Source organism: Pseudomonas sp. AL03 (assembly GCF_029960815.1).
Taxonomy (GTDB): domain Bacteria; phylum Pseudomonadota; class Gammaproteobacteria; order Pseudomonadales; family Pseudomonadaceae; genus Aquipseudomonas.
The window spans coordinates 1-53385 of the sequence record NZ_JASBRE010000025.1; the positions used below are offsets into that span (position 1 = coordinate 1).

General features: G+C 59.6%; 47 protein-coding genes and 1 pseudogene. 24 read left to right on the forward strand and 24 right to left on the reverse strand.

Annotated features, from left to right (window positions below):
• Positions 1-198 precede the first annotated feature (198 nt).
• The 9 genes from QK293_RS21210 to QK293_RS21250 form a co-directional block, all read right to left on the reverse strand.
• A complete protein-coding gene (locus QK293_RS21210) occupies positions 199-3777 on the reverse strand; it encodes a glycosyltransferase (RefSeq protein ID WP_282380662.1) in 3579 nt (1192 codons plus the stop codon).
• A gap of 126 nt (positions 3778-3903) precedes the next feature.
• Positions 3904-5493 carry a flagellar hook-associated protein 3 gene (locus QK293_RS21215; protein ID WP_282380664.1) on the reverse strand — a complete coding sequence of 530 codons (1590 nt, stop codon included), beginning with the start codon at positions 5491-5493 and terminating at the stop codon, positions 3904-3906.
• A 13-nt stretch (positions 5494-5506) separates the two neighbouring features.
• Positions 5507-7573, reverse strand: a complete 2067-nt coding sequence (flgK, locus tag QK293_RS21220; protein WP_282380666.1) for a flagellar hook-associated protein FlgK — start codon at positions 7571-7573, stop codon at positions 5507-5509.
• Positions 7574-7596: 23 nt separating this feature from the next.
• Positions 7597-8898 (reverse strand): flagellar assembly peptidoglycan hydrolase FlgJ, encoded by a 1302-nt coding sequence (flgJ, locus tag QK293_RS21225; RefSeq protein ID WP_282380668.1) that lies wholly within the window; start codon positions 8896-8898, stop codon positions 7597-7599.
• An 11-nt stretch (positions 8899-8909) separates the two neighbouring features.
• Positions 8910-9998 (reverse strand): flagellar basal body P-ring protein FlgI, encoded by a 1089-nt coding sequence (locus QK293_RS21230; RefSeq protein ID WP_282380812.1) that lies wholly within the window; start codon positions 9996-9998, stop codon positions 8910-8912.
• 27 nt (positions 9999-10025) lie between these two features.
• Entirely contained in the window at positions 10026-10721 is a 696-nt protein-coding gene (gene flgH, locus QK293_RS21235) for a flagellar basal body L-ring protein FlgH (RefSeq protein WP_149418667.1), read from the reverse strand.
• 52 nt (positions 10722-10773) lie between these two features.
• A complete protein-coding gene (gene flgG, locus QK293_RS21240; RefSeq protein ID WP_282380678.1) occupies positions 10774-11559 on the reverse strand; it encodes a flagellar basal-body rod protein FlgG in 786 nt (261 codons plus the stop codon).
• Between the two features lie 45 nt (positions 11560-11604).
• A complete protein-coding gene (locus QK293_RS21245; protein ID WP_282380680.1) occupies positions 11605-12345 on the reverse strand; it encodes a flagellar basal body rod protein FlgF in 741 nt (246 codons plus the stop codon).
• 359 nt (positions 12346-12704) lie between these two features.
• Positions 12705-14270, reverse strand: a complete 1566-nt coding sequence (locus tag QK293_RS21250) for a sigma-54-dependent transcriptional regulator (RefSeq protein ID WP_282380682.1) — start codon at positions 14268-14270, stop codon at positions 12705-12707.
• Between the two features lie 280 nt (positions 14271-14550).
• On the opposite strand from QK293_RS21250, the gene phhA reads away from it, so the two are divergent.
• From phhA to QK293_RS21280, 6 genes are all read left to right on the forward strand, one after another.
• On the forward strand, positions 14551-15342 hold the full coding sequence (gene phhA, locus QK293_RS21255; RefSeq protein ID WP_282380684.1) for a phenylalanine 4-monooxygenase: 792 nt from the start codon (positions 14551-14553) through the stop codon (positions 15340-15342).
• 117 nt (positions 15343-15459) lie between these two features.
• Positions 15460-15816, forward strand: a complete 357-nt coding sequence (locus QK293_RS21260; RefSeq protein WP_129442142.1) for a 4a-hydroxytetrahydrobiopterin dehydratase — start codon at positions 15460-15462, stop codon at positions 15814-15816.
• Positions 15813-17009, forward strand: a complete 1197-nt coding sequence (locus tag QK293_RS21265; protein ID WP_282380814.1) for an amino acid aminotransferase — start codon at positions 15813-15815, stop codon at positions 17007-17009. Before QK293_RS21260 ends, QK293_RS21265 begins: the two co-directional genes overlap by 4 nt.
• 211 nt (positions 17010-17220) lie before the next feature.
• Positions 17221-17352 carry a hypothetical protein gene (locus QK293_RS21270; RefSeq protein WP_008156098.1) on the forward strand — a complete coding sequence of 44 codons (132 nt, stop codon included), beginning with the start codon at positions 17221-17223 and terminating at the stop codon, positions 17350-17352.
• Between the two features lie 75 nt (positions 17353-17427).
• Positions 17428-17622 (forward strand): hypothetical protein, encoded by a 195-nt coding sequence (locus QK293_RS21275; protein ID WP_282380689.1) that lies wholly within the window; start codon positions 17428-17430, stop codon positions 17620-17622.
• A gap of 103 nt (positions 17623-17725) precedes the next feature.
• Entirely contained in the window at positions 17726-18925 is a 1200-nt protein-coding gene (locus QK293_RS21280) for an MFS transporter (protein WP_282380691.1), read from the forward strand.
• Here QK293_RS21280 and arfB read toward each other — a convergent pair.
• Positions 18922-19335: an alternative ribosome rescue aminoacyl-tRNA hydrolase ArfB gene (gene arfB / locus QK293_RS21285; protein ID WP_007902485.1), complete on the reverse strand. Its 414-nt coding sequence runs from the start codon at positions 19333-19335 to the stop codon at positions 18922-18924. The two genes, QK293_RS21280 and arfB, sit on opposite strands and share 4 nt — an antisense overlap.
• A gap of 124 nt (positions 19336-19459) precedes the next feature.
• On the reverse strand, positions 19460-20872 hold the full coding sequence (locus QK293_RS21290; RefSeq protein ID WP_282380694.1) for an amino acid permease: 1413 nt from the start codon (positions 20870-20872) through the stop codon (positions 19460-19462).
• An 895-nt stretch (positions 20873-21767) separates the two neighbouring features.
• Between QK293_RS21290 and QK293_RS21295 the strand changes: the two genes are divergently transcribed.
• Positions 21768-21905, forward strand: coding sequence for a hypothetical protein (locus QK293_RS21295; RefSeq protein WP_282380696.1), 138 nt, complete (start codon positions 21768-21770; stop codon positions 21903-21905).
• 70 nt (positions 21906-21975) lie between these two features.
• A complete protein-coding gene (locus QK293_RS21300; RefSeq protein WP_282380700.1) occupies positions 21976-22941 on the forward strand; it encodes a leucyl aminopeptidase in 966 nt (321 codons plus the stop codon).
• A gap of 66 nt (positions 22942-23007) precedes the next feature.
• Here the strand turns inward: QK293_RS21300 and rluB are convergent, their stop codons facing one another.
• The 5 genes from rluB to QK293_RS21325 all read right to left on the reverse strand — a co-directional run bounded on the left by rluB (position 23008) and on the right by QK293_RS21325 (position 27872).
• Positions 23008-24294: a 23S rRNA pseudouridine(2605) synthase RluB gene (gene rluB / locus QK293_RS21305; protein ID WP_282380702.1), complete on the reverse strand. Its 1287-nt coding sequence runs from the start codon at positions 24292-24294 to the stop codon at positions 23008-23010.
• 224 nt (positions 24295-24518) lie between these two features.
• On the reverse strand, positions 24519-25532 hold the full coding sequence (gene scpB, locus QK293_RS21310) for an SMC-Scp complex subunit ScpB (protein WP_282380704.1): 1014 nt from the start codon (positions 25530-25532) through the stop codon (positions 24519-24521).
• Between the two features lie 11 nt (positions 25533-25543).
• Positions 25544-26242, reverse strand: a complete 699-nt coding sequence (locus QK293_RS21315; RefSeq protein WP_282380816.1) for a ScpA family protein — start codon at positions 26240-26242, stop codon at positions 25544-25546.
• Between the two features lie 123 nt (positions 26243-26365).
• Positions 26366-26995: an L-threonylcarbamoyladenylate synthase gene (locus QK293_RS21320; protein ID WP_149632173.1), complete on the reverse strand. Its 630-nt coding sequence runs from the start codon at positions 26993-26995 to the stop codon at positions 26366-26368.
• Positions 26996-27008: 13 nt separating this feature from the next.
• Positions 27009-27872, reverse strand: a complete 864-nt coding sequence (locus QK293_RS21325; protein WP_282380710.1) for a PHP domain-containing protein — start codon at positions 27870-27872, stop codon at positions 27009-27011.
• Positions 27873-27959: 87 nt separating this feature from the next.
• Between QK293_RS21325 and QK293_RS21330 the strand changes: the two genes are divergently transcribed.
• From QK293_RS21330 to QK293_RS21355, 6 genes are all read left to right on the forward strand, one after another.
• Entirely contained in the window at positions 27960-28556 is a 597-nt protein-coding gene (locus tag QK293_RS21330; RefSeq protein ID WP_282380712.1) for a septation protein A, read from the forward strand.
• A 1-nt stretch (position 28557) separates the two neighbouring features.
• The gene (locus QK293_RS21335) at positions 28558-28857 is read left to right on the forward strand and encodes a YciI family protein (protein WP_008156126.1); all 300 of its coding nucleotides are present in this window, start codon (positions 28558-28560) and stop codon (positions 28855-28857) included.
• Between the two features lie 270 nt (positions 28858-29127).
• Positions 29128-29541 (forward strand): translation initiation factor 2, encoded by a 414-nt coding sequence (locus QK293_RS21340; RefSeq protein WP_282380718.1) that lies wholly within the window; start codon positions 29128-29130, stop codon positions 29539-29541.
• Between the two features lie 7 nt (positions 29542-29548).
• On the forward strand, positions 29549-30226 hold the full coding sequence (locus QK293_RS21345; RefSeq protein ID WP_282380720.1) for a response regulator transcription factor: 678 nt from the start codon (positions 29549-29551) through the stop codon (positions 30224-30226).
• Between the two features lie 125 nt (positions 30227-30351).
• On the forward strand, positions 30352-30789 hold the full coding sequence (locus QK293_RS21350; protein WP_282380722.1) for an LTXXQ domain protein: 438 nt from the start codon (positions 30352-30354) through the stop codon (positions 30787-30789).
• Positions 30790-30856: 67 nt separating this feature from the next.
• The gene (locus QK293_RS21355) at positions 30857-32197 is read left to right on the forward strand and encodes a HAMP domain-containing sensor histidine kinase (protein ID WP_282380724.1); all 1341 of its coding nucleotides are present in this window, start codon (positions 30857-30859) and stop codon (positions 32195-32197) included.
• Positions 32198-32310: 113 nt separating this feature from the next.
• Here QK293_RS21355 and QK293_RS21360 read toward each other — a convergent pair whose 3' ends face one another.
• Positions 32311-32877: an NAD(P)H nitroreductase gene (locus QK293_RS21360; protein WP_282380726.1), complete on the reverse strand. Its 567-nt coding sequence runs from the start codon at positions 32875-32877 to the stop codon at positions 32311-32313.
• Positions 32878-32999: 122 nt separating this feature from the next.
• Here QK293_RS21360 and QK293_RS21365 point away from each other — a divergent pair, with 122 nt between their 5' ends.
• On the forward strand, positions 33000-34454 hold the full coding sequence (locus tag QK293_RS21365; RefSeq protein ID WP_282380728.1) for a TrkH family potassium uptake protein: 1455 nt from the start codon (positions 33000-33002) through the stop codon (positions 34452-34454).
• On the opposite strand, the gene QK293_RS21370 is transcribed toward QK293_RS21365, so the two are convergent.
• Positions 34411-35472, reverse strand: coding sequence for an AraC family transcriptional regulator (locus QK293_RS21370; protein ID WP_282380729.1), 1062 nt, complete (start codon positions 35470-35472; stop codon positions 34411-34413). The two genes, QK293_RS21365 and QK293_RS21370, sit on opposite strands and share 44 nt — an antisense overlap.
• Positions 35473-35632: 160 nt before the next feature.
• Here QK293_RS21370 and QK293_RS21375 point away from each other — a divergent pair, with 160 nt between their 5' ends.
• Both QK293_RS21375 and QK293_RS21380 read left to right on the forward strand, forming a co-directional pair.
• Positions 35633-35944: a DUF962 domain-containing protein gene (locus QK293_RS21375; protein WP_282380731.1), complete on the forward strand. Its 312-nt coding sequence runs from the start codon at positions 35633-35635 to the stop codon at positions 35942-35944.
• 43 nt (positions 35945-35987) lie between these two features.
• The gene (locus QK293_RS21380; RefSeq protein ID WP_282380733.1) at positions 35988-36578 is read left to right on the forward strand and encodes a phosphohydrolase; all 591 of its coding nucleotides are present in this window, start codon (positions 35988-35990) and stop codon (positions 36576-36578) included.
• 35 nt (positions 36579-36613) lie between these two features.
• On the opposite strand, the gene QK293_RS21385 is transcribed toward QK293_RS21380, so the two are convergent.
• Positions 36614-37429 carry a UDP-2,3-diacylglucosamine diphosphatase gene (locus tag QK293_RS21385; RefSeq protein ID WP_282380735.1) on the reverse strand — a complete coding sequence of 272 codons (816 nt, stop codon included), beginning with the start codon at positions 37427-37429 and terminating at the stop codon, positions 36614-36616.
• Positions 37430-37565: 136 nt separating this feature from the next.
• Here QK293_RS21385 and QK293_RS21390 point away from each other — a divergent pair.
• Both QK293_RS21390 and QK293_RS21395 read left to right on the forward strand, forming a co-directional pair.
• Positions 37566-37859: pseudogene (locus QK293_RS21390) on the forward strand (cupin domain-containing protein); the annotation flags it as partial.
• Positions 37860-38019: 160 nt separating this feature from the next.
• On the forward strand, positions 38020-38913 hold the full coding sequence (locus QK293_RS21395) for a DMT family transporter (RefSeq protein ID WP_282380738.1): 894 nt from the start codon (positions 38020-38022) through the stop codon (positions 38911-38913).
• Here QK293_RS21395 and QK293_RS21400 read toward each other — a convergent pair.
• The 4 genes from QK293_RS21400 to recQ all read right to left on the reverse strand — a co-directional run bounded on the left by QK293_RS21400 (position 38907) and on the right by recQ (position 43811).
• Entirely contained in the window at positions 38907-39194 is a 288-nt protein-coding gene (locus tag QK293_RS21400; protein ID WP_033055915.1) for a SelT/SelW/SelH family protein, read from the reverse strand. The genes QK293_RS21395 and QK293_RS21400 overlap by 7 nt on opposite strands.
• A gap of 32 nt (positions 39195-39226) precedes the next feature.
• Positions 39227-41002 carry a FimV/HubP family polar landmark protein gene (locus QK293_RS21405; protein ID WP_282380744.1) on the reverse strand — a complete coding sequence of 592 codons (1776 nt, stop codon included), beginning with the start codon at positions 41000-41002 and terminating at the stop codon, positions 39227-39229.
• Positions 41003-41130: 128 nt separating this feature from the next.
• The gene (locus tag QK293_RS21410) at positions 41131-41565 is read right to left on the reverse strand and encodes a MarR family transcriptional regulator (protein ID WP_282380746.1); all 435 of its coding nucleotides are present in this window, start codon (positions 41563-41565) and stop codon (positions 41131-41133) included.
• A gap of 119 nt (positions 41566-41684) precedes the next feature.
• Positions 41685-43811 carry a DNA helicase RecQ gene (recQ, locus tag QK293_RS21415; protein ID WP_282380748.1) on the reverse strand — a complete coding sequence of 709 codons (2127 nt, stop codon included), beginning with the start codon at positions 43809-43811 and terminating at the stop codon, positions 41685-41687.
• 274 nt (positions 43812-44085) lie between these two features.
• Here recQ and QK293_RS21420 point away from each other — a divergent pair, with 274 nt between their 5' ends.
• The 5 genes from QK293_RS21420 to QK293_RS21440 all read left to right on the forward strand — a co-directional run bounded on the left by QK293_RS21420 (position 44086) and on the right by QK293_RS21440 (position 50704).
• Complete coding sequence (locus QK293_RS21420) at positions 44086-44673, forward strand: YecA family protein (protein WP_282380750.1); 588 nt, start codon at positions 44086-44088, stop codon at positions 44671-44673.
• A 10-nt stretch (positions 44674-44683) separates the two neighbouring features.
• Positions 44684-45079 (forward strand): YbaN family protein, encoded by a 396-nt coding sequence (locus QK293_RS21425; protein ID WP_282380752.1) that lies wholly within the window; start codon positions 44684-44686, stop codon positions 45077-45079.
• A gap of 232 nt (positions 45080-45311) precedes the next feature.
• A complete protein-coding gene (lapG, locus tag QK293_RS21430) occupies positions 45312-46019 on the forward strand; it encodes a cysteine protease LapG (RefSeq protein ID WP_282380754.1) in 708 nt (235 codons plus the stop codon).
• Between the two features lie 22 nt (positions 46020-46041).
• A complete protein-coding gene (lapD, locus tag QK293_RS21435; RefSeq protein WP_282380756.1) occupies positions 46042-47982 on the forward strand; it encodes a cyclic di-GMP receptor LapD in 1941 nt (646 codons plus the stop codon).
• A 130-nt stretch (positions 47983-48112) separates the two neighbouring features.
• Positions 48113-50704, forward strand: coding sequence for a hypothetical protein (locus tag QK293_RS21440; RefSeq protein ID WP_282380758.1), 2592 nt, complete (start codon positions 48113-48115; stop codon positions 50702-50704).
• A 285-nt stretch (positions 50705-50989) separates the two neighbouring features.
• On the opposite strand, the gene QK293_RS21445 is transcribed toward QK293_RS21440, so the two are convergent.
• Positions 50990-53385, reverse strand: a 2396-nt coding sequence (locus tag QK293_RS21445) for a type I secretion C-terminal target domain-containing protein (RefSeq protein ID WP_282380760.1), incomplete at its 5' end; no start/stop codon positions are given.

The following is a 53385-nucleotide window of genomic DNA, read 5'->3' on the forward strand; positions in this document are numbered from 1 at the left end:
CATGGATGGCCGATGGCGGCGGGCCCACGGAGCAGGACCGGAGCGAGGGCATGCCAAGCCCAGGCGAGGCACCGTACGTCAGGGGCGAAAGCGTTTGGTTACTTGGCGCTTTTCCAAGTGACCCGCTGTAAAAGCGGAACCGTCAGCAGCCGTTACCGCAGAAACGGATACGTACCCGATCGCAATAGAACCCCTGGATCAGCTCGGCAACCAACCCTCAGCCCAATAATTCAGGTTGTTACCCCGCAACATATAGTCGCGCAGCACTTCCTCACGCAGCGCGTCGCCCATGCGATAACTCGCGTCCGGGTCAGCCAGGTGCATACGGATTGCCTCAAGCCATTCTTCGGTACTGTTGCTCACCACCTTGGTACACGGCAGGTAACCCCGATAAGCCTCGGTGTCCGTGCAGATCACCGGGTAACCGCACGCGCCATATTCCAACAGGCGCAAGTTGCTCTTGCAGTCGTTGAAGATGTGAAACTCCAACGGCGCCAAAGCCAGATCAAGGTTTAGGCTTGCCAGTTTAGCGGGATAAGCCTGCAGGCCAACGGCGGGATGGAACTCATGCACGAAAGGCTTGAGTGCCGGTGGGCACATACCGAAGAACACCCATTCCACTTCATCCGCCAGCAGGCGAACGACATCGGCAATGATCGCCAGATCCCCATCATGACTGGTCCCCCCACCCCAACCTACTCTCGGCTTACGTGACGTACGTCGCTGGCTGCTCAGACCGGTCCACAGATGCGGAGCGAGCATATTCGGCACCACGCGAATATCGTCATGCATGCCTTTAAGAGCATCGGCCAGCGGCTGGGTCGACACCACTACCCGGTCACACAGCCCAATTGCACGCCGCACGATTTGCTCAACGCCAACGGTGGCCTTGCGCACGTGAGCGTTTTTCTTCGGAACGTCGATGACATAGTCATCGAGCTCAAAGATCCGGAACGCCCGGGAGCTGTTTCTGACCCGCTCCACTTCATTCACTGCGCCCTCACTGTAGCGCCCTTGCAGAATGATGACGTCGGGCGACTGGCGTTCCAGCTCAATGTCCGAAGGTGTATGGAACGCAAGATTACCGAGCACTTGACCCGCAGCTTCCAGCTCGAGAAACGGTTGGGTGACGCGGTAATGACCCACTGCAGTCTCATTGATCGGAATCGCCAGCACCCGCGGCAGCAGGTGACGGGCGAACGGATTCCAGTCGCTCTTGAAACCCGGCTCAAGGCTGAAATTATTGGTGTTGAGGCTCAGGTTGACGTTGTACGCCGGATCTCTTGCGATGATCGGCAGCCAACGCTGATAAAAACGCTTCTGCTCAGACACCAGCTCTGACACCACCGAACCGCTCGGCGCCTCGGCAGTCACCCTGACCGATTCGGCATAGGGCGTCCAGACCACCAGATAGCCCTTCTGCCTGACGCGCAGGCAGAAGTCCGGACCGTTGAGCATGTGGGGAAAGGCATGCTCGTCAAACCCCTGAAGTTCATCGAATACCTGCTTACGGATCAGCAGACATTCAGTGCTCACAGCGCTTAAATTCTGCACCGCCTGCTGGCGCTGCATGTAACCCGTGGTCGTCACCACTTCCCCGCGCCAAGGCACGCCGACAGGGCCACGCATCCCCAAGATCAGGGCCGAACCACCGATACGCCCCTGAGGGCTGACCATTCGGCCACCGACGACTCCCACCTCCGGACGCAAGCCGTGATTCAGCAACTCCCCAAGCCAGAGCCGGTTGACGATCAGGCTATCGGGGCTGAGCAACAGCACATACTCGCCGCGCGCCTGAGCAACGGCGAAGTTCTGCGCCGCAGCCGGGTTATCGGGGTAATCGCAGCGCAGCACGCGCAGTTTTTCGCCGCCCATTTGCGACATGGCGGCCAGCCAGTCCCCCGTTTCGATCGAGGTGCTTGCGTTGTCGACGATCAACAATTCGTAATGAGCATAGGCCGTGTGCTCCAGCACACTTTCGATGCAACGTTGAAGCCGACCGAGCTGATCCTGGGCCACTACCACAATGGACACCAGTGGCTGAACGCCATGCTGATAGTCAATGCGGTTGATCAGCGGCACATTGCCCTGCCGGACCTCGTGTACAGCACCGATACGATCAAGGTGCGCGGTCAGCACACGGGGGTTTTGCTCGGTCACCTGCGGCAGAGCGAGCCATTGCGACAGGCCGAACGAGGACTCGACCAGTACTTGGGCGACATGCTCGATGACATGTGCGCCATGGTTTTCAACGAGCCGCCAAACCAGATCATGTGGGCTGAGTTCACCGAAGTCCGGGTTGAAGCCGCCTGTGTCGACAAAGCGCTGGCGCTGAATGGCCAGTGTCCGCCCGATATAGGGATAACTGCGCAACAGGTCCAGATTGAAATCGGACTTGAAGATCGGCTCGACCGACACATCATTGCGCAAGCCGCCTTCATCGCTGTAGATACACAGCGCGTCGGCACTCTCGACCATTCGCTCGGCCAAAAGCAGCAAGGCCAGTTCATTCAGGCGATCACCGGCCCGTAGAAGATAGAACCAGTCCGCACTGTCCGTCTGCATCAGCAGGCCATTGAGCTGTTCAAGGCCATCGCCCTGCAAGCCCACGCGGATCACATTGCCTGCCTGGGCACCGGTACGCTTTTCACTGGAGAGCACCCGCACCGTTTCAGCGACATAGACCTGCCGTTCGATGCTGTCCAGGGTGACGCCGAGTGCCGCTTCGTCGGCGTCGGCATCAATCACCACAGGAACAATGCGCGGGCGCCATGACCACGACGCAAGGCGCGTGGGCAGCAGGCGCTGCTGGGCCGGATTCAGGGTTCGACAGGCCAACCATTGCTGATACACATCGACAAAGCTGTCACAGTTTTCACCGACCCGTGAACGGATCATGGTCGCGGTAAAGCCCAACGAACGACTCAGGGGCATTTCCTCCCAGTCATACGGTTCACCGAGGGCGGCACTGGCCAGATCGATATAGCGCACATGTCCCGGCGCTGGCGCCGGTTCGCCGCTGCGCACCGCCAGCATTTGGGTCAGCCAACCGAGCTCGACCGCCACGGCCTGTTGGACCTCCAATTGATTGCTCATGCGCGCCGGGTGCAAGCGTTCGAAGCTGAGCACCTGTCCCAATACCGCCAGATTGCCACGACGCAACAGGCAGACAAACAAGGCGAAATCGAGACGGGCGACAAACCCTTCGCCGACCTGGGTCAATGCGGGCAGATACTCCAGCACCTGATGAGTACGCATCAGCGCGCCACTCAAATTGCTGAGGAAGTTCATGGCCGTGCTTTCCAGCACATCCAGCAGGTCTTCACCCTTGAACAGCGTATCTCCCGAGACAAAGCTGGAGTTCTCCAGACGCTCGGGAAGCAGAAGGTAATCGCCGTCGCAATACTGACGCTGAGCAATCACCAGATTCACGTCGTCATGGTCAATGAAACCCTGCACCTGACGGGTAATGCTCTCAGGCAGCAACTGATCGTCATCACAGAGAAGCTTGAGATACTCCCCGGTTGCCTGCTCGGCGCAGACCATCAGATTCCCCTTGAACCCCAGGCGTTGTTCATTGCGCACATAACGCAATGTCACGGTTTGCGGCACCGTGCAGGCCTGGACCAGCTCATGGATTTCGTCGCTGTCGCTGTCGTCACACACGATCACTTCAAGCGACGCATAGGTCTGATTCAGAGCACTCTGCAGCGCTGCCTGAAAGTACAGCGGGCTGTAGGCGGGAATGGCGATGCTGACAAGAGGAGCTGGTTTCACGGCAGGGGAACTCGCGAGCGGCGGGCGCTCACTCTGGAGCGAGTGGAGCAGCCCTGAACCGCTGAAAAATGACGGTTTGCACTCGGGTGTATTGAACCTTCGTGCCCATAGCGCGAAGGCCTTGACTCAGACTTTGTTGAACAACCCCAACTGAGCGATTTTGCTGAACGCCAGTTGTGAGGCCTGCAACATGGTTTGCTGCAAGGTCAGGCGGGTCATCACCGTGGCCGGGTCCGAATCACGGATCGCCCCCTGGGTCTGCGTGTTGGCCATCGTCAGGCTCTGGTTGATATCGGTCTGAGTCGTCAGCGACGCACCGCGACCACCCACGGAGCTGATGCCGGAGGTCAACTGATCAATGCCGCTGGCCAGGTTGCCGATGCCCGAACCAATGGCTGCGTTGAGTTTTTGAATGGCCAGCGGATCGTTGTTGGTCGGCGTCGACAGCGCGGTTTTCAGCTGGTTGACGGTGTCCAGAACATTCTGCGTCTGGTGAGTGTTGACCGTGACAGAGAACTGGTCACCGGCAAGCATCGACGGCGCCGGCACGCCGCTCAGCGTGAAGGCGACACCCGATGCGGTGGCGACGTTGCCCGCCAGAACGCCGCTGGAAACCGGCTTGCTGTTCGCGGTCAGAGGCGCGGCATACAAGTCGAAAGCCGTGGGACTGGTGAACTTGAGAATCGCCTCGCCCTCCGGAAAGCTGGCGTGATAGGCGGCACTGTTGGTGATGCTCGTGTTGGTGACTACTTCGGTAGACAGGTTGCCTGGACTGCGCGACGCATTGAAGCTGTCCGGCTTGGCCGCCAGGGTGAAACTGTAGGCATTGCCGAACACGGTCGCCGGAACGTCGCCAGGCTTCAGGTTGATGTTCAACTTCAGATCAACGCCACGGAAACTGATCGTCTGGGTAGCCGCACCGCCGGTAGAGTTGAACACGCCGTTCCCGCTGACTTCGGACGTGACGTCGGTGCCCAACGAGTCTCTGATTTCCAGCTGTGTGGGGGTCAGGAAATTCACAGTGTAGGGTTCGCCACTGCGGAATTTGGCGTTGTAGGTCACGTCGGAACCTACCTGACCATTGGAAAGCACCACGCGACCGCCATCGACCAGCGCCGTGGGCGAAGTCATTGTGGTCTGCGTGCGACTGGTGTTGATGGCTTGCTGGAACACAGCCCAACCGGTGCTGTTGGTGGCCATCGACTGGGTATCGCCAATCGGCAGGTCCAGCGTGACCTGATCACCGTTATAGCTGTAGGTGCCGTCGGTATTGCGCGAGAACGGAACGGTATCACCCTTGGAACCGGCGAAAATGTATTTGCCATTTTCGTCCTTAGTGTTCATCAGGCTCAACAGCTGCTCTTCGATCTGGCTGAGCTCCGAAGCATTGGCCTGACGGTCGGAATCGGTATAACCGGCGTTGCCGGCACTCAGGGCCAGTTCCTTGGCGCGTTGCAGCACGTTGCCGATACTGGTCATGACCGCTTCAGTCTGGCCAAGCGTGGCTTTGATCGTTGTCATGTTGTTCGAGAACTGATCGAGCATCGAAGCCTGCTGGCCTAATTGCAACAGACGCGAGGCGCCGACCGGATCATCGGCGGCCGTGTTGACGCGAACCAGGCTGCTGGCCTCTTCGCTACTCTTGATTGCGTTGGCGAAGTTCTTCTGGTAATTGGCAGCCGAGGACTCGTAAAACTGGGCGGTAGAAATGCGCATGGGCTACGACTCCTTAAATGCTGTTGATCAGTGTGCTGAAGATTTCCTGCGCAGCCTTGATGATCTGCGAAGAGGCGGTGTAGTACTGCTGATACTTGACCAGGTTGCCGGTTTCCTCATCGAGGTCGACACCCGAAAGCGAGTCGCGCGCACCTTTGGCGTTCGCCAGGATGGCTGAGGTCGCGGCGCTGTCGAGCTTGCCCTGGGCGGCCTTGGAGCCAACGCCTTCGACCAGTTTGCCGTAAGCGTCGTTCAGGGAAATACCTTTGCTGGCGGAGCCGGTGTCCACGGTCTGCGCGGTCTGCAAGCCGGCCAGTGTGGTGCCGTTACGATTGTCCAGGCTGCCCGGCTGACTGAGCGAGACGTTAATTGCCGCGCCGTTGCTCGGGGCACCGGCGAAGGTCATGCTGAAGGTCGCGGTGTACTGAGTGGCAGGCGCAGGCGGGATCGGCGCACCCGTGGCATCCTTGAGCGGAATGCTCAGGTTCAGGGTGTTGCTCTCACCTGGCTTGATGGTGCCGCTGCTGATCAACCCGCCCTTGGCATCCATGAACTGGTAGGTCTGGCTGGTGCCGTCGGCGGACACCGCACCAAATACCACCTTGGTCGGCGTGGAGTTTTTCAGGCCGTTCTGCATCGCGGTGGTGGTCGCCGCGTCGTAGATATCGAACTGGGTGGTCAGGGTCGGTTGACCGCTGGCCGGGATCGTCAGGGTGCCGCTGCCACTGCCGCTCGCTGCAATTGCCGCGCCCAACGGTGCCGCGATGGCCAGACGTTTGGAGTCGGTCATCTCGGTCTTGATGTTGGCGGCCGCGTTGCGGGTCGGGGTAATCTTGAAGGTATCGCCTGCAGCCGCGGTGCCACCGGTAAGCTTCAAGGAGAAACCATCAATCACCGGCGCCGGTGTGGTCGTCGTGCTGAAGCTGCCCACAGACGTATTGTCTGGCAGGCGCTGCACAGTGTAGTCAGTGGCGCTGGTGAACGTCACCTTGTAATCGTTGATGGCCAGCTTGCCAGTGTCTTCGATGCTGACATCGAAATTGCCCGAGCCTACGCTGTTATTGCCGGAGGCGATGCTACGCTGAGCCATCTGCGCGGCACTGTTGATGCTGTTGAACAGGTTCGAGCCGAAGTCACCGTTCTTGTCGATACCCTTGGCCTGAATACTGTTCATCTGATCGGCGACGACCAGCGCCACACGGCCCAGTTCGTTCATGGCCGGGTCCAGCACGGTGCTGCGATAACGCAGCAAGCCGCCGATTTCGCCGCCGGTCATGATCGACGTGATATCGATGGTGCTGGAGCCACGATTGAGCTGCAGCGATAACCGTCCCGGATCGTCTTTGCCCGGCACGACTTCGAGTTTGTTGACGGTGTTACCAATCACCAGCGGCTGGCCGCTGCCCAAGTAGATATCGACATTGCCTTCGCGTTCGACGATCTGCGCGCCGGTAAAGGTCGAGAGCTGGCGTACAGTCTCGTTACGGGCGTCGAGCAGCTCGTTCGGCATGCCGCCAGAGCTGGAAATCTCGGTAATCTTCTGGTTCAACTGCGCCACGGTGGCGGCCAGCTTGTTGACCTGATCGGCCATGTTCGTCAGGTTGCCGTTGATGTTCGCGTTCTGCGCGTTCAACTGGCTGGACACCGAATTGAAACGGTTGCTCAAGGCCTGGGCATCGCTGAGCAGCAATTGGCGGGAAGCATCGTCACCCGGCTTGGCGTTTACGTTCTGCACCGAGGCGAAAAACTTGGTCAGTGCGCCATTGAGGCCGGTGCTGCTGTCCGACAGCAGTTTGTCCAGCGGCGTGACCTGGCCCAGGTACGCGGCCGAATCACTGTTGAGCGAAGTGGTGGTCTGCAACTGAGCATCGAGGTAGCTGTTGTACACCCGGCGTACATCGGCCAGGGTCGTGCCGGTACCGATGTAGACATTGCCGAACTGCTGCGAGGCTTTGGTGCCCTGCACGGTCTGCTGACGCGAGTAACCCGCGGTATCGACGTTGGCGATGTTGTTACCCGTAGTCATCAACGACGATTGGCCAGCGGCCAGACCCGACATCCCGATATTGAGCAAACTCATGGTTCAGACCTTATGCCTTGTGCCTATAAAGGCGTAGTGGAAGCGCCCGCCGCAGCGTAGTTCTGGTAACTCGTCATCTGCTTGGCTATCTGCGAAATCTTGCTTGCGTAGTTTGGGTCGGTTGCGTAACCGGCCTTTTGCAACTCGCGTACAAACTGTTCCGGGTTATCGGCCGACTTCACAACATCTTGATAGCGATTGTTGGTTTGCAGCAGCGTCACAAGGTCATGGAAGCTGTCCTTGTAAGAGGCGTAGGAACGGAACTCAGCCGTCTCCTTGACCCTCTCGCCATTCCTGAATTCGCTGGTGATTGCCCGCGCCGATTCGCCCTTCCAACTGCTGCTGGCCTTGATGCCGAACAGGTTATGGCTGCTGCTGCCATCCTGGGCGCGCATGACCGATTTACCCCAACCGGTTTCCAAGGCCGCCTGCGCCACCAAATAACGCGGATCGACACCAATGCGTTCGGCGGCCTCTTTGGCCATTGGCAACATGGTGTTGACGAATTCGTCGGCGGAACTGAACGCTTTCTTCGCCGGTGCCAGGGGTATTTGAGCCATGGCACGACCATAAACCTGCAGGCGCCCGCTGGATGTCGCATCCGCTTGCGAAGCCAGCCAATCGCCGTTGTACAGGGGACCGGAACCGGTCCTGGTACTCTGCGGCATTTGGATTTTGTTCTGCGCCGCCATGGCGGTCGCGGCAGTGGTCGATGCCGACGGCACCAACCCTGCGAGCAAGCGGTCGGCCAGTTTCGGCGGCAGCGCCAGACGCCGCTGGTTGATCAGCGCCATATCATTGTGATGAGCGCCCTCGCCCGCATTGGCCGGCGACTTCACCGAGCGCGAAGCCCACAACGGACGCTCGCCATTGAGGCGCGACAGCGGCCCGTTGGTGGCGACCGTACCGGCGGCAATCGGCGTTTCCACGGCGGCTTTCGCGGCAGCTTGCTTGGCGGCTGACGCGGCAGCGGCCTCGCCGGGGGCCAACGGTTTATTCTTCGACATTTGACGCATCAGCACGTCGGCCAACCCGATACCACCGCCCTCACGGGACATGGAAACGGCCAACTGCTGGTCGTACATCTCCTGGTATTGCTTGGCTGCCGGCGTATTGAGCGGATTGTCCTGGCCCAGCGTTTCAGTGGCCGAGCGCATGGACTTGAGCATTTCACCGAGGAACAGCGACTCGAATTCCTGCGCAACTTTGCGCATGTTCGCGTCACTGTCCTTGTCGCCGACCTTGAGCTGGTTCAAGCGATTCAAGTCCGAATAGGAGCCCGAATCGCTGCTGCCGACACCCAAACCGCCCTTGCGCATATCCATGGTCGTCGTCCTCAGATCACGATCAGGTCGGCTTGCAATGCGCCAGCCTGCTTCAGTGCTTCGAGGATGGCCATCAAGTCACCCGGTGCCGCGCCGACCTGGTTCACCGCACGCACGATTTCGTCGAGGGTGGTGCCCGGACCGAACTTGAACATCGGCTTGGCTTCCTGCTGGGCGTTGACCCGCGAGCGCGGCACGACGGCCGTCTGACCATTGGACAGAGGGCCGGGCTGGCTGACGATCGGGTCTTCGGTGATGGTCACCGTCAGGCTGCCGTGGGTCACGGCGGCCGGGGAAACCTTGACGTTCTGGCCGATCACAATGGTGCCGGTACGGGAGTTGATGATGACTTTCGCCACCGCCTGACCCGGGTCAACTTCGAGGTTCTCGATGATCGACAAGTAGTCGACGCGCTGGCTCGGATCGAGTGGTGCGCTGACACGAATCGAGCCGCCGTCGATGGCCTGGGCAACGCCAGGGCCGAGCATGTTATTGATCTTGTCGACGATGCGCTTGGCCGTGGTGAAGTCCGAACGATTGAGGTTCAGGGTCAGGCTATTGCCCTGGTTGAAACCGCTCGGCACCGAACGCTCAACCGATGCACCGCCCGGGATACGACCGGCCGACGGAACGTTGACGGTGATTTTCGAACCATCGCGACCTTCGGCATCAAAACCGCCGACCACCAGGTTGCCCTGAGCGATCGCGTAGACATTGCCGTCGATACCCTTGAGCGGCGTCAGCAGCAAGGTGCCGCCGCGCAGGCTCTTGGAGTTACCGATGGACGCTACGGTAATGTCGACCTGCTGGCCCGGCTTGGCAAACGCCGGCAAGTCGGCACTGATCGACACGGCTGCGACGTTCTTCAACTGCACGTTGCCTGAACCCGGCGGCACCTTGATGCCGAACTGCGAGAGCATGTTGTTGAACGTCTGCAGGGTGAACGGCGTCTGCGTCGTCTGGTCACCGGTACCATTAAGCCCGACCACCAGGCCGTAACCGATCAGTTGGTTGGAACGCACGCCGGAAATACTGGCGATGTCCTTCAGCCGCTCGGCTTGGGCGTTGAAGGCTGCGGACAGCAACAGGGCGGCCACCATCAGGTGTTTGAAGTTCAACGTAGCCACCTAGAAAGGGAACAGCGGGCTGAGGAAGAAACGGTCGAACCAGCCTGGCTGACTCGCATCGGCAAACGCACCGGTGCCCGAATAGGTGATACGCGCATCGGCGACGCGGGTCGACGAAACGGTGTTATCCGTAGCGATGTCATCGGCCCGAACAAGCCCTGCAATCCGTACCAGCTCATCGCCGGTATTGAGGGTCAGCCACTTCTCGCCGCGCACGGCGATGATGCCGTTGGGCAACACGTCCGCGACGGTCACGGTGATCGAACCGGTCAGGCTGTTGCTCTGGCCGGACTTGCTATCGCCCTTGGTCGCACGGTCGCCTTCGTAACCGACGTCCAGACTCAGGCTACCGCTGCCCACTGGATCACTGGTGCTCAGGCCACCCCCGAAAAACGAGCTCAGGCCGATGTCGGTCTTGCTGTTCTTGGCGGTTTGCGAGTTAGCGTTCTTGCTGGCCTGGGTGCGTTCGTTCAGGGTGATGGTGATGATGTCACCGACCCGGAACGCCTTGCGGTCGCTGTACAGGTTCTGTTCGAAACCGGCCTGGTAGATCGAGCCGTTATTGGCGGCAGCCGGCAACGGTGTGCGCGGCAACACCGGGGCGTAGTAAGGGTCATTGGGCTTGGGCGGTGGGGCAACGCAGCCCGCGAGCACGACGGCCCCACTCAGTGCCAGAACAGATACAAAGCGATTCATGACCCTACCTCACGGTGTTGCAGGCGACCTCATGGCGGCCTCATAGACTTGATTACAGATTCTGCGTTACGAACGAGAGCATCTGGTCGGCGGTCGAGATCACCTTGGAGTTCATCTCGTAAGCGCGCTGAGTGGTGATCATGTTGACCATCTCCTCAACGGTGCTGACGTTGGACGTTTCCAGGGTGTTCTGCAGCGTGGTGCCGAAACCGGCCAGGCCTGGGGTACCGACTTGCGGCGCGCCGCTGGCAGCGGTTTCCAGGAACAGGTTGTTGCCCACGGCCTGCAGACCGGCCGGGTTGATGAAGTCGGCGGTTTGCAGGTTGCCGATCACCTGGGATGCCGGGTTGCCGGTAACGGTGATGGACACGGTGCCGTCGCGACCGACCGTGAAGGTCTGGGCATCGTTGGGGATGACAATGGCCGGTTCCAGGGCAAAGCCGCTGGCGTTGACGATCTGACCGTTGGAATCCAGGTGGAACGTACCGTCACGGGTGTAGGACGTGGTGCCGTCCGGCTGCAGAATCTGGAAGAAACCGCGACCGTCGATGGCCATGTCCAACGGCTGCTCGGTGGTTTGCAGGCTGCCGGCGGTGAAGTTTTTCTGGGTGCCGACGATGCGCACACCGGTACCCAATTGCAGACCCGACGGCAGTTCACTGTCCTGGGTCGACTGGGCGCCTGGCTGGCGCTTGATCTGGTAGAGCAAGTCCTGGAACTCGGCTCGGTCACGTTTGAAACCCGTGGTCGACACGTTGGCCAGGTTGTTGGAAACGGTCGTCAGGTTGGTGTCCTGGGCGGACAGACCTGTTTTGGCAACCCATAGAGCCGGAAGCATTCGATTCTCCTCGTGCGCCTGTTTTACGGCGCGACGTTCTGATAATTAGCTGATCTGCAAGACCCGAGCCATGGCCTGGTCATCGTCTTTGGCGGTGTTCATCATCTTGATGTGCAGCTCGAACTGCTTGGCCAGGGCCAGCACCGAGGTCATTTCTTCCACGGCATTGACGTTGCTCGACTCGAGAAAGCCGGACACCAGCTTGACGTTGGCATCGGCTTGCGCCGGCTTGCCGTCCTTGGTGTGGATCGAACCGTCCAGGCCTTTGGTCATGTTCTTGAAGTCAGGGTTGACCAGTTTGATGCGGTCGACTTCGGCCATCACGCGAGGACCTTCGCCCATCGCACGAATGCTGATGGTGCCGTCCTCGCCCACTTCGATTTGCTGCTCGGGCGGCACGGCAATCGGCCCGCCATTGCCCATCACCGGCATACCATTGCCGGCCCGCAGCACGCCCAGGGCGTCGACGTTCAGGCTGCCGGTGCGCACGTAGCTTTCGCCGCCGTCAGGGTTCTGCACGGCGATCCATCCGCGGCCTTGCACGGCGACATCGAGGTCGCGACCGGTTTCCACCAGCGCGCCAGGGGAGAAGTCGGTGGCCGGACGCTCGGACAAGGCAAACGCACGCGCCGGAAAGCTGTCACCAAACACCGGCATTGAACGAGCCTGCTCCAGGTCTTTCTGGAAACCGTTGGTAGAGATGTTCGCCAGGTTGTTCGCATGAGCCTTCTGCGCCAGTGCATTCTGGCTGGCGCCGGTCATTGCCACATAAAGGTACTTGTCCACACTCTTTCCTCTGCATGCCGGACGTTTGCCGTCCACTGCTGTACTGCTGAGCGATAAGCAATTTGCAGACCAACTTTTTTCTGGCGGTGCGGGGACCGGCAAACAAAGGGGTTGAGGGGTCCAGAGGGGAAACGGGGATTGTGTCGAAGACGAAAAACCGGCGGTGTTATGCCGCTTGCGGCAAGTGCCGACCTCTTCGGCTCAACACCGTCCCTGTAGTAGCTGTCGAGCACCGCGAGGCTGCTTTCGGCTGCGAAGCAGTCGTGAATCCTGTGCTCGCGTCCATCCAGAAACACCACAGTGTCTGAATTAACGACTGCTTCGCAGCCGAACGCAGCCTCGACAGCGGCTACAGGGACCTAGGTGTTGCCGGGTTCTTTGCCAACCTCGTATTCACGCAGTTTATTGGCAATGGTGGTGTGCGAAACCCCCAACCGCTTGCCCAGTTGCCGACTGCTCGGATGCTCGGAGTACAAGCGCTCAAGCACCGCTTTCTCGAAGCGCCCGACAATCTCGTCCAACCCGCCCTCGAGTGAGAAATCGCCAAGTGGCTGACGCACGCCGTAATCCGGCAGGCGAATATGTTCGGCCTTGACGGTCCCGCCCTCGCACAACGAAACCGCCTGGAACAACACATTTTCCAATTGCCGAACATTGCCCGGCCAGTGGTAATGACTGAGCCGATCCATCGCCGCCGGCGCCAGTTTTGGCAGTGGGCAACCGATCTGCCGACTGGCCTGATCGAGGAAGTGCTCCACCAGTGGCGTCAAACCATCGAGGCATTCGCGCAGTGGCGGGATGTGCAGAGAAAGCACGTTCAAACGGTGATACAAATCCTGGCGAAACTCACCGCGCGCGCACAATTCGGACAGGTCGACCTGTGTTGCGCAGATCACCCGCACATCCAGATAAACCTCTTCATCGCTGCCCACACGACGGAAACAACCGTCCTGCAGGAAACGCAGCAATTTCACCTGCAAACGCGGGCTCATTTCCCCGACGCCATCGAGAAACAGCGTACCGCCCGCTGTCAGTTCCAGCAGCCCGAGTTTGCCTTCTGCCCGCGCCCCTTCGAAAGCACCGGGGCCGTAGCCGAACAGCTCCGTCTCAGCCATGGATTCCGGCAAACCGGCGCAGTTGAGCGCCATCAAGGGTGACTGCCCCCGCGGACTCGCCAGGTGGCAGGCTCGCGCCAGCAACTCTTTACCGGTACCGGTTTCACCTTCTATCAATAGCGGCGCATCCAGCGGCGCCATGCGCCGGGCTTCACGCACCACGGCGGCCATCACCTTCGAGCTTTGGAAAATGCTGTCGAAACCGCGCAGCTCCTGCTTGCGCACGTTATAGATGCGCTCACCGACCCGGTCGGCGCGGTGCAGCGTGAGTACCGCGCCAGCCATGGCTTCGCTGTCGTCATGTTCCGATTGCAGTGGCGCGATATCAGCGAGAAACACGTCGCCCTTGACCTTCACCCGCAGCCCGTTGATCCGCGACTTATTGGCGCGCACCAGTTCCGGCAAGTCGAAATCTTCGGCGTAACGCGACAGCGGAATCCCCGGCACCTCATCCACCCGCACCCCGAGCAACTGCGCCGCTGCGCGGTTGGCCGCGACGATCGAGCCGCCCATGTCGATCGACAGCACCGGAAATTCCAATGCGCCGAGCAAGGCATTGAGCTCCATGTGCCGACGCTCGCTGGGCATCAGACCTACACGCTTGACGCCAAAAACCCCGGCAATCGATTCAAATTTCGGGCGCAAAGCCTGGAACTGAATGTTGATCAGGTTCGGGCAATGCAGGTAGATGGCATTGCCATGCTCACCGCCGACCTCGCCGCGTGCGACGTTGATCCCGTATTCCACCAGCAGGTTAAGAATGTCGCGCAGGATGCCGATGCGGTTCTGGCAGTGAACTTTGATACGCATATAAAGGCCCGAAACAGGAGTGATCGAGGGCCTGAGCCGAGAATTTTCTGCGCAGGCGCCAACTTAGTCGTCAAGATTATGTGACACCTGTGCGCTGTTTCAAACCCGAAAATATCAGTAGCTGCGCGATAGGCGCCAATCCGTAACGAATACTTTACGAAAATAGGCGAATTCTCCTACACAGAATGCCGATCACCTGCTGCAACGCCGCACACCTTGGAGTATTTCTAAGTCCATAGCAGGACATAACAAGAACGAAATCCCCTAGCAGGAGAGCAGCATGAAGCAGACGCAATACGTGGCTCGCGAGCCCGATGCGCAAGGTTTTATCGACTACCCCGCCGAAGAACACGCGGTGTGGAACACGCTGATTACTCGCCAACTGAAAGTGATCGAAGGGCGTGCGTGCCAGGAATACCTGGACGGTATCGAAAAACTCGGTCTGCCCCACGACCGCATTCCTCAACTCGGTGAGATCAACAAGGTTCTCGGCGAAACCACCGGCTGGCAGGTTGCCCGGGTACCCGCACTGATCCCCTTCCAGACCTTTTTCGAATTGCTCGCCAACAAGCAGTTTCCGGTGGCGACGTTTATTCGTACCCGCGAAGAGCTGGATTACCTGCAAGAGCCGGACATTTTCCACGAGATTTTTGGCCACTGTCCGCTGCTGACCAACCCTTGGTTCGCCGAATTTACCCACACCTACGGCAAACTTGGCCTACAGGCTTCCAAGGAAGAACGCGTGTACCTGGCGCGTCTGTACTGGATGACCATCGAGTTCGGCCTGGTCAACACGCCAGAAGGCCTGCGCATCTACGGCGGCGGCATTCTCTCCTCGCCGAAAGAAACCGCTTACTGCCTGTCGGACGAACCTGAGCATCAGGCCTTCGATCCGCTGGAGTGCATGCGCACGCCGTACCGCATCGACATTTTGCAGCCGCTGTACTTTGCCCTGCCGAACCTCAAACGCCTGTTCGACCTCGCCCACGAAGACATCATGGGTAGGGTCAAGCAAGGGATGCAGCTGGGTTTGCGCGCACCAAAATTTCCGCCAAAACCAAAAGCTGCGTGATCCGCGACTTTTACGATCAAGTGAGTCTGTCAGGAACCGACGCTTTGCTTTAGCGTGGTGAAACCGCGCGGTTCCGCTGGCGGCCAACCTCTTATCATTCGATTTCAGGAACCCATCATGTCCACATTGAACCAAGCCCACTGCGAAGCCTGCCAAGCCGGCGCTCCCCAGGTCAGCGACGAAGAACTGCCGGTACTGATCAAGCAGATCCCGGACTGGAACATCGAAGTGCGCGACAGCGTGATGCAGCTGGAAAAAGTTTTCCTGTTCAAGAACTTCAAACACGCGCTGGCGTTCACCAACGCCGTCGGTGAAATCTCCGAGGCCGAAGGTCACCACCCAGGCCTGCTCACCGAGTGGGGCAAAGTCACCGTGACCTGGTGGAGCCACTCCATCAAAGGCCTGCATCGCAACGACTTCATCATGGCCGCGCGCACTGACGAAGTGGCCAAGGACGCCGAGGGCCGCAAATAATGCATTTCGACGCCATAGGTCGAGTACCCGGCGACCCGATTCTCGGCCTGATGGAGGCCTATGCGCAGGACCCTAACCCGCGCAAATTCGACCTCGGCGTGGGCGTCTATAAAGATGCCCAGGGCCTGACACCGATTCCCCAGTCGGTGAAGCTCGCCGAGCAACGTCTGGTGGATCGTCAGACCACCAAAACCTACATCGGTGGTCACGGCGAACCGGCGTTCGGCAAGGCCATCATTGAATTGGTTTTGGGTGCCGATTCCCCGCTGATCGCTGAACAACGGGCCGGCGCGACGCAAACGCCGGGTGGCACCGGCGCGCTGCGCTTGAGTGCCGACTTCATCGCCCAGTGCCTGCCGGGTCGTGGCGTGTGGCTGAGCAACCCGACCTGGCCGATTCACGAAACCATCTTCGCGGCGGCTGGAGTCAAGGTCAGTCATTACCCGTACGTCGGCAGCGATAACCGCCTCGACGTCGAAGCGATGCTCGCGGTACTCAACGAAGCGCCGAAGGGCGATGTGGTGCTGCTGCACGCCTGCTGCCACAACCCGACCGGTTTCGATCTGTCCCATGACGCCTGGCGCCGGGTGCTGGACGTGGTGCGCAGCCGCGATCTGGTTCCGTTGATCGACTTCGCCTACCAAGGCTTCGGCGATGGTCTGGAACAGGATGCATGGTCGACCCGCTTGTTCGCGGCCGCGTTGCCGGAAGTGCTGATCACCAGTTCCTGCTCAAAGAACTTCGGCCTGTACCGCGACCGCACAGGCGCGCTGATTGTCTGCGCGAAAACCGCTGACAAGTTAGTGGATATCCGCAGCCAACTGGCCAACATCGCCCGCAACCTGTGGTCGACACCGCCAGATCACGGCGCGGCTGTGGTGGCGACCATCCTCGGTGATCCAGAGCTGAAAAGCCTCTGGGCTGACGAAGTGGAAGCCATGCGTTTGCGTATCGCCCAACTGCGCAGCGGATTGGTTGAAGCCCTTGAGCCTCATGGGTTGCGCGAGCGCTTTGCGCACATCGGCGTGCAGCGCGGGATGTTTTCCTACACCGGATTGACGTCGGACCAGGTGAAACAACTGCGCGATCATCACAGTGTTTACATGGTCAACTCAGGCCGGGCCAACGTGGCCGGGATTGATGCGACGCGTCTGGATTTGCTGGCCGAGGCGATTGCCGAAGTCTGCAAATAACCCTCAAGCCCTGCACAGGCCCCCTGTGGGAGCGAGCCGGCTCGCTCCCACATTGGTTTGTGTCACTGCTACCAACCTGTCTAGACAACCCCATCCGTCGCAACAAATGGATATAAAACTCTATTTGTCATTTCTCCTGCTGTATCCTTCCCAGGCTTTTTAAAAGCGCGGATCTACCAGATCTATCAACAGACTTTGCGAGGAGCGCGATATGCACGAGATCCCTAATCTCCCCTTCCCAAGCCTGCACGAAACTGAGCAGACGCCCACGCAACAAGCCGGTGCCCAACAGCCCGAGCCGAAAGAAGCCACTGAACGCCGCAAGGCCGACAGCGAAGACTGATTCACCTGCAATGCCAGACCGTGTGGAAAGCGCTAACATGCGCTTTCCACACCGCCTGAACCCTTGAGCCCCTCCATGACCGACGACTTCAACCCTACCTTTAGCGAAGCTCAGGCCAGCGTTCTGATCGGTACCACCGAGAAGATGATCGAGATCTGGAATCGCCTGTCCCCCGACAAGCAAGCCGCCCTCCTGGCCCGCTTCGGTACCGAAGAAAACGCCCTGGCCGCCTTGGTCACCACGCACCTGGTTGCTCCCGCCAAACCTTGAATCACTCTCCCGGCAAATAGTTGTACTTTTCCACGACCCGCGTCCGCTCGCGCCGCTATCATAAGCAGCCTATCTATCCTGCTTCCCCGTGGACCTTTTACCCATGCCTGAAAACCAGCGCCCCCTGGCGGTCACGCTGCAAGTCGTTTCCATCGTGCTGTTCACCTTCATCGGCTACCTGAGTATCGGCATTCCCCTGGCCGTGTTGCCGGGCTACGTCCACAGTGATCTGGGCTTCGGCGCGGTGATAGCCGGTCTGGTCATCAGCGTGCAATACCTGGCCACCCTGCTCAGCCGCCCTTATGCCGGAAAAATCATCGACAACAAGGGCAGCAAACTCGCCGTGATGTACGGCCTCGCCGGTTGCGGATTGAGCGGTGTGTTCATGCTGATTTCGGCCTCGACCCAGAGCCTGCCGACCTTGAGTCTGATCAGTCTGTTGATCGGTCGTCTGGTGCTCGGCAGCGCGGAAAGCCTGGTGGGCTCCGGTTCGATCGGCTGGGGCATCGGTCGGGTCGGCGCGGCGAACACCGCCAAGGTCATTTCCTGGAACGGCATCGCCAGTTATGGCGCCATCGCCATCGGCGCCCCGCTGGGAGTGTGGCTGGTCGGTGAATTGGGTTTGTGGAGCATGGGCGTGAGCATCGTGCTGCTGGCCGTGCTGGGCCTGGCGCTGGCCTGGCCGAAAACCGCCGCACCGGTCGTTGTCGGTGAACGCTTGCCGTTCATGCATGTGCTGGGGCGCGTGCTGCCACATGGTTGCGGTCTGGCGCTGGGCTCGATCGGCTTCGGCACCATCGCCACCTTCATCACCTTGTATTACGCCACGCAGCATTGGTCGAACGCAGTGCTCTGTTTGAGCCTGTTTGGGGCCAGCTTCATCGGCGCACGCCTGCTGTTCGGCAACCTGATCAACCGCCTCGGCGGCTTTCGCGTGGCGATTGCCTGCCTGTCGGTGGAAACCCTCGGCTTGCTGCTGCTATGGCTGGCACCGGATGCTCATTGGGCACTGGCCGGTGCGGCGCTGAGCGGGTTCGGCTTTTCGCTGGTGTTCCCCGCGCTGGGGGTGGAAGCGGTCAATCTGGTGCCAGCCTCCAGCCGTGGTGCCGCGGTCGGGGCTTATTCGCTGTTCATCGATTTGTCGCTGGGGATCACCGGGCCGTTGGCCGGTGCGGTGGCGGCAGGCTTTGGCTTTGCCTCGATTTTCCTGTTCGCCGCCCTCGCCGCGTTAAGCGGGTTGATGCTTAGCGTTTATCTGTACCGGCAAGCGCCAAAGTATCGCGAAGAAAGAGACGCGCGTTAGAAGTCGACCTTACCGCGCCCGGCCTTGATGCTGCCACGCTTGGTCTTGGATTCGAGCCGACGCTTCTTCGAACCGAGGGTCGGTTTGGTCGGACGACGTTTCTTTTCGACCTTGGTGGCACTGAGGATCAACTCGGTCAGCCGCTCCAGCGCATCCGCGCGATTGGCTTCCTGCGTGCGGTATTGCTGGGCCTTGATGATCAACACCCCTTCGCTGGTGATGCGACTGTCACGCAGCGCCAGCAGCCGTTCCTTGTAGAACTCGGGCAACGACGAGGCCGGAATGTCGAATCGCAGGTGCATGGCGCTAGAGACCTTGTTGACGTTCTGCCCCCCCGCGCCCTGAGCGCGAATAGCGGTTAACTCGATCTCGGCATCTGGCAGATGCACGTTGTTGGAAATCACCAGCATGAAAAAGCGTCCGTATTCAGAAGCTGCAGGATACCGCGAATGACAGGCTGACTCCTGTAGGAACACAAGGCCCCGAAATGACAAACCCGGCACATGGCCGGGTTTGTTGTTTCTGGCTGCTGGGTTATTTCACTGCGGCCTGCAACGCCTGTTGCGCGCTGCGCTTGTTCTTGATGCCGTAGCAAACCCACATGAACGCAACCCACACCGGAATCGCATACACCGAGATCTGGATGCCCGGGATCAACAACATCACGCCGAGAATGAACACCACGAACGCCAGGCAGACGTAGTTCCCGTACGGGTACCACAGGGCCTTGAACAGCGGCGTTTGCTGGGTCTTGTTCATGTGCTGGCGGAACTTGAAGTGCGAGAAGCTGATCATCGCCCAGTTGATCACCAGGGTGGCCACGACCAGCGACATCAACAGTTCCAGCGCGTTTTGCGGGATCAGGTAGTTCAGCAACACCGCGATCAGCGTCACCGCCGCCGAAGCAAGGATCGAACGCACCGGCACGCCGCGCTTGTCGATTTTCGCCAGAGCCTTCGGCGCATCGCCCTGCTCGGCCATGCCCAGCAGCATGCGGCTGTTGCAGTAGGTGCCGCTGTTATACACCGACAACGCCGCGGTCAGGACCACAAAGTTGAGGATGTGCGCGGCGGTGTCGCTGCCGAGCATCGAGAACACTTGCACGAACGGGCTGCCGCTGTAGGAATCACCCGACGCGTTCAGGGTAGCCAACAGGCTGTCCCAAGGCGTCAGCGACAGCAGGATGACCAACGCACCGATGTAGAAAATCAGGATCCGGTAGATCACCTGGTTGATGGCTTTCGGGATCACAGTTCTCGGTTTGTCGGCTTCCGCTGCGGTGAAACCGAGCATTTCCAGGCCGCCGAAGGAGAACATGATGATCGCCATGGCCATCACCAGGCCGCTGACGCCATTCGGGAAGAAGCCGCCGTGGGCCCAGAGGTTGGTCACCGACGCTTGCGGGCCGCCGTGGCCACTGACCAGCATATAGCTGCCCAGCGCAATCATGCCAACGATGGCCACGACCTTGATGATCGCGAACCAGAACTCGGCCTCACCGAAGACTTTGACGTTGGCCAGGTTGATCAGGTTAATCAGGACGAAAAATCCGGCTGCCGATACCCAGGTCGGGATGTCCGGCGCCCAATAGTGGATGTATTTGCCGACCGCGGTCAGCTCCGACATGCCCACCAGAATGTACAGAATCCAGCAGTTCCAGCCCGACAGGAAGCCGGCAAAACCACCCCAGTATTTATGAGCGAAGTGGCTGAAGGAACCGGCCACCGGCTCTTCGACGATCATTTCGCCGAGCTGGCGCATGATCATGAAAGCAATGAAGCCGCAGATGGCGTAGCCGAGGATCATCGACGGGCCGGCGGATTTCAGGACGCCGGCCGAGCCGAGGAACAGCCCGGTACCGATCGCGCCACCGAGGGCGATCAGTTGAATATGGCGATTTTTCAGGCCGCGTTTCAGCTCGCCTGAATGCGAGTTTTGTCCACTCATGAAAAGGGTCTCACGCAAGGTTTGATGATGTTCGTTAGACGTTGCTGCTCAGTTGCGATTTCAAGCAGCGCCGATCAAACCCCAGCGCAAGCACCAGGAGTTCAGCGTTTTTACAACGGTCATGCGTCACCTGTTTGTTTTTATCTGTGACGAAATCGAACCCGACACGCTCGTGACGCGACGGAGTGAACAAGGCGGATAGCCTTGAGGTTTGCGCAGATGCGCAGGAGGTCACAGTTAAAACGCGGCGCATTGTACACCCGGAACCCCCTGCTGCCAGACACCGCTGGATCAGCGTGTCGATTGCCGGGATTGCCAGTGTCCGCCTCGAGTGCCTCGGGCGGCTGCAAAAATTGAGTCAGACCTTTGCGGGTCATCGACGGGGACGGCGGAAAAATCGCCCCACGGGGAGAAGTAGAGATGAGTCACGGCGTTCATTGCGCCTCCTTCTTGTTATGCACCTGCACGACAGGCATGGGGCGCATCTCACCCTTCAACCGAGTCTGAAACAAGCGGGCCAGAGCCCTCGATCGGGGCTAAACGGCTCTGAGACGGAAGGTTTTCCTTACACCCATTGCATAATCGTCAAACCAAGGGATATGAGGCTTGATTTCGTCAGTATTTCTTTACATGGCGTAACGTAAATTTTCCGAATCAGATCTGGATGTAGGCTGACTGCAAATTGACGGAAGGACGTTTCCTTAAGAAAAGGTCGGGTTAGTTTTTTGTTTTTTATTAACAAATTGCCTCTTACAAAACAGAATAAAAAGTTCAAACAAATCTTATTTAATTATTTTTTTGCATTTTAAAAATCTCTGAACTAGGTTTCAGCGACTTGCCGAGCCGCATCGATCGGCAAGTTGTTCTTACTCAAAAGTCATCTAGGAGATTCACCATGCAAGCACTGGACAACGACTTGGAAACTGAACTGCAGCTGGACGATTGGTTTGAAGCACCGACCCATGAAGCCGCCGTTGAAATGATGCAAGCCGACGCGGTTGTTCCGTTCGGCACGGCGATGTGGCCTTTGTAAGAGAGGCCCGGCAGGCACGATCCGGCCGGTGGTGCCTGCCACTTTTTCTCGGTTTGTCAGGGAGGACTACATGGATAAGCAACGCGCCATCTCGCATTTCCTTTACTACCTCGAACACCACCCTGCCCTTGCCGGCATCAACCCGGCGAAGGTTTTGCTCGGCCACACGGCTGATTACGCGGCACTGACCGGCGCCATCGCCGAACAGGCCGGTAACGGCCAACCGTTTAGTTTCAGCGCCATGCGCCTGGACCTTGAACCGACCGAATTGCTGACTCAGGCGATTACTGACAGCGATCTGTACATTTTCTTCTACGACTCTTCCACCCTGCCCAACCCACGCCCCGACGGCCCGGAATTTGTCCGCGCGCTGCAAGGCGTGATGGCCGAGAACTGGAAGAAGTCGCTGCTGTTCAAGGATTACGGCGATTACTTCTACGACACCTTCAGTGTCACCCCGCAGCGCATTGCCGGGTTGAACAGCCACTTGATCCAGCGCATGTCTCACGCCAACACGTTAAGTTTCAAAGATGATCACGGGTCATGGTTCGAAACACCGTTGAGCAGCATCAAGAAGTGGACCGATATTAACGGTGTCGGCAACTTCGACCTGGCTCCCGGTGAAATTGCCACGCACAGCGAAGCCATTAACGGGCGGGTCAAGTTCATGGGGACTTTTCTCGGCACTATTCCATTCGCCCGCAAGTACGGGGTGCTGGAGTCACCGCTGGAACTGTGGATCGAGAATTCGACCATCAGCAAAATCGCCACCGAGGTGCCCGGGCTGGAACATGACTTCAACAAGTATCTGGAAGCCAATCCATCCAATCGACGGATCGAGGAGTTGGGGATCGGCACCAACGAAGGCGTGAAGACGTTGTATGCACGCAATGCCGGGTTCGAGGAACGTCATTGCGGGCTGCATCTGGGATTGGGTGGTGGCGCGAAGGGTAGCCATCATCTGGACCTGATCTTCTCCAGCGGCGTGTTGGCGCTGGATGATGAGCCGGTGTTTGATGGGCGGTTTGTGTTCTAAACGATCAGCCGGACCAAAAAAAACGCCAACCCGAAGGTTGGCGTTTTTTTATGCAGCACTTACCGATTACTCAGGCTTGCGACGACCGAAACCCGGACGCTGGCCCGAACCGGCAGGCGCACCACGGCGTTTGCCCGATGGCGCGTCCTTGTCGACCAGGACGATGCCTGGGCGCTTCTTCGGCGCTGGCTTGGCCGGGCGCTTGGTATCAGAAGGACGGTCTGCCACTGGCGTACCGCGACCCGATTCTCCACGACCAGCAGGAGCACCGCGATCACTACGACCGCCGCTTGGCGCACTACGGCCTTCACCGCGCTCGGTGCGACCGTTGGCCGGACGCGGAGTGCGTGGACCGCGCTCGCCGTCAGCACGAGGTGCTGCAGGCTTGCGGGCGGGGCGCTCGCCTTCGATTTGCGGTTCACGGGAGTCACGCGGTGTAGCAGCGGTCTGGTTACCGATGGCTGGACGCAACGAACGCACGCGGTCGGTCTTGCCCATTGGACGCGACGATTTACGCTGCATGCGATCGAGCTTGTCTTTGCTCTTGGCGTTCATCTGCGGCATGGCCACCGGCGTCAGGCCCACTTCAGCACTCAGAATGTCGACTTCGTACTGGCTCATTTCGCGCCAGCGGCCCATCGGCAGATCGGAGTTGAGGAACACCGGACCGAAACGCACGCGCTTCAGACGGCTGACCACCAGGCCCTGGGATTCCCACAGACGACGGACTTCGCGGTTGCGACCTTCCATCACCACGCAGTGGTACCAGTGGTTGAAACCTTCGCCACCTGGCGCCTGCTTGATGTCGGTGAACTTGGCCGGGCCGTCTTCGAGGACGACGCCTGCTTTCAGACGCTCGATCATCTCGTCATCGACTTCGCCACGCACACGCACCGCGTATTCACGGTCCATTTCATAGGAAGGGTGCATCAGGCGGTTGGCCAGCTCACCGTCGGTGGTGAACATCAGCAGGCCGGTGGTGTTGATGTCCAGACGACCGATGTTGATCCAGCGACCTTCTTTCGGGCGCGGCATCTTGTCGAAAACGGTCGGACGGCCTTCCGGATCAAGGCGGGTGCAGATTTCGCCGTCTGGCTTGTTGTACATGATCACGCGGCGTACCGACTCGGCGGCTTCTTCGCGCTTGATCACCTTGCCATCAATGGTGATGGCGTCGTGCATGTCGACGCGCTGCCCGAGGGTGGCGTCTTTGCCATTGACCTTGATGCGGCCGTGACTGATCCAGGCTTCTACGTCACGGCGCGAGCCGACGCCGATTCGGGCGAGGACTTTCTGCAGTTTTTCGCCTGCTGGGCCGATTTCCTGGTCGTCTTTCTGGTCTTTGATACTCATCTGGGCACCTCCCGGTGTGGTCTGTAAAACTGGGTACTTGGCGAAGGGATCGCCGAAGGGTCGCGAATCATACGCTCATGGGAGCGTTCGCGCATCAGAGACTAGCTGATCAATGGAGACTTACCTGGATTTCCGCTGACCGGTGGCACCGAGCTTGCGCGATGACGCCGGCACATTCAACACCGAGATCGTTCCCAAGCTCTGCGTGGGAACGATCAGTCAGGTCAATCGTCGTCGAATTCGCGGCGTTCGGCCTCGATCGCTTCGGCGAGGGCTCGGGCTTCGGCTTCTTCGTCGGTCAACTCGGGCTCGGGCTTGTGTTGTTCAAGGGCGGCGACAGCGGCGAGGAGTTTCTCGCGAGCTTCGGCAACGCCAAGCACATCATCTTCCTGCTCTTCTTCCTGCTCTTCTTCCTGCTCTTCTTCGACTGAGGCTTCGGGCTCGACCTGAAGTTCAACTTCGATCTCAGGCTCAAGCTCGGGCTCGGGCTGATCCAGGATCTCTTCGGTCTCGGTCACCTCGCCATCGCGCAACAAATCGTCGAAGTCGGTCTTGAGCCCCTCCTCCATGGTGTCCAGTTCCAGCAACAACGTATGGAAACTGGTTTCTTCCTTCGGCTCTTCCGGTTCCGCGCTAGCGTCGGCCAACGCTTGCAGACCGGCAGGCACCGGCGCGTCGTCGAAATCGAGCACCGGATCAGGTTCAAGCTCGCGCAGTTCGGCCAGCGGTGGCAAATCGTCGAGGTTTTTCAGGTTGAAGTGATCGAGAAAGGCCTTGGTGGTCGCGAACATCGCCGGCTTACCCGGCACGTCGCGGTAACCGACAATGCGAATCCACTCGCGCTCCAGCAAGGTTTTGACGATGTGACTGTTAACCGCCACGCCCCGCACCTCTTCGATCTCACCCCGGGTGATCGGCTGGCGATAGGCGATCAGGGCCATGGTTTCGAGCATGGCGCGGGAATAGCGCTGCGGCCGCTCTTCCCACAATCGTCCTACCCACGGCGAGAACTTTTCGCGGATCTGCAAGCGATACCCGGAGGCCACTTCCTTCAGCTCGAAGGCGCGGCCGTCGCAGGACTTGGCCAGAATCGTCAGGGCTTTCTTGAAGACCGGCGGTTCCGGCCGCTCGCCCTCTTCGAAGAGTTCGAACAGGCGTTCAAGCGATTGCGGTTTTCCCGAGGCCAACAGAAAGGCTTCAAGCAGTGGCGCCAGCTCGCGGGGTTCAGTCAGGTTCATGATTCAACTCGTTATTCGGCTCGGGCTCGCACGTGGATCGCCGCGAACGGCTCATTCTGCACCAGCTCGACCAAGGATTCCTTGACCAGTTCGAGAATCGCCATAAAGGTCACCACCACCCCCAGACGCCCTTCTTCAGCGGTGAACAGCTCGACAAACGGCACGAAACCACCACCCTTGAGCCGTTCCAGCACATCGCTCATGCGTTCGCGCGTGGACAGCGCCTCGCGGCTGACCTGGTGGCTTTCGAACATGTCGCCACGGCGCAGCACCTCGGCCATGGACAGCAGCAGCTCTGACAGACGCACGTCCGGCAACAACTTGCGCGCCAGGGCTTGCGGGGCATCCAGCTTTGGCACTACCACATCGCGGCCCACGCGGCTCAGGCCATCGATGCCTTCGGCAGCGGCCTTGAAGCGTTCGTACTCTTGCAAGCGGCGGATCAGTTCGGCGCGAGGGTCGTCTTCTTCCGCCTCGATCGTTTCGGCACGCGGCAGCAGCATCCGCGACTTTATCTCGGCCAGCATCGCGGCCATGACCAGGTACTCGGCGGCCAACTCCAGGCGCACCGACTGCATCAACTCGACATAGCCCATGTATTGCCGAGTGATTTCCGCCACCGGGATGTCGAGAATGTTGATGTTCTGTTTGCGGATCAGGTACAGCAACAGGTCGAGGGGGCCTTCGAACGCTTCAAGGAAGACTTCCAAAGCGTCCGGCGGGATGTACAGGTCCAGCGGCATTTCCATGACCGCCTGGCCATAGACCATGGCGAAGGGCAGCTCTTGCTGGGCTCCGGCCTGACTGTCGACAACGGGTTCTACTGCAGACATCTACGCCTCGGCCATGAACGGCGTAGGGTCGCCGCAACCGACGCGGATCACTTCTGGCTCGCCGTCGGCGAGGTTGATCACGGTGGACGCCTTGATCCCGCCGAAACCGCCGTCGATGATCAGTTCGACCTGATGCTCAAGCAATTGACGCATTTCGTAAGGATCGGTCATCGGATCGGTGTCGCCAGGCATGATCAGGGTCACGCTCATCAGCGGTTCGCCGAGTTCCTCCAGCAGCGCCAGGGCAATCGGATGGCTCGGCACGCGCAGGCCGATGGTGCGTTTTTTCGGGTGCAACAACAGCCGCGGGACTTCGCGGGTGGCGTTGAGAATGAAGGTGTATGGCCCCGGCAGGTGAGCTTTAAGCAGGCGGAAGGTGCCGGTGTCGATCTTGGCAAACAGCCCCAGTTGCGACAGGTCGCTGCAAATCAGCGCGAAGTTGTGCTTTTCGTCCAGCTGTCTCAACCGGCGCACGCGCTCCACGGCATTCTTGTCGCCGATCTGGCAACCAATGGCATAGGACGAGTCTGTGGGATAAATCACCACCCCGCCGCTGCGGATGATCTCGACAGCTTGTTTTATCAGGCGCGCTTGCGGGTTTTCCGGATGAATCTGGAAAAATTGACTCACATTCTCTACCTGTTCAGACGGCGGCAATAATTGGGTCATGTTTGAATCGACACCACAGTGGTGGCAGATCCTCCGGGAGCGGGCGGTATTCACCGATCTCGGACCAGCCTCCAGGGCCATGAAAGTCACTGCCGGCGCTGACCAGCAGACCGAATTCACGGGCAAGAATCGCCAGGCTGCCCACTTGCTCGGCGGGCTGATGGCCATTGACCACTTCGATAGCGTGGCCCCCTGCTTGAATATAGTCGGCAATCAACCGGCGACGTTTGCTGCGAGTGAAATCGTAGTGCCACGGATGCGCCAGGCTGACCCAGGCTTTCGCGGCTCTCAGGGTTTCGACCGTGTCTTCCAGGGTCGGCCAGTGTTGCTTGACGTCCCCCAGCTTGCCGGCGCCCAGCCATTTGCGGAACGCTTCGGCGCGATCCTTGACGAAACCTTCACGCACCATCCAGTCGGCGAAATGCGGACGGGCCGGCGCGTTGCCGCTGTCGCCCAGTTCCTGCTGAATGGCCCGGGCACCTTCGAGCGCTCCCGGCATGCCTTTCAACGCCAACTTGCGGCTTATTTCTTCGGACCGGAGCCAGCGGCCATCGTGCAATTTTGCGATGGCCTCGACCAACGGTGCGGCATTTACATCAAATCCGTAGCCCAGTACATGAATGGTCGCGCCCCCCCAAGTGCAGGACAATTCGACACCGTTGACCAGTTGCATCCCCAGCGCAGTCGCCGCGTGGCGGGCCTCGTCGAGGCCTTCAAGGGTGTCATGATCGGTCAAGGCCAGGACTCGCACGCCTTTTTCGAACGCACGCGCAACCAGAACTGCAGGCGCGAGAGCGCCATCGGAGGCCGTGCTATGGCAGTGCAAATCAACATTCACGGGGATGTGTTACCTCAAATCAGCTGGCGCTATCGCGCGCCAATATGTTTGTTATTATGCCGACACATCCTGCTTCTGGCTGCCACTGTGAAACAATTCATCGATTTCATCCCGCTTCTGCTGTTTTTCATCGTCTTCAAACTCGACCCACGGGTCGTCGACATCGCCGGTCATCAACTGACTGTAGGCGGTATTTACAGCGCCACCGCGATGCTGATCATCAGCTCCCTGGTGGTTTACGGCACGCTGTTCATCAAGCAGCGCAAGCTGGAGAAGAGCCAGTGGCTGACCCTCATCGCCTGCCTGGTCTTCGGCAGCCTGACCTTGGCGTTCCACAGCGAAACTTTCCTGAAGTGGAAAGCCCCGGTGGTGAACTGGCTGTTCGCCCTGGCTTTCATCGGCAGTCACTTTGTGGGTGACAACCTGCTGATCAAACGCATCATGGGCCACGCGCTGACCCTGCCGGATCAGGTCTGGACGCGCCTGAACATCGCCTGGATTGGGTTTTTCCTGTTCTGCGGTGCCGCCAACCTGTTCGTCGCGTTCACCTTCCAGAACTACTGGGTCGACTTCAAGGTGTTCGGCAGCCTGGGCATGACGCTGCTGTTCCTGGTCGCCCAGGGCATCTACCTGTCCCGCCACCTGCACGACGCCGATACCACAACGCCAAAAACCGAGGACTGACATGCTTTACGCAATTATTGCCACAGACGTCGCCAACTCCCTGGAAGCCCGCCTGGCCGCACGCCCTGCACACCTTGAGCGCCTGCAAGTGCTCAAAGGCGAAGGTCGCATCGTTCTGGCCGGTCCACACCCGGCGGTCGACAGCAATGATCCGGGTGCTGCGGGTTTCACCGGCAGCCTGATCGTCGCCGAATTCGATTCTTTGAGCGCCGCCCAAGCCTGGGCCGACGCTGATCCGTATATCGCCGCAGGCGTCTACGCCAACGTTTCGGTCAAGCCGTTCAAGCAAGTCCTGCCATAGTGTCTTGTCTCGCAAGTACTGTTCCTTTTTTGACGGTGTCTGTTGCCGTCATGCTGCGTTGCCGCTCCTCGCCATAGCGGGCTATGACTCGTCGCGGCGCCTTGCCTGACAACAACAGCCACTCGCCAAAAAGAGGAACGTACTTGTGAGACAAGACACTAATCCCCTGGCGCGGTGAACCTAATCGGTTTCATCGCGCGCTCAACGCTCATTATTCTCGTTTACCGGCCGACAACCTGCCCAATACTCGTATTGGAATCAGGAGTCGCGATGCGCAAAGGTCCGTTGTGTCTGATGTTGGTGACGTTGTCGATCATGGCCCCCGCCCACGGTGAAGAAGGCGCTGCTGGCGGTAGTTCGACGCCGCTTTCCTTGAGCGCCGGCAGCCAGATCACCGATTTGCAGCAACGCTTGAAGGCAAGCGAGCAGCAACGAGAAGAACTGAGCAAACAACTGCAGAATGTCGATGGCGAACGCGAAAGCGTTCAGCTGAGCCGGTTGCGCCAGGAGAACCAGCGTCTGAAGCTGCAACTCAAGGAAGCCCAGGCCAGCAGCCCGCTGCCGCGCTTGCTGACTGATCAGCAGCAGTGGTTCGTCATCGGGGCCGGAGTAGCGCTATTGGCGTTGCTCTGCGGTATCTTCGCCAGTGGTGCCACCAGAAAACGTAGGCAATGGCTAAATTGAGTGAGTCATGAGCGAGCTGTTATTAATTGATGATGACCAGGAGCTGTGTGAGCTCCTGAGCAGTTGGCTGAGCCAGGAAGGCTTCCAGGTCCGCGCCTGCCACGACGGTCAGAGTGCCCGTCGCGCACTGGCTGAAACATCGCCGGCAGCCGTGGTACTGGACGTGATGCTGCCGGACGGCAGCGGCCTGGAGTTGCTCAAGCAATTGCGCAACGACCACCCGGACTTGCCGGTGCTGATGCTCTCGGCGCGCGGCGAGCCGCTGGACCGCATCCTCGGCCTGGAACTCGGCGCCGACGATTACCTGGCCAAACCGTGCGACCCACGGGAACTGACAGCCCGCCTGCGCGCCGTGTTGCGCCGCAGTCACCCGACGGCGGTGTCCAGCCAGATGGAACTGGGCGACCTGTGTTTCAGCCCAGTGCGTGGCGTCGTCAGCATCGATGAGCAGGAATTCACGCTCACCGTGTCCGAAAGCCGTTTGCTCGAAGCCCTGCTCAAGCAACCCGGTGAGCCGCTGGACAAACAGGAACTCGCGCAAATCGCCCTCGGCCGCAAGCTGACACTGTACGACCGCAGCCTGGACATGCACGTCAGCAACCTGCGCAAAAAGATCGGCCCGCACCCCGACGGCCGCCCGCGCATCGTGGCCCTGCGCAGCCGTGGCTATTACTACAGCCTGTAAGTTTTGTCAGGTCAGCGAGAAATCGTCTTTACCCAAGCTTTACACTCCGCTGACCGCCGCTGACCTTGGTCTCCGTAATCTGCACACATCCGGAACGTACCGGGAACGAGACAAGGAGATTCACCATGCGCAAGACTCTTATCGCTCTGATGTTCGCTGCCGCTCTGCCGACCATTGCCATGGCCATGCCTGAAGGTGCCGGCCCGATGGACGGCTCACGCCATGGCGGTCAGATGCACGGCATGCACGGCAAAGGCCCGTACAGCCAGCTGGACCTGAGCCGCGAACAGCGCGAGCAGGTCCGCAAGATCATGGGCGAGCAGATGCATGAGCGTAAGCAAGTGGTCGACAAGTACCTGGAAAAACTTTCGCCAGCCGACCAGAAAGCCATGAAAGATGAAATGGCGGCCAACCACAAGAAAGCTGAAGCCGACGTGCGTGCCTTGCTGAAACCGGATCAACAGAAGCAATTCGACGAGATCCAGAAGAAAAAGGCCGAGCGTCGCGCCGAATGGGCCGAGTTCAAGGCCTGGAAAGCGCAACAACCGCAAAAAGCGCAATAATGCTTTAGCAACACGCCCCAGCCCAACGGTTAATCGCCCTTGGGCTTTCTTTGTTTGAGGATTTTTTGTGCGCTCATTGTTCTGGCGTATTCTGGCCAGCTTTTGGCTGGCCATCGCTCTGGTTGCAGGGCTTTCCATTCTGCTCGGGCACATGCTCAACCAGGATGCATGGATTCTCAGCCGTCACCCGGGCCTCAACACCCTGGCCGAACAGTGGACGCAAACCTATGAGTCGCAGGGTGAAGACGCGGCCCAGGACATTCTGGAACAGCGCAAGCGCCAGTATCACATTGACGTTCAAGTGCTCAACGAGAGCGGCGATCCGGTGGTGCGCGGCACCTTCCCACGTCGTGCGGCAGCCTTCGAAGCGCGGCAGAACAACGACGACCGTCGCCTGCCATGGCGTCGCTTGACCGCTGAGTACACCAGCGAAAAAACCGGCGACACGTACCTGCTGATCTACCGCATTCGACACCCGGAACTGGACTCATGGCACCGCGAAAGCCTGCTGTGGCCGTTGAGTGCGCTGGGTATCGCGCTGGTGGTGCTGACCTTGTTCAGCTTGTTGGTGACGTTGTCCATTACTCGCCCACTCAACCGTTTGCGCGGTGCGGTGCATGATCTGGGGCAAACCACTTACCAGCAGAACAGCTTGGTAAAACTGGCCAACCGGCGCGATGAGTTCGGCGTGCTGGCCAACGACTTCAACCGCATGGGCGCGCGCCTGCAAAGTTTGATCGGCAGTCAGCGGCAGTTGCTGCGGGATGTGTCCCACGAATTGCGCTCCCCCCTCGCCCGGCTGCGCATTGCGCTGGCACTGGCCGAGCGGGCCAACCCTGAAGAACGGGAAAAGCTCTGGCCGCGCCTTACCCGTGAGTGCGACAGACTGGAAGCGTTGATCAGCGAAATCCTGGTACTGGCACGGGTCGATGCCGACAACGCCAGCGCCGAAGAAGTTGATCTCAATGCGCTGCTCAACACTCTGCAAAAGGATGCTCAATTGAGTTCGCCCGAGCAGAACGTGCGCCTTGAGGCCGAGCCTCAGCTGAATCTCAAAGGCTGGCCGACGATGATCGAGCGCGCCGTGGACAACTTGCTGCGCAATGCTCAGCGGTTCAACCCGCAGGGGCAATCCATTGAAATGCAGGCGGTGCGTCAGGGTGAGCGGATTGTGGTCAGCGTGCGTGACCATGGGCCGGGTGTAGAGGCTGCACATTTGAGCCAGTTGGGGGAGCCATTCTACCGGGCACCGGGGCAGACGGCGGCTGGACATGGTTTGGGGTTGGCCATTGCGCGTCGTGCGGCGGAACGGCATGGCGGGAGTCTAGTGCTGGCAAATCATCCGCATGGTGGGTTTATCGCCAGCCTTGAATTACCGTTGGTGCCGGGGGCGGTCGTTCAGCCGTAAGTGCAGTGGTGATGCAAAAAGATCGCAGCCTCGTTTCACTCGACAGCTGCTACAGATGTACACCTGTCTCTGTAGCAGCTGTCGAGTGAAACGAGGCTGCGATCTTTTGATCTTCAAAACTTAGCGGGCCAGACGCTGACGAATTCAGTGAGGTCTACCTTCTCCGCCACCCGCGGTTCCTTCTGCGGCGTACCCAGATAAAGAAACGCAATCACCTCTTCCCCTTCCACAAGCCCCAACCCCTTGGCCACATGCGCCGAATACGCCAGCTCACCCGTGCGCCACACCGCGCCAATCCCTTGCGCATACGCCGCCAGCAAAACCCCATGAGCCGCGCAACCCGCCGCCAGCCGTTGTTCGGACTTCGGATATTTGACGTGATCCTGCAACCGCGCGATCACCACAACCACCAGCGGCGCACGCAGCGGGCCGTTACGCGCCTTGTCCAGCGCGGCCTCGGACACCTCACTGTCCTGCAGCTTCGCCGCTTCGGCCAGCAACTCGCCCATTTGCTCACGTGCCGCGCCTTCGACGGTCAGGAAGCGCCAAGGCTGCAAGTGACCATGGTCTGGCGCTCGCATCGCGGCGGCAAACAGCACTTCGCGTTGTTCTGCGGTCGGTGCTGGTTCCAGCAGTCGCGGAACGGAAACACGGTTGAGCAAAGCGTCGAGAGCCTGCATCGGCCACCTCCTGAAAAAAATGTGAAGCTATTCTAGCTGCAACCACCTCGGGAGTGCCGGTTTACATAGCAGGCCCCGCAGGTAGAATGGCGCCCTTCCCTATTTCAGCCCGAGCGGACTTCATGGCGTTGCCGACCTTACGGATTATTGGTTTCATCATCGGCATCTTCCTGATCACGCTGGCCATCGCCATGGTCGTGCCCATGGCCACGCTGGTGATTTTCGACCGCACCAGCGACCTGCCGTCGTTCCTCTGGGCGAGCATGATTACCTTTGTCGCCGGCCTCGCGCTGGTCATCCCAGGTCGCCCCGAACACATACACCTGCGTCCGCGAGACATGTACCTGCTGACCGTCAGCAGTTGGGTGGTGGTGTGCATCTTCGCTGCGCTGCCGTTCCTGCTGACCCAGCGCATCAGCTACACCGACTCGTTCTTCGAAAGCATGTCCGGCATTACCGCCACCGGTGCGACGGTGCTCACGGGCCTGGACAACATGTCTCCCGGCATCCTGATGTGGCGCTCATTGCTGCACTGGATCGGCGGCATCGGCTTTATCGGCATGGCGGTAGCGATTCTGCCACTGCTGCGCATCGGTGGCATGCGGCTGTTTCAGACCGAGTCGTCGGACCGTTCCGAAAAAGTCATGCCCCGTTCGCACATGGTGGCGCGTTTGATCGTTGCGGCCTACGTCGGCATCACCATTTTCGGCAGCCTGGCATTCTGGTGGGCCGGGATGAGCCCGTTCGATGCGATCAACCACGCGATGTCGGCGATTTCCACCGGTGGTTTCTCAACGTCCGACCAGTCTCTTGCCAAGTGGACGGAGCCTGCAGTGCATTGGGTCGCGATCGTCATCATGATTCTTGGTGCCCTGCCGTTCACCCTGTATGTAGCGACCTTGCGCGGTAACCGCAAAGCACTGATCAAGGATGAACAGGTTCAGGGGCTGCTCGGCATGTTGCTGGTGACCTGGCTGGTGCTCGGCACCTGGTATTGGTGGACCACCCAGCTGCATTGGCTGGAAGCCCTGCGACATGTGGCGCTGAACGTGACCTCGGTGGTCACGACTACAGGCTTCGCGTTGGGGGACTACAGCCTCTGGGGCAATTTCTCGCTGATGCTGTTCTTCTATCTGGGTTTTGTCGGCGGCTGTTCGGGCTCGACCGCTGGCGGGATCAAGATTTTCCGCTTCCAGGTCGCGTACATCCTGCTCAAGGCCAACCTTAACCAGCTGATTCACCCGCGCGCGGTGATCAAGCAGAAGTACAACGGTCACCGCCTCGACGAAGAGATCGTGCGTTCGATTCTGACCTTTTCCTTCTTCTTCGCCATCACCATCTGTGTGATCGCGCTGCTGTTGTCGCTGCTCGGTGTGGACTGGATGACCGCCCTCACCGGCGCGGCCGCCACGGTGTCCGGTGTCGGTCCGGGACTGGGCGAGACCATTGGCCCGGCGGGCAACTTTGCCACCCTGCCGGACGCCGCCAAGTGGATTCTGTCGGTCGGCATGCTGCTGGGCCGACTCGAGATCATTACGGTGTTTGTTCTGTGTATTCCGGCGTTCTGGCGTCACTGACAGGAGCAGGCGCTTCCATCAGGCGCATCCGGTACTCGCCGGGGGTGGCGTCGAACCAGCGGCGGAAAGCACGGAAGAAGTTGCTCGGATCGGCGAACCCCAGCAGGTAGGCAATTTCCAGCAGGGTCATGGACGGCTGCGCCAGGTATTGCTCGGCCAGTTCACGTCGAGTGTCGTCGAGCAACGTCTGAAAACTCGTGCCTTCTTCCTGCAAGCGTCGCTGCAAGGTGCGTTGTGACAGGTGCAGCGTCTGCGCCACGGTATCGCGCTTGGGTTCGCCCTGGGGCAGCAAACGGCACAGCACCTGTCGCGCCTTGTGGGTCACGCGACTCTCGGAAAACCGTGCCAGGTATTCACCGGCAAACCGGTCATGCAACAGCGCCATCGCCTCGTTGGCAGTAGGCAACGGAGCCTCCATGTCAGCACGCTCGAAGATCAAGGCGTCATAAGGCGCGTTGAACACCAAAGGTGCATGAAAGGCTTGTTTATAGGGTTCCAGATCGACGGGCTGATCGCCCTGCACCAGCACTTTGCGCGGTTGCAGAGTGCGCCCGGTCAACCAGCCGCACAGCGCCAGGGCACAGGCCAGTGACGCTTCGGCGCTCTGCCGGGTCGGTGGCAGATGGTCGCCGTGAACCGTCAGAATCAGCGCATAACCCTCCTCCAATAACCGGAAGCTCAGGTCGGCACTTTCCGCAATGATCCGCTGATAGCGCACCAGGCGCTGAAAGCCTTCGGCCAGGGTCTGGCTGGACATCAAGGCGTAGCCTGCCACATGAAAGGAAGCCGGTCGCACCACCTTGCCCATGTTCAGGCCAATCGCCGGGTTGCCGGACAGCTCAACCGCGCGCTGCCACAGTCGTGTCATGGAATCTTGCGGGAAGCGCGCATCCGGATCATCCAGTGCCGTGTAGTCGAGCCCCAGCTGCTTGAACAGAACCCGGCAATCCAGGCCGTCCATCTCCAGTGCTTTGACAATCCCCATCGCCCAGCTTGCAGAAGTCGTTCGTTCGCTCATGTCGTCCACTTACATGATGAGCCGCAGGCTACGGCCAGTTTCCGAAGGATACTAAAGTGGCGCCTATTGTCACTGGCTGATGCCAATGATCACTCTAGACTCAAATAAGCTACCCGCAGAACAACTTGCAGTCAGAACAATAACCACAGAGATCGCAGTCGTGGAAAACGTCAAACGTTTCAACAGCTTCGCTGAGTTCTATCCGTATTACCTCAGCGAACACAGCAACAGTACCTGTCGACGATTGCACTTTATCGGCACGACGCTGGTTATTTTCATTCTGGCCCTCACCATCGGCAAAGGCGCCTGGCTGCTGCTGTTGGCGCTACCGCTGGCGGGCTACAGCTTCGCCTGGGTGGGGCATTTCTTCTTTGAGAAAAATCGTCCTGCGACCTTCCAACATCCGTTTTACAGCCTGCTGGGCGATTTCGTCATGTACCGAGACATGATTCTGGGTCGCGTGCCGTTCTAGGCGCAACCGCTATTTAGAGAGATAAGCAAAGAGAGACTAGCCGATGAACGCCAACGCCCGTTTCACCCACATGCAGGACGGCACACAGGAAGACTGGGCGATTATCGCCGCAGACTTCAGTGCCTACGCGCGACAATTACCGACAAGGATTGTGGCGCACCTGAAATTACTGGAGGGTGATTTTGGCGGTTTTCCGGTGGATCGTCTGACCCACTCCCTGCAAACCGCCAGCCGTGCCTGGCGCGATGGCCGCGATGAAGAATACGTGGTCTGCGCGCTGCTTCACGACATTGGCGACACCTTGGGTTCCTACAACCACCCGGACATCGCCGCAGCGATCCTCAAGCCGTTCGTCAGCGCCGAGAACCTGTGGATGGTCGAGCAACACGGGATTTTCCAGGGATACTATTTCTTCCATCATTTGGGCATGGACCGGCATCTGCGCGAGCAATTCAGCGGCCATCCGCAGTATCAGGCGACCATTGAGTTCTGTGCCAAATATGACGCAGCGGCGTTTGATCCGGCGTATGACACGCTGCCGCTGAGTTTCTTTGAGCCGATGATGGAGCGGTTGTTTGCGCAGCCGAAGAACTCCATCTACAAGGCCGCGATGGAGGAATACGCGCCAGGCTGATAAGTCCAGCGGGACCGGCTCAAACACCCAAAATGTTAGGCCGGCTCTGCGATTCTAATGGCTTTCAACTCCGCCTCACGCGCCTGGACATCCGCCAATCGATACAATTCGATCGACCCGTCCCAATGCTCGATCAGCGCTGTGCACGACTCCACCCAATCTCCGCAATTGAGATAATCCACCCCGCCGACCTTGCGAATCTCGGCATGGTGAATGTGCCCGCACACCACGCCGTGCAACTCGCGTTTGACGCATTCGTGAGCGATAGCTTCTTCGAAATCGCTGATGAAGCTGACCGCGGTTTTGACCTTGTGCTTTAGGTAGGCAGACAACGACCAGTAACCGTAGCCATAACGGGCGCGCCAATGGTTGAGCCAGCGGTTGAGAGTCAGAGTGAATTCGTAGGCCGAGTCGCCGAGAAAGGCCAGCCAGCGGTGATACCGTGTGATCACGTCGAACTGATCGCCATGAATGACCAGCAGATGGCGACCATCGGCGGTCACGTGCACGGCTTCATCCACCAATTGGATATTGCCCAGAATCAGTTTCGAATAGCGGCGCAGGAATTCGTCGTGGTTGCCGGTGACGTAGATCACCTCGGTGCCGCGCTTGCTCATGGTCAGCAAGCGGCGGATCACATTCGTGTGCGCCTGGGGCCAGTACATGCCGCCGCGCAGCTTCCAGCCGTCGATGATGTCGCCGACCAGGTAAATCTTGTCCGTGTGGTAGCCCTTGAGAAACTGCGACAGGTGTTCGGCCTGGCAATCCCGGGTGCCCAGATGCACATCGGAAATCCACAAGGTCCGCACACGTTGCTTACGACTGGGTTTGGCGAGCTCGGCGCTGGTCATGGGCAACCCTCTGCAAAAGTTTTTGCAACTTTGCGCCGGTCGGGTTAATTGCCCATGACAGTGGCGAGTCAGTCCTGTGACAGCGCCCCACGATTGCCCTCGGTGTAGACTGGCAGCCTTGCCCTGGAGACCTTCGATGAGACCGATCCTCACGCTACGCCAGTACACTCATGACCCGATCGTCCACAGCCACGACCACGCGCAGCTGGTGTTCGGGCTGTCGGGTGCGCTGGATTTCGAGGTCGACGGGCGTCGCAGTCAGGTGGTTCAGCAGAGTTTCGTGGTGGTGCCGTCCGGTTTCCATCACGCCTGCGGTAGCGCCAATGGCAGCCGTTGCCTGGTGCTGGATGTGCCCAGCGCCCCATAGGCATCTCAGTCCCTTGGTGAACACGCCGAGGCCAGCCGTCGTTTGCTCGACAACGCCGGTCGGTGTTGCGGGAGTTCGGTGCCTCACCCGGAAAATTGCGGCGCTAGGTTGGCGACAAAATGCAATAGTTTACCGACAGACACACCTAGGGTTATCACGGTTCAATGCAGGAGCTGCCGAAGGCTGCTCCTACATCTTTGTTCGCTTGTTGTTAAGGACTGCAATGACTCCCCGTACCGCCCTTGGCGCCCTGCATATCGGCGCACTGATGTTCGGCTTGACCGGTGTGTTCGGCAAACTGGCTGCTGCCTCCCCCGCCATTATCGTTTTTGGTCGTGCCGCGTTCGCTGTGCTGGCGTTAGCCTTTTTTGCGCGGTTCGCCAGCAATACTCGCTGGCAGAAACTCGAGGCTATGGACTGGCGCCGACTATTGCTCAGCGGTTTACTGCTGGCCGGACACTGGGTGAGTTTTTTCATTGCGGTGAAGGTCGCAGGCGTGGCAATCGCGACCTTAGGTTTCGCCAGCTTCCCGGCGTTTACCGTGATCCTAGAAGGGTTGATCTTCCGCGAGCGAATTCGCGCCAACGAAATCCTGCTGGTGGTGCTGGTCAGTGTCGGGCTGGTGCTGGTCACCCCTGATTTCGATCTGGCCAGCGGCGCCACCATTGGTCTGCTGTGGGCGGTGGGCTCAGGTTTGCTGTTCTCTCTGCTATCACTGACCAACCGCGCCAGCTCCGGGCGAATCCCGGCGGTGCAGGCTGCGCTGTGTCAGAACGTGGTGGTCGCGTTGTGTCTGCTGCCGGTGGCGGCACCGCAGTTGAGCGAAGTGCGCGCCATCGACTGGCTGTGGATCGGCCTGCTCGGGGTGTTCTGCACGGGCGTCGCTCACAGTCTGTTTGTTGCCAGCCTGGCAGTGATCAAGGCGCGGACCGCGGCAGTGGTTTTCGCCCTGGAGCCGGTTTACGGCATCACCGTGGCCTGGCTGCTGTTTGATGAAAACCCGACACTGCGCATGCTGATCGGTGGCGCGTTGATCGTCGTGGCGATCGTGGTCTCCAGCCGACTCTCGGGCGGCTCAAGCAAGAAAACCGTTGCGGCAGAAGCCGCCTCTCACTGAGTGCGGTCGTTGTGCCCCAAGTCGCGGTCCGGATCAATTTGATCGCGGACCCGCTGCTTCAGCACTTTGGCCTCCGGGAAACCGCCATCAGCCTTGCGCTCCCAGATCTGTACATCGTCACAGAAAATGTGAAACACCCCACCGGTGCCGGGCACCAGCGACACTTTGCCGAGGTCGTCACCAAAGGTGCTGAGCAGTTCCTGGGCTAGCCAGGCAGCACGCAACAGCCACTGGCATTGCGTGCAATAAGTGATGATGATTTCCGGTTTGCGTGCAGTCATGATCGGCGAAGCTCCTGAGCCAGAGGTCGCCGCTATGATAGCCCGGCGAGCAGGTTCCGGGCTGTCTGCTTAAGCGGCTCGCTACCTTCCTTGAGCAACTCGTTGAGCAGTTCGATGGCACTGTCCAGATCGCCGTCATCGATGCAGGTCTGGGCTTGTTCCAGTTTGCCGGCGCTGCTCGGCTCGGCCGGTTCCAGGTTCAGCGGCTCCATCTCCGGCGACTGGCCGGAATCGCTGAACTCGTTGAGAAAGGTGTCATCCAGAGACTGTGAGTCAGGCTCGGCGACCCATTCAAGTTCGGGCTCGTCCAGCGTCGAGTCGTCAGGCATTTCAAATACCTCAGGCAAGACGTGCAGGTTCGAGATGAACGGCGGCTCGACCGGCGCGGATTCGCTCGATGGCTTCGCGGCGGACGGCGCGTGTTCAAAAGGACTGATCAGGTCCCAACTCGAATCCATCGACAGGTCATCCAGGTTCAACTGGAACTCATCGTTGGGCACTGTTTGAGGTAGTGAAGGCTTGAGGGGAGTGATTGTCGCTGCGACGGCCAACGGTACCGCACTGCTCAGTTTCGGGTGTTGGGCGCGGATATTCTGAAGTTTTTGCAGGTCGTATCCGGCGTCACGCAGGTTGTTTTCCTGTGCTTCGTAGGCGGGTACGTCACCCTGTTTACCCAAGACTTCCAACAATTGTACGGCCAGGTCCGTGCGTTGTGGCTCCGTGATCAGCGCCTCCCGCAACAAACCGGCCGCTTCGGAAAAACGGCCATAGGCCAGATAGATGCCCACCCCTTCGAGCACATCGCCTGCGGGCGTCTCTTGATCTGATTCGGTTGCTGGTTGCACGACCGGTTCTGCAGCGCGATTGAGCACCGGCTCATGCCGTGATGGCAAAACAGGTAAAGCGTCGGGCAACGTCTGAACCTGTTGTCGTTGGCGCCGAACGAACAGCCCCAGCAAAACCAAAGCCACCAGCGCCAGCAACCCGAAAATCAGCAGCCAATGAGTGGCCTCAGGCTCTTCAACAATGGCCGGCACTGGAGCCACAACAACGGGTGCAACCGGCTCCACCGACGCTTGTTTGATTTCCGCCAATTGGGTTTGCAGTTCAGTCACCTGTTTTTTCTGACCGGCGACGTGATCCTCCTGGGTCTGAAGCTTCGCGTTCAACGCATCGATGGTTGCTTGCATCTGCTGGTTTCGCAGCACGCTGGCGGCCAGTTGTTCGGCAACCGGATCACTCACAGGCGTGGCAGGAGGTTGATCGACGCGAGGAGCTGACGGCTTTTTGCCCTTCGCCGCAGGTGGCTGCGCAACGACCGGCTCAACCGTCGGGAATCCAGAGGACTGAACGTCGGTAACCGGTTCGTCAGTGACGGGAACAATCCCCGGTGAACCCGGCGGATCGATCAGCACCGTGTACTCGCGCAGCACCCGCCCGTTGGGCTGATTGAGCTGTACCAGGAAATTCAGGAAAGGTTCATTGACAGGTTTGCTGGAGCTCACCCGGATCAGGCTGCGGTTGCCGCGCAAGATCGGCGTGAACTTCAGATTGTTTAGGAAGAACACCCGATCGACGCCGGCGCGGCTGAACTCTTCAGGCGTCGCCAGACTGACCGAGAGCTCGCCCTCCTCCAGACCCGCGGCATCCACCAGGGCGATGTCGGCGCGCAACGGCTGATTCAGTGCCGAATGCAGGGTGATATCACCCAAGCCCAACGCGGGCGCCAATGCCGAGTAAGTGACAGCACCACCGACCAGAAGCAGCCTGGCGCAACACCGCAAAACCACGTGCCAACTCTCGAGCATGAGCATCCCTTAGATAACCATAACCATCTTGTACGCGTTCGCACATCCGGTACGAACACGATATTGCCAAGTAGTTCTTTATAGTCTGCCCAACGGGGTTTCTCAAAAGTCTGGCGCGTGGTTATGCCTCAAGGTTTTTCCAGGTTGGCCAGAATGTGCCCGTGGACACGCATGCAAACCTTCAAATCCGCCTCATCGACGCCTTCGAACAACTCGTGGCGCAGTTGGGTGGCAATGGTTTCAATTTGTTCGATCAAGGGACGCGCCGGAGCACAGAGAACGATTTTCTTGGCCCGGCGGTCTTCCAGCACCGATTGACGTTGCACCAGTCCCTGGTTTTCGAGACTGTCGAGCAGTCGGGCCAACGTCGGCCCTTCAACGCCGACGCTTTGCGCCAGTTCACGTTGGGTCGGGGCATCCTCGAAACGCGCCAGGTGCAGCAGCACCAGCCAGCGCGCCTGGGACAGACCCAGGCCAGCCAGACGGCGGTCCAGTTCGGCACGCCAGCCGCGCGACATCTGGGCCAGTTGCATGCCAAAGCGGTGTTGGTCGGTTAACGGCATAAAACACTCATGATTAGACTGAAATAGAGAAAAACTAATTATTAGTCAGCTAAGCATGGCCGTTGGCTTGAGGCAAGGTTTGCTCTGTAGTGAATCGTTACATCACCGTAACAGGTCACTTAAACTTCAAATTCCGATTGCAGCGCCGCTCGAACACAGTACAACACCCCTTCCGGCACGCGACCGGCGAACAATGCGGCGATCTCCGACACGGGCGGCAATTCGCCCTCGCCGTCGAGGAACGCATCCTGGACTTCGCCCATCAACTCTTCGGGCAGATCCAGCGCTTGCTCCAGCGACAACTGTTGCTTGCCAATCGCCTCGGCGAGCAGGGTGTAGACATTCTTTTCCGAGCATTGCAGCTGGCCGGCGATTTGCAGCGGGGTCATGCCCGCTCGGGCCAGGGTGATCAATTCGTGGCGCAGGTCGGCCACCACTTTCGGCGCCTCGACCTGCCCACCGAGGACTTCAAGGAAGGCCTCACCATAACGTTCCAGTTTGCGCGCACCGACACCACTGACCGTGGCCATTTCCGACAGCGAGGTCGGCTGGCTGCGGAGCATTTCCAGCAGCGTCGAATCGGGGAAGATGACGTACGGTGGCACGCCATGCTCTTCGGCGAGCTTGCGACGCAAGGCGCGCAAGGCTTCCCACTGTTCGCGTTCTTCGCCGCGAACCAGTTGGCTCGCCTGGCTCTTGCTGCTTTTGGCAGTGGTTTGCGGCTTGAGGTCGCGACGCAGTTCCAGGGTCACTTCGCCCTTGAGCAGCGGCCGGCACGTGTCACTCAAGCGCAGGCCGCCGTAACCTTCTAGGTCGATGTCGGCCAGACCACGGGCAACCAGCTGACGGAACAAGGAGCGCCACTCGCTCTCCCCCATCGCCTTGCCGACACCGTAAACCGACAGATGCTGATGGCCGAAGCTGCGGACCTTTTCGTTGTCCTTGCCCAGCAACACGTCCACCAAATGGCCGACACCGTAGCGCTGGCCGGTGCGGTAGATCGCCGAGAGCGCCTGACGGGCCGGCTCGGTGGCGTCCCAGGTCTGCACGCCATCGACGCAATTGTCGCAGTGGCCGCAGGGCTCGGGCATGTCTTCGTCGAAGTAGGCCAGCAGCGTCTGGCGACGGCAGCGGGTTTCCTCGCAGAGCGAGAGCATGGCGTCGAGCTTGTGCTGCTCCAGACGCTTGTGGCGCTCGTCGCCTTCGGAGTTCTGCAGCATCTGTTTGAGCATCACCACGTCTTGCAGGCCGTAAGCCATCCAGGCGTCTGCCGGCAGACCGTCACGGCCGCCGCGACCGGTTTCCTGGTAGTAAGCCTCAAGGGACTTAGGCAAGTCGAGGTGAGCGACAAAGCGCACGTTGGGCTTGTCGATGCCCATGCCGAACGCCACGGTGGCGACCATGATCAGGCCTTCCTCGTTGAGGAAGCGCTTCTGGTGGTGAGCCCGGGTATCGTTGGGCAGACCGGCGTGGTACGGCAGCGCCGGGAAGCCTTGTTCGCTGAGGAACACCGCGACTTCATCGACTTTCTTGCGCGACAGGCAATAGACGATACCGGCATCACTGCGCCGCTCGGCGAGGAACGCCAGCAATTGCTTGCGCGGCTGCTCTTTGGGCACGATGCGATAGAAGATGTTGGGGCGGTCGAAACTCGACAGGAAACGCTCCGCATCCTGAAGATGAAGGCGGTCGACGATTTCTTCCCGGGTGCGCTTGTCGGCGGTCGCGGTCAGGGCGATACGCGGAACGCTGGGGAACAATTCCGCCAACTGGCCCAGTTGCAGGTATTCGCGGCGGAAGTCGTGGCCCCACTGGGACACGCAGTGGGCTTCGTCGATGGCGAACAGGGAGATTTCAAGGCTTTGCAGGAAAGCCAGCATCCGTGGCTGAACCAGACGCTCGGGCGCGAGATAAAGCATTTTCACTTCACCGCGCTTGATCCGTGCCGCCAGATCGCGCTGCTGCTCGGCGCTGAGCGTGGAGTTCAATGCCGCCGCGGCGACACCCAACTCTTCGAGGGTCGCGACCTGGTCGTCCATCAGGGCGATCAACGGCGACACCACCACCGCCAGGCCCTCGCGCAACAGCGCTGGCACCTGGAAGCACAAGGACTTGCCGCCACCGGTAGGCATCAGCACCAGGGCGTCGCCGCCACTGGCCACGCGCTCAATGATTGCACCCTGACGGCCACGGAAACTGTCGTAGCCGAAGATATCCTTGAGGACGCGTTGAGCCTGTTCGAGCATAGAAACTCCAAAAATCACAAAAACATCCCTGCAAGGCTGGTTCAGAACCACGAAGGCTGCACCGACAAATCGTAAGTGCGCATTGCATGACACTTCACATTTCAGCCGCGACGCCGGCAGGGCATCACAAAACGCGCGAGTATACCCGACCCCTGTCCGGCAAAGGGCACCGGTGAAAAGAGGCTTGTGGGCGCAAATATGCCGCGCGGCTGGCCTGAGTGCTCAAGAAGGCCTAGAATTCCCGCATCTGTTTAATTCCCAAGGTAGCCCTTTAATGTCCTTCGCTGAGCAATTAACCCGCCTGCAAGTCTTCCTCGACGCCGACGAACTGCATGACGAGGCGCTGGACTACGTGGCCGCCCACGGCTACCTCACTGCGCTGTCGATCTGTTCCGAAATCGTTCCCGACCGAGAATGGATCGACGCCCTCTTCGCCGAAGAGCCGCATTACGCCGACGACACCGAGCGTGAAGCGATTGAATCCACCCTGTTGGCCCTCAAGGCTCACATCTCACGCCAACTGGCGTCCGATGAAGAGTTCGAGCTGCCATGCGACCTGGACCTGGGCGAGGAGCCGGACGATTCCGACCTGCGCGGCTGGTGCATCGGTTTCATGGAAGGCGTGTTCCTGCGCGAAGCCGCCTGGTTCGAAACCGCCGAAGACGAAGTCAGCGAAATGCTGCTGCCGATCATGGTCGGTTCGGGTCTGTTCGACGAACAACCCGAGTTCTCCGACATCGCGGCCGACGCCAACCTGATGGACGACATGATCGTGCAGATCCCGGAAGCCCTGACTGCGCTGTACCTGCTGTGCAACGCACCTGACGAAAAACCGGCGATCCTAAAGCCTCGTCACCACTAAGGTTTTGCCTATGGACAACCCCATAGGCAACCGCTCCCTGATGTTGCGTTACGTGCTGCTGGCCATCGGCTGGCTGAGCGTAGCGCTGGGGGTGATCGGGATTTTCCTGCCGGTGTTGCCCACCACGCCTTTCCTGCTGCTGGCGGCCGCTTGCTTCGCCCGCAGTTCTCCGCGCTTCTATCATTGGCTGGTTGAGCATCCACGGCTTGGGCCGTGGGTTCGCGATTACCTGAGCGGCAACGGCATCCCACTCAAAGGCAAGGTCTACGCCATCGGGCTGATGTGGGCGAGCATCCTGCTCTCCTGCTATCTGGTGCCCCTGCCGTGGGCGCGGGGATTCATGCTGACCAGCGCCGTTCTGGTGACCGTCTACATCCTCAAACAGAAAACCCTGCAAAAACCCTGAAAGCAACTCGATCCTTGTAGCAGCTGGCGAAGCCTGCGTTCGGCTGCGCAGCAGTCGTAAATCCTGCGCACGCGGTTTGCCTGATACACCGCAGCGGATGACATAGCGACTGCTTCGCAGTCGAACGCAGGCTTCGCCAGCTGCTACAAGTCCGCGTACCAACCCGACGACCAACCCTGCCTAGCTGAAAACACCGCCTAGACTTCAGGCATCTGCACCCGAGTGGCCAGACATGTCCCGCAGTCCGCGTAGTCCAGGAGGGTCAACGCTCCGACTTCGGCTCGGCGGATGGTTGTTGCTGATCACTTTTCTATTGGCCGGGCTGGGCAGTGTCTGGGCCAACTGGGATTTTGCGCAGATTCTGCAAACCGCAGAAAAACGCTACGGCACCCTCGGCCCGGAACGGGGACGGATCAAGGCCTGGAGTCAGATGCTGCAAAGCGAAGTCAACGCCCCCGAGCGCGAGCAACTGAACGCGGTCAATCGTTTTTTCAATCAGCAACTGACCTTTCTGGACGACACCCGCATCTGGCGTCAGACCGATTACTGGGCCACGCCCGTCGAATCCCTGATCAAGGGTGCTGCTGACTGCGAGGACTACGCACTGGCGAAATACTTCAGCCTGCGCCACCTCGGGATTCCCAGCGAGAAACTGCGCATCACCTACGTTAAAGCCCTGACCCAGAACAAGGCGCACATGGTGCTGACTTTTTACAACAGCCCCACGGCCGATCCGCTGGTGCTGGACAACTTGATCGGCGAAATCCGCCCCGCCTCCCAACGCAAAGACCTGCTGCCGGTGTACGCCTTCAACGCCGAAGGCCTCTACTTGCCGGGAGCCAATGGCGGTAAACGCAGCAGCGACTCGAAAAACCTGTCGCGCTGGCAGGACGTATTGAAAAAGATGCAGGCCGAAGGGTTCGCCGTGGGTGACGGCTAGCCACCATCGCAAGGAGCGTTTTATGTCACTGCGCAAACAGTTGTTTCTCGCCATTTGCCTATTCTTGCTGGTGGCCTTCAGCGGAAGTTTTTTTGTCAGCCTGGAAAGCTCTCGCGACCAGATGCTCGGCCAATTGCGCTCCCACGCCCAGGACGCCGCCACAGCGTTGGGTTTGTCGTTGACGGCGCAGATCGATGACTCGGCGATGATCGAGTTGATGGTCAGCTCGATTTTCGACAGTGGTTATTTCAGCAGCATCCGAGTCATCAATATCGAGAATGAGCAGGTGCTGGTGGAGCGCAGCGTATCGGCGGAAATCAAAGGCGTTCCCAGCTGGTTTGTCAGTTTGGTCAACCTGCACCCACCCGGTGGCGAAGCGCTGGTCATGCGTGGCTGGGTGCAGGCAGCACGGGTCGAAGTGATGAGCAACCCGCAGTTCGCCCTGGCCAAACTCTGGGACAGCACCCTCGGCAGCCTGATCTGGTTACTCCTGTGCGGCCTGCTCAGTGCCGTGTTTGGGGGCTGGTTGCTGCGCCGGCAATTTCGTCCACTCGACACCATGGTCAAACAGGCCGAAGCCATCAGCAAACGCGAGTTCCTCAGCCTGCCAAAACTGCCGCGCACACCGGAGTTGAAACGCGTGGTACTGGCCATGAACCAGATGGTCGAGAAGCTCAAAGCGCTGTTCGCCGAAGAGGTCGCACGCAGTGAAAAACTGCGGGCCGAATCCTATCAGGACAGCCTGACAGGCCTGGCCAATCGACGCTTGCTGGATGAGCAACTGGACGACCAACTACTGGTCTCCGAGCAGAGCAGCGACGGCCATTTGCTGATGCTGCGGATCAACGACCTGGTCGGTCTCAATCAGCGTCTGGGCGGTCAGCGCACTGACGCCTTGATCAGCACCGTCGGTGAACTGCTCAAGCGTCTGACCCAACTTGCGGAGCGTCGCACCTGGCTGGCAGCACGTAATCGCGGTAGCGAGTTCAGCCTATTGACACCGGGCCTCGACGCCGAGGACGCGGCACGCCTGGCTTGCGAAATCAGCGCCACCCTGGAAAACCTGCGCTTGACCGGTGCCAGCGATTGCATGCTGGTGGCGCACTTGGGGATCGTTGCTTTCCAACCCGGTGAACCGGCCAGTGATGTGCTGATGCGACTGGATCAGGCGTTGACCCAAGCCCAGCGACATCCCGAGCGTCCGTGGGTCCACTTGGCCTATTCCAACACCGCGCCGAACCCGTCCCAAAACGGCTGGCAAACCTGGATCGACGACGCCCTGAACCAAGGCAAGATGCAGTTGTATTTCCAACCCGTCGTGCAATGCGCCGACACCAGCCAAGTGCTGCATCACAAAGTCCTCGCGCGCCTGCTCGACCCACAGGGCGAGGCGATAGCCGCCGGGCATTTCCTGCCGTGGATCGAACGCCTCGGCTGGTCGGCACGGTTCGACCTGGCGATGCTCGAAGCGACCCTCGACTACCTCGTCATCAATCGTTGGCCCCTGGCATTAAGCCTGTCCGGCAGCACCCTGCGCGATCCCGCGCAGCTGCAACACATCCTCGACATGCTCGAATCGCTGCCCGAACTCGCGCCCCTGCTGATTCTGGAAATCGACGAACGCCAACTGCCCCCTCAGGAAGAACTGCAACGCTTGAGCCACAGCCTGCTCAACACCGGTTACCGCATCGGTCTGCAGCATTTCGGCGGCAGCTTCAGCCAGATCGGCAACCTGACACAACTGGGGCTGGCTTACTTGAAAATCGACGGTGCGTACATCCGTCATATCGATGAGCAGAGTGATAAAAAGCTGTTCATCGAGGCGATTTTTCGGGCGACCAACAGTATTGATTTGCCGTTGATTGCGGAGATGGTGGAGACCAAAGGGGAGTTGGAGGTGATTAGGGAGTTGGGATTGTTTGGGGTCATGGGTCGGTTGATCGGGCCGCCGGAGCCAATGTGAGGGGTATGACCGTTCGTCTTAAACCTGTCGCTACCTGTCAGATCTGACAGTAGCCAGTCTTCCCTACCTGGTGTGTGATGAACCCGCGTCCCTAGAGGACACAGGGCTTGTCACCTCCCAGGAGAACATGATGAATATCCAGTCCGCCGTATTGACTGAATTGTTTGTGCTGTATCCAGTGATCATCCCGGGCTGGGTCTCTCCGGTAAAACCGCCCGATATCGCTCACGGCGGCATTCCCAAATCCCTTTACGACGGCCAGGCTCAGGGCCTTGAGTGTCTGGTCGACCCATGGACCGAGCTTCAGCTTCGGTCCTGGACAATGGCGGTCGATGATCGCGTAGATCTGTATGTCAACGACGATCCGACCCCTGTGACGGGCAAGACCGTCAGCAAGGAGGATGAAGGTCTGCGCGTGCGTCTGTATGTGCCGCAAGGGTATCTGACACAGGGTGTCAATCGGCTGCATTACAAGGTCACCCGTGTCGGCGGGAGCGTTGGAAGTTCTCGGGATCTAAAGGTGCTGTACCACCTGCGGCCTGCTGATGGCCTGGATCTGGTGATCCCGCCCGATGTGATCAAGGACGGCGTGAACGCTGATCGGGCGGCGCTAGGGGTGGAGTTCGGGTTCATCTACGCCAACCGGCGACCATTCGACCGTATCGAGTTTCTGCTGGGCGATGCGCAGGTCAAGTTCGATGTCCCCGATGGCACGGCGCCAATCACGCACACACTGTTCACGGACACGTTTCAGAAGGCAGGGGACAACGCCAGCGCGGTGGCCGAGTTTTTCGTCGTCGACCAATTGGGCAATCGGGTCAAATCCACGGAGAAACGGCTGGACATCCACCTAGACCGTTTTACCCTGCCGGCCCCGACCGTCAAGGGCCAGACGGGCAACAACCTCAACCCGACCCTGCAGGACATCCGCGTAATTGTGCCGCAAGGTTCGCTGCTGCCCACCGACAAAGTGAGCGTGATCTGGCAAGGCGCGATCAGCACGCCGGCGGCCTCCTTCACCAGCCCGCAACGGCTGGTCAGCGCCGGGCTGGAGTTTGTCGTGCCACGCTCGGTGCTGGCCTACAGCTTGGGCAAAAGCGTCACGGTCAGCTATGTCATCGAACGTGGCGGGAACTCTTCCACCTCATTGTCTCTGGCGCTGAACATCCTGACACTGCCGGCGACGGCGCTGATCCCGCCGAAGATCGTTGAGGCCGGTGCCGATAATGTGATTGACGTGATAGCACTGAGTACAAAAAACGCGACCATCCATGCATTGCTTTATACGTTGATCGAGGCCGACCAACCGTGCTGGCTGAGCCTGGAAGGCAAGAAACCGGACGGCTCGGCGCACAACCTGGCGTTGTGGAACGGTCTGCCGGCCCAGACCAACGCCAATTGGATCAAACAGGGATACTGGCCGGTCGCGCTGGCCAACAGCTACCTGACGCAACTCGGGCATGGCACGTCGCTGAAGATCAAGTTCAAGGCATCGCTGGATAAAAGCAACGTCGAGGCCACTGCCGTGGTGTTTCCGGATCGCCAGCACACCGTCAAGGCGCTGGTGGAACTCAAGCCCGAAATCACGTCGGTGAAAGACTCCAAAAGCGTGGAGATCCCAAACGCCGGAATCACGGTAGATACCACTGTCACGCTCAGCGGCACTGCCAGCAAGGGTCAACAGGTCACGATTTTTGACGGCACAACGCCCAAGGGCACTGTAACGGCCCACGCCACAACGGGTGTTTGGACCCTTGCGTTAACGGCGCTGTCAGTGGCGGCTCACAGTTTCACGGCCAAGGCACTGTATGGCAGCGGGCAGGTATCAGCAGCCCGAACCATGACGGTCGTTGCACTCGTCGCGCCAGTGATCACCTCGGTGAAAGACTCCAAAAGCGTGGAGATCCCGAACGCCGGAACCACGGTAGATACCACTGTCACGCTCAGCGGTACGGCCAGCAAGGGTCAACAGGTCACGATTTTTGACGGCACAACGCCCAAGGGCACTGTAACGGCCCACGCCAAAACGGGTACTTGGACCCTTGTGATAACGGCGCTGTCAGTGGCCGCTCACAGTTTCATGGCCAAAGCCCGATATGGAAGCGAGCCGGTCTCGGCGGCCAGGACATTTACCAGGTTATCGCCACTGGCTATCGTTCAGACGCCCATGGTGATAAGCGGGATTAATTTATTCATTGCGCAGACGTCCCAAGCATATTTTACGAGAAACGCCCAAACCCTACCTGGCACACAATTGTCGCGGACAGCTACAGGTGGGTACCCCCCATATACATACAGGTCATCGAACCCGAGAGTCGCCTCGGTAACGCCGACTCAAGGTATCGTCACTTCGCAGGGTAACGGTCAGGCTAGCATAGTGGTCCGCGACAGCAGGGGAGCGGAAGTTGCTTACCCAGTACAGTGCACAAACGTATTCGACATTTTAACCATCCCGAGCAACGTTAACTACGCGAGCGCGATCTCCCAACTGGCATCTGCAGGGGGCCGAATGGCGGAAAGGAACACCGCAGAGGAACAAGCAATCCGACTCGGCATCGTGTTCACTGTCGCGAGACCTGAGGCAAAATATCGGGCAACATCCCCCGTGGGTGGGAGGTGCCGGACCATCGTGACTCTCTACCACCCGGCGCTTTCATGGTACGAAGATCGTAACCCCAGCGATTTGTACTACTGCATGGGGATTAAAGCTAAATCTGCTTGATAATCTCCGCCAATCCCGTAGATAAGAAAACCATTAGTCCACCGAAAGCGCCCCACATATGGGGGCGTGGCTCGAAAGCTTGCTCGGGTCGTATTCGCCCTGCTACAGGGGCAAAGCGAACATCAACCGAAAGTCAGTTGAGGACTTCCCCTCAACCATAGAATCTCCCACAGGTGAATGCGGTTAACTGTGGGCGAGCCTGATTGCAATAGCGATGCCCAAACAACAAAAAACCCGCCATTCCTTTCCACAGGAATGGTGGGTTTTGTCGTTTCAGCCTTCAGCTCACACTGTGTCCACTTTCAACGAATGATCATTGAGCATCCCGTTGATGATGGTCGCCGTATCGTGACCACCGGCAATTACCCCACCCGCCCCCGGCGTTACGCCGTAGTGGCTGGCCAGGTTGACGCCCGCCAGGTCGATGGTCTGGATCGGCGCGGAACCGGCCATGGCGCTAACGTCGATGCTGGTGACCAATGAGGCGCCGCTGCCGGTGACTTTGAAGTGCAGGTAGTCATCCAGCGACGCCGTGGTGCCGTTTTCCCCTTGCAGCAGTTGCGACAGGTCGAGTTTGTCGGTGCCCGGCGTGAAGTCGGTGACCACGTCGTGCCCGCTGTTGCCTTTGAGCCACTGGAAGGTGTCGGCGCCGCTGCCGCCGGTGAGGGTGTTGAGGCCCAGACCGCCAATCAGGAAGTCATCGCCGCCCCCGCCGTTGAGCATGTCGTTACCCAAGCCGCCGTTGATGATGCTGTTGTGGTTGTCGCCGGTGAGGGTGTCGTTGAAGTTCGAGCCGGTCAAGTTTTCGATGGCTACCAAGGTGTCAGTGCCGGCGCCAAGGGTGTTTTGCGCACCGAGCACACCGAGGTTGACCGTAACCCCTGCGGTGGCGTGGGCGTAGCTCGCCGTGTCGACGCCGGTACCGCCGTCGAGCAGGTCGTTGCCCGCGCCGCTGAACAGCAAGTCCTTCCCGGCGCCACCGTGCAACTCGTTAGTGCCGGAACCTGCGGTGAGCACGTCGTTGCCGTCGCCGGCATTGATCACGTTGTTACCGGTGCCCGCCACCAGTACATCATCGCCCGCCGTCCCGGTGAGGGTGTGGCCGTCCTGATAGGTGATGGTCACGGCGGCGCTATCGCTGCCGCCATGGCTGTCGTTGGCGTTGTAGGTGCCGTGGTAGTCCGGGGTGACATCGTGGGCCCCGGCGTAGTTGACGGTCATGGTCAGCTGGTATTTTTCCGCCCCCTTCCCGCTGTTGCCCGGACCATCGTTGTCGATGTTAGTAATGTGGATCTGGTACGTGCCGTCCGCCGCGGCGGTGATGGTCTGGCCGTCGGCGATGGCAATGAAAGCCCCGCCGTTGACGGAGTACTCCATCGCGATGTGACCTGCCGCGAGGTTGTGATCCAGGTTAAGCGTTTCGCCCTGTTTGAGGTTGACGGTGATGCGGTCCTCATCGTTGGCATTGGCAGTGGTGACGGCGCCCAGATAACCGCTGACCACCAGCAATGCGGTCATGGTTGCGGTGTTGCCTGCAAAGGCGCTCCGCACATTCGCCAATGCCTGGTTCGCCGCGTTGTTGCTGCTGATGCCGCTGAAGTTGATCGCCCCGGTGCCGGTGAAGTCCGCACCTTTTGAGATCCAACCGGTGTTGACGGTGGTCGGCGAAGCGGTCAGAGGATCGCCATTGGGATCGGTGTCATTGGCCAGCAACAACTCGCCCGGCACCACGACACTGCCCGACAGCACGTTGGTGATGACGTGGTCATCGACCGCCACCGGTGGCGCATTCGAAATGACCGTCAACGTCGAGCTGGCCAGGTCGCCGTCACTGTCGCTGACCGCTCTGATGCAGCTGTTGTTCACGTCGATGGTGATGGTGGTGGTGCTTTCATCACCGTCGGCATCGCGCAAGGTGTAGGTGAACACGTCGGTCGCACCGGGGCCGTTCACGGCGTTGGGGTTGCTGTGGTATTCAGCGTTGCCGTTGGCGTCCAGCGTCAGGTAACCGTAGGTGCCATTGATCTGGCTGTTCAGGCCGCCGTTGACCGGGGTCGAGGTGTCTGAGCCGGCACGCACGCCGACCACTGCGCCACCGACGGCGGGACCATCGGCACCGCCGACGTCGTTCCACAGCACGTTGCCGCTGACGATGCCGCCTTCGGCGACCGAGGTCGCGTCGGCATGGGCGGTCGGCAGGTCATCGACGATGTTGACCACGATCGTGCTGGTGGTGCTGTTGCCCAGGGCATCGGTGGCTTTGTAAGTGAAGCTTTCGCTGAGGGTGTTCGCACCATCGTTCGCGTGCGGCGTGGTGCTTGGCGCCGACGTCAGCGTGTAGGTGTAGGTGCCGTTGGGGTTGAGCAGGATTTGCCCGTAGGTGCCCGTGGCGCTGCCGACCAGCGTGTAGGTGATCGCACCGGTGGCACCGGTGACGGCGCCGACCAAGGTGCCGCTGGCGGTTTCGCCGGTATTCCCCGGCTGGCTGCCGGTGACGGTCCCGGCCGCCAGATCCTGGCCGTCTTTGTTCAGATCGAGGGCTTTTTCGTAGACCGTCACGTCACTGTCGCTGACCGCTCTGATGCAACTGTTGTTCACGTCGATGGTGATGGTGGTGGTGCTTTCGTCACCGTCGGCATCGCGCAAGGTGTAGGTGAACACGTCGGTCGCACCGGGGCCGT

Bases quoted from the DNA above. Each gene is read 5' to 3' on its own strand.
- QK293_RS21215 (WP_282380664.1), bottom strand. From the start codon at position 5,493: ATGCGCATTTCTACCGCCCAGTTTTACGAGTCCTCGGCTGCCAATTAC.
- flgK (WP_282380666.1), bottom strand. From the start codon at position 7,573: ATGAGTTTGCTCAATATCGGGATGTCGGGTCTGGCCGCTGGCCAATCG.
- flgJ (WP_282380668.1), bottom strand. From the start codon at position 8,898: ATGGATATGCGCAAGGGCGGTTTGGGTGTCGGCAGCAGCGATTCGGGC.
- QK293_RS21230 (WP_282380812.1), bottom strand. From the start codon at position 9,998: ATGGTGGCCGCCCTGTTGCTGTCCGCAGCCTTCAACGCCCAAGCCGAG.
- flgH (WP_149418667.1), bottom strand. From the start codon at position 10,721: ATGAATCGCTTTGTATCTGTTCTGGCACTGAGTGGGGCCGTCGTGCTC.
- flgG (WP_282380678.1), bottom strand. From the start codon at position 11,559: ATGCTTCCGGCTCTATGGGTTGCCAAAACAGGTCTGTCCGCCCAGGAC.
- QK293_RS21250 (WP_282380682.1), bottom strand. From the start codon at position 14,270: ATGCGTATCAAAGTTCACTGCCAGAACCGCATCGGCATCCTGCGCGAC.
- phhA (WP_282380684.1), top strand. From the start codon at position 14,551: ATGAAGCAGACGCAATACGTGGCTCGCGAGCCCGATGCGCAAGGTTTT.
- QK293_RS21260 (WP_129442142.1), top strand. From the start codon at position 15,460: ATGTCCACATTGAACCAAGCCCACTGCGAAGCCTGCCAAGCCGGCGCT.
- QK293_RS21270 (WP_008156098.1), top strand. From the start codon at position 17,221: ATGCACGAGATCCCTAATCTCCCCTTCCCAAGCCTGCACGAAACTGAG.
- QK293_RS21275 (WP_282380689.1), top strand. From the start codon at position 17,428: ATGACCGACGACTTCAACCCTACCTTTAGCGAAGCTCAGGCCAGCGTT.
- QK293_RS21280 (WP_282380691.1), top strand. From the start codon at position 17,726: ATGCCTGAAAACCAGCGCCCCCTGGCGGTCACGCTGCAAGTCGTTTCC.
- arfB (WP_007902485.1), bottom strand. From the start codon at position 19,335: ATGCTGGTGATTTCCAACAACGTGCATCTGCCAGATGCCGAGATCGAG.
- QK293_RS21290 (WP_282380694.1), bottom strand. From the start codon at position 20,872: ATGAGTGGACAAAACTCGCATTCAGGCGAGCTGAAACGCGGCCTGAAA.
- QK293_RS21295 (WP_282380696.1), top strand. From the start codon at position 21,768: ATGCAAGCACTGGACAACGACTTGGAAACTGAACTGCAGCTGGACGAT.
- QK293_RS21300 (WP_282380700.1), top strand. From the start codon at position 21,976: ATGGATAAGCAACGCGCCATCTCGCATTTCCTTTACTACCTCGAACAC.
- rluB (WP_282380702.1), bottom strand. From the start codon at position 24,294: ATGAGTATCAAAGACCAGAAAGACGACCAGGAAATCGGCCCAGCAGGC.
- scpB (WP_282380704.1), bottom strand. From the start codon at position 25,532: ATGAACCTGACTGAACCCCGCGAGCTGGCGCCACTGCTTGAAGCCTTT.
- QK293_RS21335 (WP_008156126.1), top strand. From the start codon at position 28,558: ATGCTTTACGCAATTATTGCCACAGACGTCGCCAACTCCCTGGAAGCC.
- QK293_RS21340 (WP_282380718.1), top strand. From the start codon at position 29,128: ATGCGCAAAGGTCCGTTGTGTCTGATGTTGGTGACGTTGTCGATCATG.
- QK293_RS21345 (WP_282380720.1), top strand. From the start codon at position 29,549: ATGAGCGAGCTGTTATTAATTGATGATGACCAGGAGCTGTGTGAGCTC.
- QK293_RS21350 (WP_282380722.1), top strand. From the start codon at position 30,352: ATGCGCAAGACTCTTATCGCTCTGATGTTCGCTGCCGCTCTGCCGACC.
- QK293_RS21360 (WP_282380726.1), bottom strand. From the start codon at position 32,877: ATGCAGGCTCTCGACGCTTTGCTCAACCGTGTTTCCGTTCCGCGACTG.
- QK293_RS21365 (WP_282380728.1), top strand. From the start codon at position 33,000: ATGGCGTTGCCGACCTTACGGATTATTGGTTTCATCATCGGCATCTTC.
- QK293_RS21370 (WP_282380729.1), bottom strand. From the start codon at position 35,472: ATGAGCGAACGAACGACTTCTGCAAGCTGGGCGATGGGGATTGTCAAA.
- QK293_RS21380 (WP_282380733.1), top strand. From the start codon at position 35,988: ATGAACGCCAACGCCCGTTTCACCCACATGCAGGACGGCACACAGGAA.
- QK293_RS21385 (WP_282380735.1), bottom strand. From the start codon at position 37,429: ATGACCAGCGCCGAGCTCGCCAAACCCAGTCGTAAGCAACGTGTGCGG.
- QK293_RS21395 (WP_282380738.1), top strand. From the start codon at position 38,020: ATGACTCCCCGTACCGCCCTTGGCGCCCTGCATATCGGCGCACTGATG.
- QK293_RS21400 (WP_033055915.1), bottom strand. From the start codon at position 39,194: ATGACTGCACGCAAACCGGAAATCATCATCACTTATTGCACGCAATGC.
- QK293_RS21405 (WP_282380744.1), bottom strand. From the start codon at position 41,002: ATGCTCGAGAGTTGGCACGTGGTTTTGCGGTGTTGCGCCAGGCTGCTT.
- QK293_RS21410 (WP_282380746.1), bottom strand. From the start codon at position 41,565: ATGCCGTTAACCGACCAACACCGCTTTGGCATGCAACTGGCCCAGATG.
- recQ (WP_282380748.1), bottom strand. From the start codon at position 43,811: ATGCTCGAACAGGCTCAACGCGTCCTCAAGGATATCTTCGGCTACGAC.
- QK293_RS21420 (WP_282380750.1), top strand. From the start codon at position 44,086: ATGTCCTTCGCTGAGCAATTAACCCGCCTGCAAGTCTTCCTCGACGCC.
- QK293_RS21425 (WP_282380752.1), top strand. From the start codon at position 44,684: ATGGACAACCCCATAGGCAACCGCTCCCTGATGTTGCGTTACGTGCTG.
- lapG (WP_282380754.1), top strand. From the start codon at position 45,312: ATGTCCCGCAGTCCGCGTAGTCCAGGAGGGTCAACGCTCCGACTTCGG.
- lapD (WP_282380756.1), top strand. From the start codon at position 46,042: ATGTCACTGCGCAAACAGTTGTTTCTCGCCATTTGCCTATTCTTGCTG.
- QK293_RS21440 (WP_282380758.1), top strand. From the start codon at position 48,113: ATGAATATCCAGTCCGCCGTATTGACTGAATTGTTTGTGCTGTATCCA.